The 57,671-nt window shown below is 38.5% G+C and carries 49 protein-coding genes (2 of these 49 only partly in view); 2 read left to right on the forward strand and 47 right to left on the reverse strand.

Annotation, left to right across the window (positions count from 1 at the left end):
* The 6 genes from pssA to recG all read right to left on the reverse strand — a co-directional run.
* Window positions 1–17 carry the 5' portion of a CDP-diacylglycerol--serine O-phosphatidyltransferase gene (pssA, locus tag VCHSUH04_RS05660; RefSeq protein ID WP_105085712.1) on the reverse strand. 655 nt of this gene lie to the left of the window's left edge, so only the first 17 of its 672 coding nucleotides appear in the window; the start codon lies at window positions 15–17; its stop codon lies off the left edge, out of view.
* Window positions 10–651 carry a phosphatidylserine decarboxylase family protein gene (locus VCHSUH04_RS05665; RefSeq protein WP_060924257.1) on the reverse strand — a complete coding sequence of 214 codons (642 nt, stop codon included), beginning with the start codon at window positions 649–651 and terminating at the stop codon, window positions 10–12. Before VCHSUH04_RS05665 ends, pssA begins: the two co-directional genes overlap by 8 nt.
* A 14-nt stretch (window positions 652–665) precedes the next feature.
* Entirely contained in the window at window positions 666–1,388 is a 723-nt protein-coding gene (locus VCHSUH04_RS05670; protein ID WP_105085713.1) for a WecB/TagA/CpsF family glycosyltransferase, read from the reverse strand.
* A gap of 15 nt (window positions 1,389–1,403) precedes the next feature.
* Entirely contained in the window at window positions 1,404–2,858 is a 1,455-nt protein-coding gene (gene guaB, locus VCHSUH04_RS05675) for an IMP dehydrogenase (protein ID WP_105085714.1), read from the reverse strand.
* Between the two features lie 75 nt (window positions 2,859–2,933).
* Window positions 2,934–3,119 carry a 4-oxalocrotonate tautomerase gene (locus VCHSUH04_RS05680; RefSeq protein ID WP_060924254.1) on the reverse strand — a complete coding sequence of 62 codons (186 nt, stop codon included), beginning with the start codon at window positions 3,117–3,119 and terminating at the stop codon, window positions 2,934–2,936.
* A 132-nt stretch (window positions 3,120–3,251) separates the two neighbouring features.
* The gene (gene recG, locus VCHSUH04_RS05685; RefSeq protein WP_105085715.1) at window positions 3,252–5,294 is read right to left on the reverse strand and encodes an ATP-dependent DNA helicase RecG; all 2,043 of its coding nucleotides are present in this window, start codon (window positions 5,292–5,294) and stop codon (window positions 3,252–3,254) included.
* A 223-nt stretch (window positions 5,295–5,517) separates the two neighbouring features.
* On the opposite strand from recG, the gene rpmB reads away from it, so the two are divergent.
* Window positions 5,518–5,706: a 50S ribosomal protein L28 gene (gene rpmB / locus VCHSUH04_RS05690; protein WP_005386334.1), complete on the forward strand. Its 189-nt coding sequence runs from the start codon at window positions 5,518–5,520 to the stop codon at window positions 5,704–5,706.
* A gap of 105 nt (window positions 5,707–5,811) precedes the next feature.
* Here rpmB and VCHSUH04_RS05695 read toward each other — a convergent pair whose 3' ends face one another.
* From VCHSUH04_RS05695 to tyrS, 8 genes are all read right to left on the reverse strand, one after another.
* Window positions 5,812–6,801, reverse strand: a complete 990-nt coding sequence (locus VCHSUH04_RS05695) for a deoxyguanosinetriphosphate triphosphohydrolase (protein ID WP_105085716.1) — start codon at window positions 6,799–6,801, stop codon at window positions 5,812–5,814.
* A complete protein-coding gene (locus VCHSUH04_RS05700) occupies window positions 6,798–7,619 on the reverse strand; it encodes a pyruvate, water dikinase regulatory protein (RefSeq protein WP_105085717.1) in 822 nt (273 codons plus the stop codon). Before VCHSUH04_RS05700 ends, VCHSUH04_RS05695 begins: the two co-directional genes overlap by 4 nt.
* 10 nt (window positions 7,620–7,629) lie before the next feature.
* Window positions 7,630–8,259, reverse strand: coding sequence for a helix-turn-helix transcriptional regulator (locus VCHSUH04_RS05705; protein WP_233188286.1), 630 nt, complete (start codon window positions 8,257–8,259; stop codon window positions 7,630–7,632).
* 98 nt (window positions 8,260–8,357) lie between these two features.
* Window positions 8,358–10,739, reverse strand: coding sequence for a phosphoenolpyruvate synthase (gene ppsA, locus VCHSUH04_RS05710; protein ID WP_105085719.1), 2,382 nt, complete (start codon window positions 10,737–10,739; stop codon window positions 8,358–8,360).
* A gap of 191 nt (window positions 10,740–10,930) precedes the next feature.
* On the reverse strand, window positions 10,931–11,377 hold the full coding sequence (locus tag VCHSUH04_RS10220; RefSeq protein ID WP_158251476.1) for a hypothetical protein: 447 nt from the start codon (window positions 11,375–11,377) through the stop codon (window positions 10,931–10,933).
* A 2-nt stretch (window positions 11,378–11,379) separates the two neighbouring features.
* Window positions 11,380–11,622: a Zn-dependent protease with chaperone function gene (locus tag VCHSUH04_RS05720; protein ID WP_105085720.1), complete on the reverse strand. Its 243-nt coding sequence runs from the start codon at window positions 11,620–11,622 to the stop codon at window positions 11,380–11,382.
* A complete protein-coding gene (locus VCHSUH04_RS05725; RefSeq protein ID WP_105085721.1) occupies window positions 11,619–12,236 on the reverse strand; it encodes a CoA pyrophosphatase in 618 nt (205 codons plus the stop codon). Before VCHSUH04_RS05725 ends, VCHSUH04_RS05720 begins: the two co-directional genes overlap by 4 nt.
* A gap of 242 nt (window positions 12,237–12,478) precedes the next feature.
* A complete protein-coding gene (tyrS, locus tag VCHSUH04_RS05730) occupies window positions 12,479–13,687 on the reverse strand; it encodes a tyrosine--tRNA ligase (RefSeq protein ID WP_105085722.1) in 1,209 nt (402 codons plus the stop codon).
* A gap of 162 nt (window positions 13,688–13,849) precedes the next feature.
* Between tyrS and VCHSUH04_RS05735 the strand changes: the two genes are divergently transcribed.
* Window positions 13,850–15,940 (forward strand): transglycosylase domain-containing protein, encoded by a 2,091-nt coding sequence (locus VCHSUH04_RS05735; RefSeq protein ID WP_105085723.1) that lies wholly within the window; start codon window positions 13,850–13,852, stop codon window positions 15,938–15,940.
* Window positions 15,941–16,055: 115 nt separating this feature from the next.
* Here the strand turns inward: VCHSUH04_RS05735 and VCHSUH04_RS05740 are convergent, their stop codons facing one another.
* The 33 genes from VCHSUH04_RS05740 to VCHSUH04_RS05900 form a co-directional block, all read right to left on the reverse strand.
* Entirely contained in the window at window positions 16,056–17,168 is a 1,113-nt protein-coding gene (locus tag VCHSUH04_RS05740) for an IS256-like element ISVat1 family transposase (RefSeq protein WP_105085724.1), read from the reverse strand.
* A 301-nt stretch (window positions 17,169–17,469) separates the two neighbouring features.
* Window positions 17,470–19,908, reverse strand: coding sequence for an endonuclease MutS2 (locus VCHSUH04_RS05745; protein WP_233188288.1), 2,439 nt, complete (start codon window positions 19,906–19,908; stop codon window positions 17,470–17,472).
* On the reverse strand, window positions 19,862–20,515 hold the full coding sequence (locus VCHSUH04_RS05750; RefSeq protein ID WP_233188290.1) for a peptidase U32 family protein: 654 nt from the start codon (window positions 20,513–20,515) through the stop codon (window positions 19,862–19,864). Before VCHSUH04_RS05750 ends, VCHSUH04_RS05745 begins: the two co-directional genes overlap by 47 nt.
* 271 nt (window positions 20,516–20,786) lie before the next feature.
* Window positions 20,787–23,225, reverse strand: a complete 2,439-nt coding sequence (locus VCHSUH04_RS05755; RefSeq protein WP_233188288.1) for an endonuclease MutS2 — start codon at window positions 23,223–23,225, stop codon at window positions 20,787–20,789.
* Entirely contained in the window at window positions 23,179–25,602 is a 2,424-nt protein-coding gene (locus VCHSUH04_RS05760) for a DUF3656 domain-containing protein (RefSeq protein WP_105085725.1), read from the reverse strand. Before VCHSUH04_RS05760 ends, VCHSUH04_RS05755 begins: the two co-directional genes overlap by 47 nt.
* Window positions 25,603–25,690: 88 nt before the next feature.
* Window positions 25,691–28,135 carry a phenylalanine--tRNA ligase subunit beta gene (gene pheT, locus VCHSUH04_RS05765; protein ID WP_105085726.1) on the reverse strand — a complete coding sequence of 815 codons (2,445 nt, stop codon included), beginning with the start codon at window positions 28,133–28,135 and terminating at the stop codon, window positions 25,691–25,693.
* A 9-nt stretch (window positions 28,136–28,144) separates the two neighbouring features.
* Window positions 28,145–29,167, reverse strand: coding sequence for a phenylalanine--tRNA ligase subunit alpha (gene pheS / locus VCHSUH04_RS05770; RefSeq protein WP_105085727.1), 1,023 nt, complete (start codon window positions 29,165–29,167; stop codon window positions 28,145–28,147).
* Between the two features lie 36 nt (window positions 29,168–29,203).
* A complete protein-coding gene (locus VCHSUH04_RS05775; protein WP_105085728.1) occupies window positions 29,204–29,668 on the reverse strand; it encodes a PaaI family thioesterase in 465 nt (154 codons plus the stop codon).
* A gap of 225 nt (window positions 29,669–29,893) precedes the next feature.
* Window positions 29,894–31,105 (reverse strand): ABC transporter permease, encoded by a 1,212-nt coding sequence (locus tag VCHSUH04_RS05780; protein WP_105085729.1) that lies wholly within the window; start codon window positions 31,103–31,105, stop codon window positions 29,894–29,896.
* Window positions 31,098–31,820, reverse strand: a complete 723-nt coding sequence (locus VCHSUH04_RS05785) for an ABC transporter ATP-binding protein (RefSeq protein ID WP_105085730.1) — start codon at window positions 31,818–31,820, stop codon at window positions 31,098–31,100. The genes VCHSUH04_RS05780 and VCHSUH04_RS05785 overlap by 8 nt, the downstream gene beginning before the upstream one ends.
* Window positions 31,821–31,832: 12 nt before the next feature.
* On the reverse strand, window positions 31,833–32,915 hold the full coding sequence (locus tag VCHSUH04_RS05790; RefSeq protein WP_105085731.1) for an efflux RND transporter periplasmic adaptor subunit: 1,083 nt from the start codon (window positions 32,913–32,915) through the stop codon (window positions 31,833–31,835).
* A gap of 172 nt (window positions 32,916–33,087) precedes the next feature.
* Window positions 33,088–34,002 carry an ATP-dependent 6-phosphofructokinase gene (locus VCHSUH04_RS05795; RefSeq protein ID WP_233188321.1) on the reverse strand — a complete coding sequence of 305 codons (915 nt, stop codon included), beginning with the start codon at window positions 34,000–34,002 and terminating at the stop codon, window positions 33,088–33,090.
* On the reverse strand, window positions 33,974–34,873 hold the full coding sequence (locus VCHSUH04_RS05800; RefSeq protein WP_105085733.1) for a shikimate kinase: 900 nt from the start codon (window positions 34,871–34,873) through the stop codon (window positions 33,974–33,976). Before VCHSUH04_RS05800 ends, VCHSUH04_RS05795 begins: the two co-directional genes overlap by 29 nt.
* Before the next feature lie 127 nt (window positions 34,874–35,000).
* Entirely contained in the window at window positions 35,001–35,429 is a 429-nt protein-coding gene (locus tag VCHSUH04_RS10315) for a hypothetical protein (RefSeq protein WP_233188292.1), read from the reverse strand.
* Complete coding sequence (locus VCHSUH04_RS05810; RefSeq protein ID WP_199176433.1) at window positions 35,398–35,994, reverse strand: fimbrial assembly protein; 597 nt, start codon at window positions 35,992–35,994, stop codon at window positions 35,398–35,400. Before VCHSUH04_RS05810 ends, VCHSUH04_RS10315 begins: the two co-directional genes overlap by 32 nt.
* A complete protein-coding gene (locus tag VCHSUH04_RS05815; protein ID WP_105085734.1) occupies window positions 35,978–36,832 on the reverse strand; it encodes a hypothetical protein in 855 nt (284 codons plus the stop codon). Before VCHSUH04_RS05815 ends, VCHSUH04_RS05810 begins: the two co-directional genes overlap by 17 nt.
* A gap of 9 nt (window positions 36,833–36,841) precedes the next feature.
* Window positions 36,842–37,249: a hypothetical protein gene (locus VCHSUH04_RS05820; RefSeq protein ID WP_105085735.1), complete on the reverse strand. Its 408-nt coding sequence runs from the start codon at window positions 37,247–37,249 to the stop codon at window positions 36,842–36,844.
* Window positions 37,230–37,805, reverse strand: a complete 576-nt coding sequence (locus VCHSUH04_RS05825) for a hypothetical protein (protein WP_369819987.1) — start codon at window positions 37,803–37,805, stop codon at window positions 37,230–37,232. The genes VCHSUH04_RS05820 and VCHSUH04_RS05825 overlap by 20 nt, the downstream gene beginning before the upstream one ends.
* A complete protein-coding gene (locus VCHSUH04_RS05830; protein ID WP_105085736.1) occupies window positions 37,802–38,158 on the reverse strand; it encodes a hypothetical protein in 357 nt (118 codons plus the stop codon). Before VCHSUH04_RS05830 ends, VCHSUH04_RS05825 begins: the two co-directional genes overlap by 4 nt.
* A gap of 7 nt (window positions 38,159–38,165) precedes the next feature.
* Window positions 38,166–38,468 (reverse strand): hypothetical protein, encoded by a 303-nt coding sequence (locus VCHSUH04_RS05835; protein ID WP_233188294.1) that lies wholly within the window; start codon window positions 38,466–38,468, stop codon window positions 38,166–38,168.
* A 113-nt stretch (window positions 38,469–38,581) separates the two neighbouring features.
* On the reverse strand, window positions 38,582–39,148 hold the full coding sequence (locus tag VCHSUH04_RS05840) for an A24 family peptidase (protein ID WP_105085738.1): 567 nt from the start codon (window positions 39,146–39,148) through the stop codon (window positions 38,582–38,584).
* 41 nt (window positions 39,149–39,189) lie between these two features.
* Window positions 39,190–39,360, reverse strand: coding sequence for a hypothetical protein (locus VCHSUH04_RS05845; protein ID WP_233188302.1), 171 nt, complete (start codon window positions 39,358–39,360; stop codon window positions 39,190–39,192).
* Window positions 39,361–39,609: 249 nt separating this feature from the next.
* The gene (locus VCHSUH04_RS05850) at window positions 39,610–40,047 is read right to left on the reverse strand and encodes a hypothetical protein (RefSeq protein ID WP_233188304.1); all 438 of its coding nucleotides are present in this window, start codon (window positions 40,045–40,047) and stop codon (window positions 39,610–39,612) included.
* A 145-nt stretch (window positions 40,048–40,192) separates the two neighbouring features.
* Complete coding sequence (locus VCHSUH04_RS05855) at window positions 40,193–40,852, reverse strand: hypothetical protein (RefSeq protein ID WP_105085739.1); 660 nt, start codon at window positions 40,850–40,852, stop codon at window positions 40,193–40,195.
* Between the two features lie 5 nt (window positions 40,853–40,857).
* Window positions 40,858–41,049, reverse strand: coding sequence for a hypothetical protein (locus VCHSUH04_RS05860; RefSeq protein ID WP_105085740.1), 192 nt, complete (start codon window positions 41,047–41,049; stop codon window positions 40,858–40,860).
* On the reverse strand, window positions 41,046–41,594 hold the full coding sequence (locus VCHSUH04_RS05865) for a hypothetical protein (RefSeq protein ID WP_105085741.1): 549 nt from the start codon (window positions 41,592–41,594) through the stop codon (window positions 41,046–41,048). Before VCHSUH04_RS05865 ends, VCHSUH04_RS05860 begins: the two co-directional genes overlap by 4 nt.
* A gap of 2 nt (window positions 41,595–41,596) precedes the next feature.
* On the reverse strand, window positions 41,597–42,082 hold the full coding sequence (locus tag VCHSUH04_RS05870) for a hypothetical protein (RefSeq protein WP_105085742.1): 486 nt from the start codon (window positions 42,080–42,082) through the stop codon (window positions 41,597–41,599).
* Entirely contained in the window at window positions 42,082–44,559 is a 2,478-nt protein-coding gene (locus VCHSUH04_RS05875; RefSeq protein ID WP_158251477.1) for a glycosyl hydrolase family 28-related protein, read from the reverse strand. Before VCHSUH04_RS05875 ends, VCHSUH04_RS05870 begins: the two co-directional genes overlap by 1 nt.
* A 61-nt stretch (window positions 44,560–44,620) precedes the next feature.
* Entirely contained in the window at window positions 44,621–52,525 is a 7,905-nt protein-coding gene (locus tag VCHSUH04_RS05880; RefSeq protein WP_105085744.1) for a hypothetical protein, read from the reverse strand.
* Window positions 52,525–54,735 carry a transglycosylase SLT domain-containing protein gene (locus tag VCHSUH04_RS05885; protein ID WP_105085745.1) on the reverse strand — a complete coding sequence of 737 codons (2,211 nt, stop codon included), beginning with the start codon at window positions 54,733–54,735 and terminating at the stop codon, window positions 52,525–52,527. Before VCHSUH04_RS05885 ends, VCHSUH04_RS05880 begins: the two co-directional genes overlap by 1 nt.
* The gene (locus tag VCHSUH04_RS05890; protein WP_105085746.1) at window positions 54,735–55,355 is read right to left on the reverse strand and encodes a hypothetical protein; all 621 of its coding nucleotides are present in this window, start codon (window positions 55,353–55,355) and stop codon (window positions 54,735–54,737) included. The genes VCHSUH04_RS05885 and VCHSUH04_RS05890 overlap by 1 nt, the downstream gene beginning before the upstream one ends.
* Window positions 55,348–55,830 (reverse strand): phage protein Gp13 family protein, encoded by a 483-nt coding sequence (locus VCHSUH04_RS05895; RefSeq protein ID WP_158251478.1) that lies wholly within the window; start codon window positions 55,828–55,830, stop codon window positions 55,348–55,350. Before VCHSUH04_RS05895 ends, VCHSUH04_RS05890 begins: the two co-directional genes overlap by 8 nt.
* Window positions 55,820–57,671 carry the 3' portion of a hypothetical protein gene (locus VCHSUH04_RS05900; RefSeq protein ID WP_105085748.1) on the reverse strand. The gene runs 467 nt beyond the window's last position, so 1,852 of the gene's 2,319 nt are visible here — the last part of the coding sequence; its start codon lies beyond the right edge, outside the window — the gene reads right to left on this strand; it ends in the stop codon at window positions 55,820–55,822. The genes VCHSUH04_RS05895 and VCHSUH04_RS05900 overlap by 11 nt, the downstream gene beginning before the upstream one ends.

Genomic DNA, 57,671 nt, shown 5'->3' on the forward strand with positions numbered 1-57,671 from the left:
ATAATAGATTTATTCATGACGCAACCTCCCGATAACAGTGTCTCCACCTGTAATATGTTGACCTTTTTCCACGAACAACTCTACATCCTTATCCATGTAGATTTCAGTACAAGAACCGAATTTAATCATCCCGTACAATTGGCCGCGTTCAAGCACGCTATCAAGGTCTGTCCAAGATACGATACGACGCGCTAAAAGGCCTGCAATTTGTGTTACCAATACGGAAGTACGATCATTTTCAATACAAATAGTATGACGTTCATTTTCAAAACCTACACTATCTTTAAAGGCAGGCAAGAAACTGCCCATTGTGTAGTGACGGTATGTAATTTTACCATCAATAGGCGCACGATTAGCATGTACGTCAAAAACAGATAGGAAAATAGTTACTTTTTTACACTCTTTATGTAAGTAAATATCTTCGTATACATCAGAAATATCCATAATTTTACCATCCGCTGGAGATAAAATTAAATCTGGATCTTGAGGGATTACACGTTTAGGATTTCTAAAGAAATTAACGAAAAATAATGCCAGAATAAATGAAATAATCGCAATTACATAATGTCCTAAAAATCCTAATACCACCGCGATAATGAGCATAGCCCCTATCAGTGGGAACCCTTCCTTAATTATTGGTCCTGTAGGCACGATTCAACACTCCTCTATTTATTTCTAATAACGGTCCACATAAACTTCGGAATAGCCAACATGCGGCCAATCCGTTGAGGTTCTAAATATAATCGATACAACCATTCGAGACGATTGCGTTGCATCCATTCTGGAGCCCGAGGAATATTACCTGCCAAGACATCAAAGGAACCACCTATGCCGATAGCAACAACGCCATCTAGGCGACTCAATTTTTCTGAAATCCATTGTTCTTGCTTTGGTACGCCTAAGGCAACAAAGACTAATTTTGCCTTAGACTCACTAATAGCCTTAACGATTTCTTGTTCCTCTGTGCTATCGAAGAATCCATCATGAATCCCTGCTATATTTAACGGTCCAACTTGGGCAGATAAATTATCAATTGCTCGTTGAGCAACACCAGGTGCTGCCCCTAAGCAGTATACAGGAATTTGCCGTTCAGCCGCAACTTTAAATAATCGTTTAGTTACGTCTACACCAGTTACGCGTTCAGGAACATGTTCACCTTTACGCTCTGCAGCCCACAAAATGCCAGCCCCATCAGGAACGACGAGACTAGCATTATTCAATATGGTGTGCAATGTAGGATTTTCATTTGCCAACATAACCATTTCTGCATTAGCCGTGGCTACTAAATGTAGTCCTGGCTCTTCAGTTAATTGTAAAATACGTTGGACAGCCTCATCCATTGTTACACAATCGATAGGCACAGATAAAACAGAAATACGTTTATTCAATGTAATACTCCATTATCAACCACTATAATTTGGTGCTTCAACGGTAATGCTTACATCATGCGGATGACTTTCTTTTAAACCAGCCGCTGTAATTTGAATGAATTGAGTATTCTCAATCATTTCTTGGATGTTATGACATCCGCAATACCCCATACTTGCACGCAAACCACCAACCATTTGGAAAATTGTATCAGCCAACATACCTTTATAAGGCACGCGACCTTCAATACCTTCAGGAACTAATTTCTTAGCTTCTGTTTGGAAATAACGATCTTTACTACCAAGCTTCATAGCCCCTAAGCTACCCATGCCGCGGTACACTTTATAGGAACGACCTTGGTAAATCACTTGTTCCCCTGGGCTTTCATCAGTACCAGCTAAAATATTCCCCATCATGACTACATTAGCACCAGCAGCAATAGCCTTAGCAATATCGCCAGAGTATTTAATGCCCCCATCAGCGATGATAGGAATGCCATAACGACGACCTACTTGAGCAGACTCGTAAACAGCAGTAATTTGAGGTACCCCAATACCTGCAATAACGCGAGTTGTACAAATAGAACCAGGTCCAATACCAACCTTAACAGCATCGGCACCAGCTTCAATAAGAGCCTCTGTACCAGCTGCAGTAGCAACATTGCCTGCAATAACAGGAATATGAGGATAAGCTTGTTTAATTTCTTTCAATGTACGTAGTACACCTGCAGAATGCCCATGTGCTGTATCTACAATGATTACATCAGCCTTTGCAGATACAAGTGCATCAAGACGATCATATAAATCTTTAGACACACCAACAGCAGCACCAACTAATAGGCGGCCACTACTATCTTTAGCTGAATTTGGATATTTTGTCGCTTTTTCAATATCTTTTATAGTAATTAATCCTTTTAAGTTTCCATCACCATCTACGAGAGGTAATTTTTCAATGCGATGTTCACTTAAAATTGCTTTCGCCTCTTCAAGAGAGGTACCTTCTGGTGCAGTAACAAGGGAATCCTTTGTCATGCAGTCTCCGATTTGGCGAGTTAAATCAGTTTCAAAACGCATATCGCGATTTGTAATGATCCCTACTAGTTTACCATGTTCTGTGATAGGTACACCAGAAATTTTATATTTTTCCATAATTTCTGCTGCATCAGATAGTAAATTTTGAGGGCTTAAGAAAATAGGATCGACGATAACACCATGTTCAGAGCGTTTTACCTTATCAACTTCATGGGCTTGTTCTTCAATAGACATATTTTTATGGATAACACCAAGGCCACCTTCACGAGCCATAGCAATAGCCATACGGGATTCAGTAACTGTATCCATCCCAGAACTAATCATAGGGATATTCAATGTAATGTCACGAGTTAATTGAGTTTTTAACTCTACTTGATTTGGTAGCACATCAGAAGCCGCTGGTACTAATAAAACATCGTCAAAAGTTAGTCCACGCATACCGAATTTATCGTCTCTCATATTTAATTCCTTTACGTATAATAAAACAAAACTACGACCCGCCTAGTCCATCTGGACTAGGCGGTCAGTCGTAGCTTAGCGTTCAGACCGCAAAATGCCGCCTTCCATATAATCATCTTTTTTCATATCTACGAAGATAATCTTTACTGCGTCAGCAGGTACATTAACGATATCAACCGCAGCTTTAGTGATAGCTTCACCTAATTGTTTTTTTTGTTCTTTTGTGCGCCCTTCAACGAGCTCTACATGAATAAGTGGCATATTGACCTCCATAGATGAAAAATGAAATAAATTTGTTTGTTCTATTATACGGTATGAGGAACAGATACACAAGGGAAAAACCCAGATAAAATCTAATATTATCGCTACTTATGTACTTATTATTCCTACCTCTTAATTATACAATATTCTAAGAAATTTTTCACCAAATCTTTTTTCTAATTCTTCTTTCATTACAGATTCAAGTTTTTCCATTCCATATTGACTTCCAAACTCTAGTACATCCTTACGAGCCTGTACCAATATTTCAATATCTTTAATGATATTAGCCACCCGCAAATCAGGTAATCCTGATTGAGCTAATCCAAATAATTGGCCAGAACCGCGAAGCAGTAAATCTTGCTCTGCTAGTTCAAAGCCATCCTGAGTCTGTTCCATCAATTTTAATCGTTCTTGGCTCACATCATTTTTAGAATCACTCACAAGAATGCAATAAGATTGATGATATCCACGACCTACACGGCCACGTAACTGATGCAATTGAGATAGGCCAAAACGTTCTGCCCCTTCAATACACATAATGGTCGCATTTGGCACATTAACACCAACCTCGATAACGGTAGTAGAAACGAGCAATGAAATCTCACCCTTATGAAAGGCATTCATCACTTCATCCTTTTCACTTGGTTTCATGCGCCCATGTACAAGACCAACTTCGTAAGCCTTGTAAAAGTACTCTTTTAACTCCAGATATAATTCCTCAGCAGCTTGTAAATCTAACTTTTCAGATTCTTCAACAAGTGGGCATACTACATAAACTTGACGACCTTCTGCCATCTCCTTGCCAAAGAATGTTCTTAATCGTTCCTTATACGAACTATCTACAGCATAGGTTTTGACAGGTTTACGTCCCGGTGGCATTTCTTTGATTAAGGATACTGCTAAATCACCATACACAGATAATGTCATGGTTCTAGGAATTGGGGTAGCTGTCATAATAAGAACATGTGGATATGTCCCTTTTTGTTGCAATCTAGCCCGTTGCTCTACTCCAAAGCGATGTTGTTCATCGATAATAACGAGTCCTAAATTGTGGAAGTTAACACCTTCTTGAATAAGAGCATGGGTACCAATAATCATATGAATGGATCCATCAGCTAATCCCTCATAGATACGTTCTTTTTCTTTTTTTGTAGTAGATCCCGTTAATAGCTCTATGGTAATCCCCAAATTACCACACACTTCTGTTATACCTTCGTAATGTTGTGTCGCCAAAATCTCCGTTGGAGCCATTAACGCCCCTTGGTACCCATTTTCAATGGCTTTCAACAAACTCAACGTAGCTACAACCGTTTTACCGGAACCTACATCACCTTGCAATAATCGTTGCATAGGCCGTTCATCTTCCATATCGATACGAATGTCCTCTAATGCACGCTGTTGATCACCTGTTAAGGAGAACGGTAAATTTTCTATACACTGAGCCATTAAGTCTCCATTGAGACCCATCTTAGGACCTTTATGACATTGTTCTTTATTTCGTAACAATGCCAATCCAGATTGCATGACAAATAACTCCTCATAAGCTAGTTGATGACGCGCCTCTTCATATCGCTCTGAAGACTCTGGAAAATGCATCATTTTAAATGCATCATAACGAGTCATATATTGATGTGCTTCACGAACTTCAGCAGGCAAAATCTCTGGCAACTCGTGATTAGCGGCAAACCAATTTCGTACCGATGAGCGCACCACAAACTGAGATACCCCATCTGCAAGAGCATAAATGGGAACGATACCTCGGTCAGGCTCTCCACCGTCTCCCAAATTTTCTATTTGGGGCGTATTCATTTGCATAGAGCCATATTGGAACTCTGCTTTACCATATGCATATAGACGCTGCCCTTTTTTATAAAAGTTCTTCTTATACCCTTGGTTAAATAGCACAATCTTTAAAGGATCTGTACCATCTGCAATGACTACTTCTAAAATAGATAATCGGGGACGAGGGCGTTTTTCTTGTACAGCAATAACATTCCCAACCACGCCACCAGTCATGCCAGATTTTAAATCACCAATTCTATAAATCGTACGGCGGTCTTCATAGGTTCTTGGGAAATACGTTAACAAGGATGTTATATTGGTAATTCCCAACTTATATAATTGTTTCTCTCGACCAGGACCTATCCCCTTTATGGTCGTCAACCGTTCATCCATAGAAACTCCTTTAAATATACGATAAACACATGAAATATATCCAATTTCTGTATATCCTTGTGTAAAAGCCCACTCATATCATAGAATATGATATATAGTATACCTTATATTGTAGTATATTTCATAAAAAGAGCAATATGTACGATAAAAACACTTGCTTTACGCTACTCTTTATGATAATATACTTTTGTTATGTTATAGATTAAGCTTGGAGGTGGAAACTATGGCAAACCTTTGCGAAGTATGTGGTAAATCCACATCTAGCGGTATGAACGTGAGTCACTCTCACATTCGCACAAGAAAAACTTGGAAACCGAACATTCAAAGAGTACGGGCGGTTGTAGACGGTGCTACTAAAAAAGTAAACGTATGCACTCGCTGCCTTCGTTCTAATAAAATTACACGCGCGTAAAATAAAAAGTACATGTACTCTTTGGGGTTCTAGAGCCCCAAAAAAAGCAGTTAGTTCATTTGAACTAACTGCTTTTTTTGTTATCTATGTACCTATTACTAAAAGTTACAAGGTAATATTTGGAATATAATACTGTTTAAATAGCTTAATAGCATATTGATCTGTTAAGCCTGCTACATAATCCACCACATCACGGGTAGAATAAAACTCTCTTATACTTTCACAACCCTCCATATCGTCAGGATGTTCCATAAAGTGAGTAAATAAGTTTTTCACCACATGAGATGCCTTATTTCGATCTGGAATTAAAGCCGGCGCCAAATAAACATTTTTAAACATAAATTGACGGAATAGATTCATGGTCATCTCTATATCACTAGACATAGAAATAACAGGTTTATCTAAAGACTCTCGCACCATATCTTCAACCATGGCTGTAATCATACTAGAAGGAGTCATTCCAAAGTGTTCACGCACTTCAAAAGGTAATTCCTCAGCCGTCAACATACCAGCGCGCTGTGCATCATCAAAATCGTGGCACAAATACGCAATGCGGTCTACAATACGAATAATTTGACCTTCCAAAGTGGCAGGGATATGTGCCCCTGTATGACCTACGATGCCATCACGTACAGCAGTGGTTAAATTAAGACCTTGATTGTCACCATGCTTTTCTAAGACTTCAACCATACGCAAGCTTTGCTCATTATGATTAAAGTGACCAACCATATCACGCAACGCATATTCACCTACATGACCAAATGGGGTATGTCCCACATCATGACCCATAGCGATAGCTTCTACTAAATCTTCATTTAGTCGCAACGCACGAGCCACTGTACGACCTATTTGTCCTACCTCAAGGGTATGGGTCATGCGCGTACGATAATGGTCACCTGGCGCAATATATACCTGAGTCTTATGCTTTAGCCGCCTAAAACATTTACTGTGAATAATGCGGTCTCGATCACGTTGAAAGGCAGTTCTAAGTGGATCGGGTGCTTCCTCTAAATCACGGATGGCCTCACGGCTTTTAGCTGCATAAGGAGAGAGGAGTAATGCCTCCCTCTCCTCTATTTGTTCCCGTATATTCATTTACCCTCCGATGCACGGTTTTTATCGATCAATTGCATAACTAGAGATGCTGTTTCTTCGATAGATTTATTAGAAACATCTAGCACTTGGCAATGTAAGCGACGCATAATAGCTTTTGCATATTCTAATTCAGATTGAATACGCTCAATAGAAGCATAATTTGCTTCGTCTTCAAGACCGATAGCACGCAAACGTTCACTACGAATATTATTTAATTTGAATGGGTCAATGATAAGACCCACGATTTTTTTTGCTGGAATTTTAAATAATTCCTCTGGTAATGGTACCTCAGGTACTAATGGCAAATTGGCAGCTTTAATCTTTTTGTACGCCAAGAACATAGACAATGGTGTCTTACTTGTTCTAGATACACCAATAATAACTACGTCTGCCTTTTCAAAGCCAGATGGATTTTTACCATCGTCATATTTTACGGCAAATTCAATGGCTTCTACCTTTTTGAAGTATTCTTGGTCAAGCTTATGAACCATACCTGCTGTCATACGAGGCTTTGTGGATGCAACAGTACCTACAGCAGCGAGAACTGGGCCCATAATATCTACAGCAGGAATATTGTATTCCGCCACTTTTTCATGAAGATATTTACGTAAAGTCTCAGATACGATGGTATGACAAATAACATGATTACCACGTTTTGCATCTTCTATAATTTCATCAATTTGGCTTTCACTATCAATATAAGGAATGCGCACAATTTCAATTTGTTCCTTATCATATTGACTCGCCGTAGCTCTTGCTACAGCCTCTGCGGTCTCCCCAAGGGAGTCCGATATTGCATAAATAATTTTTTCTGCCATTCTATCAACCTCAATGTATGCTACATTCTAAAAATACTTTTGCTACCGTCGTTTTAGATACACGGCCCACAACCTTTAAACGTTTCTTGTTTTCCACATCCTCGCGAACGACAACAGGTAAACAATCCACCTCATATTCTATCATCTTCTGTGCAGCCTCTACTAATGTATCGGTAGGCTCCACAGTTATAACCTTGCTCACAGGGGTCATAATCATAGATATAGGCATGGTGTGCGAATCTGTTTGCCCCATAGAGGCACGCAACAAGTCCTTACGAGACACTACACCTACTAAATAGGAATCATCACACACTAGAATAGTCCCTACATCCTCAGTGAATATAGTAACAATCGTGTCATACAAACTTGTATCCCCATTGACTACGACGGCTTGAGATAATACATCACTTACCAGAAATGATTTTAATCGCTCCGCCGTTTGTGTTTCTTTTGAAAGTCCCACATAGTAGTAACCTACATTCGGACGCGCATCTAAAACACCTAGCATAGTTAACACCGATAAATCTGAACGCAATGCAGATCTAGTAACCTCTAAATGTTCAGCAATAGCGCTGCCCGTTACAGGCCCTTCTTCACGAACGATTTGAGCAATTTGTTCTTGTCGTTTCGACAGTTTCACACGGTAACCCCCTTTCATCTCTGTTTGTATTATATCCTAAGTTACCATTCAGAAAAAGAGGAGACCTACTGGCCTCCTCTTTCAATACCACTATATGATTACCAAGTTAAGTCATCAGTTTCTTGACGACCACGACCAGTCATAGCATCGAGCATAATTCTTTGTTCGATTTGAGCCACCATTTTCTTAGTGCTCACAACAGCATCTGGGTTAACAGAAATGGAGTCGATACCGCTCTTCACGAGGAATTCGCAAAGTTCAGGGTATACACTTGGTGCTTGGCCACAGATGGATACAGTTTTACCATCTTTATGAGCCACTTCAATGAGATGGCGAATCGCTCTGCGAACTGCTAGATTGCGTTCATCATAGATATGTTGAACTGTTTCATTATCACGGTCACAACCGAGAACAAGCATAGTCAAATCATTAGAACCGATAGAGTAACCATCTACATATTTATTGAATTGATCAGCTAAGATAATATTTGCTGGAATTTCAGCCATGAGCCAGATTTTGAAATCTTTACCGCGCACAAGGCCTTCTTGAGCCATCAAATTAGTTACTAATTCAGCTTCCTCTACAGTACGGCAGAAAGGAATCATAACTTGCAAGTTTTTGAAACCAAATTCATTGCGTACTTTTTTGATTGCTTCTAATTCTAATTTGAAAGCAGGTGTATATTTTGGATCATAGTAACGGGCTGCACCACGCCAGCCAAGTAATGCACTGGATTCATGTGGTTCATATTTATCGCCACCATTAAGGTCGCGGTATTCACTAGATTTAAAGTCGCTCAAACGAACTACTACTTGACGAGGAGCTAAAGCTTGACACACTTTACGCATACCTTCAGCCAATGTATTTACTGCAAAGTCACTGCGACCAGTTTCGATAAGGTGTAATGGATGTTCGTGAATGAAAGTAGTCCAAATAAACTCTTCACGCATGAGACCAATGCCATCACATGGCAACACACCATGTTTTTCAGCCAAATCAGGATTGCCTAAATTCATATAAATTTTAGTACCTGTTACAGGAACATATTCAGTAGCAACACCTGCAGTAGTTTGTGCTTCTGGCTTTTTAACGATATCTTCCAATACGCCATCGTATACGATACCATTTGTAGCATCCACAGTAATCATTTGACCATCTTTAATAGATGTTGTCGCTTCATGACTACGGCTCTTAGTACCTACGATACAAGGAATACCAAGCTCGCGGCTAACGATAGACGCATGACAAGTCATACCACCAGCATCTGTAACGATTGCTTTTGCCTTTTTCATCGCTGGTACCCAGTCAGGAGCAGTCATAGCAGTGACAAGGATTTCGCCTTCTTTGAATTCATCAATATCCTCAGGGTTGATGATAACATGAGCTTTACCTGCTGCATTACCAGGGGATGCTGGCAAACCTTTAACGATAATATCACGATTACCTGCATCTAATGTGCTAGGTTTTTCAGTTGTTTTTGGCTTTTCCTTACGGGACCAAACTGTTTCTGGACGAGCTTGTAAAATCCAAATCTTATCATTGCGTTCGTCTACGCCCCATTCCATATCCATGTAGCAACCATAATGTTTTTCGATTGCTTTAGCATATTCAGCAAGTTCCAATACTTGAGCATCTGTAATAACTTGTTGTTTAGCTTCATCTGCTGGAACAACTTCTTCAACACAGTCGCCATCAGCTTTACGAACTAAACGGATATGTTTGTCATTAATCATGCGATCAGTAATTTCCATTTTCGCTTTATCTACATGGAAATTATCTGGTGTAACTGTACCTTGTACAACGTACTCACCAAGGCCCCAAGAACCTTCGATAAGGATGTTGTTATCGTTGCCTGTTACGAGGTCAACAGTGAACATTACACCAGCTGCTTTAGAGAATACCATCATTTGAACAGCAGCACTCAATGCTACTGTCATATGATCAAAACCTTGTTTTACACGGTAGTATGTTGCACGGTCTGTGAAAGTAGATGCGTAGCATTCTTTTACTTTTTCGATGATAACGTCAGCACCACGTACATTTAAATATGTATCTTGTTGGCCTGCGAAGCTTGCATCTGGCAAATCTTCTGCTGTTGCACTAGAACGAACTGCTACGAATGGATTTTCTTCGTTTACTTTTTTACCAAGTTCTTCATAAGCATGACGGATAGCATCTGCCAACTCTTTAGGCATTTCTTCTTCGCAAATCATGCGGCGAATTTTAGCACATACTTCACGCAATAATGCAGAATTTTCTACATCATCTAACGCATCAAGTTCAGCGCGGATTTTATCTTCCAAACCTGTAGCTTTCATAAACTCACGATAACCATGAGCAGTTGTAGCAAAGCCATAAGGTACAGGTACATTAGTAGAGGATGTCAATTCCCCTAAAGAAGAAGACTTACCACCTACTAAATTAACATCTTCACGTTTTAATTCATCAAACCAAAGTACGTATGCTGTTTCGCGATTCATGTGAGAACCTCCTAGTTAATTAGTGCAACACATTAAACCTTTTACACATAAATAGTATACCTTAATTTGTAATCTGTCAATTTTTATAAGCATTAAAATACTATTTAAACTGAATAGAAACTAAAAAAGATGATTACCTAATAATAGACAATCATCTTTTAAAATATAATTTTTTAATGTGTAGGTATTACTTAATACTTGTTGCTACCTGGCTGTAATAAAAATATGTACATACCTAAAAAAAGAAACTCAGAAATTTCTTCGTTTATGAATCTACTTAATAAAGCTAATGTTATAAAAACAGGATATACCCAAAATGGAATCCCGATATCAGAAGCTCGTCTCATACCTGTCATAAAAAAGAAAGTAAAACCATAAATACAAAATGAATACCCAAGAATATTATATATTAATCCCTCACTAATGGTATTAGTATATAACGCAATATGACCATACTTTAAAGATATAACACCTATTACAAAAGCAAAGCCACTCCCGAAAAAAAATAGTAAGCGCCCTAATGGAACTCTAGGATTTAGAAACTTAACTTCTTTTATTGTTCCAAATATAATCAATAGTATTGATATTATTACGCCTATAGGAAGCATAGCAAATCCAAGCCAATTTAATATTTCCAATTTTACACTCCAAAAACTACTTTCATTAAAATCATGAACAAAACAAAAAATAAGTTAACTAAAAATATTCCAGTTTCACTAAGATTGTAGTATATCATGAGTAGATGTCCACCACAGACCGCTATTAAGCTTAATATGGCAAGTATAATTTCATAGTTTTCTAAACGACTCTTTTCTTTATATCTTTTATATAAAACATAAACCACGTAAATAATCCATAACCATGGAACAAATTCTGGTTTCATTTAGCTTCCTTACATATATCTAAAAAGTTTTTCAGCACTCGACCCGTTAGTCCCCATATGGTGTATTGTTCATAGGGATAGAAATAGACGGAGTAGTTTTGTCTAATTTTCCAATCGATGTTATAGCCTTCTAATAGATGGAATGGAAAGTCCTTTAATGGTCTTGTGGCTATATCTAGATGACCTACGGTAGGTTCCATATTTAACAGATATTGTAAAGGCACGGTAAACACTTCTCCCACTTCATCAGGATTAGGTTTTAAATCACTTGTATGTAATCGCACTGCAACGGCATATAGTTTTACCCCGATAGCAGATACCAAACAGTCTAAATTGCCAAGTAGTTCTATTTGGTCTAAATCTATACCTAATTCTTCAGAGCATTCACGCATAGCAGCGTGAGCACCGCTTTTATCATCCGGCTCACAATGACCGCCAGGAAAGCTAATTTCTCCGGGCTGACGGCGTAATTTATTACTACGCACTGTAAAGACTACGTGATCTTCCCTATCTACTTCTAATAATGGAACCGCTACTGCCGCAGTAATAACATCGATATCAGTGAGAACAGTATGTTTTCTTTGTTTTAAAAATGTGGTTAATGTCTTATCCATAAATATGTCCTCTTACATGTTATCATTAAATGTATACGATATATATTAATATTAGATGTTCTAAATATATAGTTTATATACTTTCATTATACATTAACTTGTACATCAATTTTGGGGTTAGTATTAGTAAATACAATAGAGATACAATAGACCTACAATAGAGATACAATAAAGAAAAATCTTAACAACAAAATAGGCAGAAAAAAACTGTGATGAGATTTCTATCTCATCACAGTTTTATATTAGTTAAATTTAATTTTTACGAATTTACGTTTACCTACTTGAACGATCATACCATCTTCAAGAGTAAGGTTTTCATCGCTATATTTTTCACCATTTACTTTAAAAGCACCTGCTTTAATAGAGCGACGTGCTTCACCATTAGAGGCAGTCAAACCAGCATCTGTACAGAATTGTGGTACAAAGATTGATTCTGTTGGCGCATCCATAGCGTATTCAGGAATATCTGTAGGCAACGCCCGTTGTTGGAATACGCGTTTGAATTCTTCTTCTGCTTCGAGAGCAGCTTCTTCACCATGGTACAAACGAACAATGGTACGAGCTAATTGCATTTTAGCATCACGTGGATGTAACTCACCACTTTCAAGACGTTTTTCCATGTCTTCTTGTTCTTCAATTGGCATATCTGTAACGAGCATGAAGTAGCGCATCATCAATTCATCAGGAATAGACATTGCTTTACCATACATTTCTTTAGGTTCTTCATCGATACCGATGTAGTTACCTAAAGATTTACTCATTTTTTGAACACCATCAAGGCCTTCAAGCAATGGCATTGTGATAACAACTTGTGGTTCTTGACCTTCTAATTCTTGTAAATGACGACCCATTAACAAGTTGAAAGTCTGGTCTGTACCACCAAATTCAACGTCAGCATGCAAAGCAACGGAATCATGACCTTGCATCAATGGATACATAAATTCATGAACACCAATTGCACGACCCTCTTTGAAACGTTTATTGAAATCATCACGTTCCATCATACGCGCTACAGTGTAAGAACTTGCCAAGCGAAGTACATCAGCAAAGTTCATGGATTCAAGCCATTCACTGTTGTCGCGAACGATAGTTTTTTCAGGATCCAACACTTTGAAAATTTGTGTTTTATATGTTTCAGCATTTTTCAATACTTCTTCTTTTGTAAGTGGTGGACGAGTAACGCTTTTACCAGTAGGATCACCAATACGTGCAGTGAAACCACCAATAACGATAACTACTTGATGACCAAATTCTTGGAACAAACGTAATTTACGAAGTGGTACAGTATGGCCCAAATGAATATCTGGCGCTGTTGGGTCCAAACCTAGTTTTACAACTAAAGGTTTATTTTCCTTAATGGATTTTTCTATTTTCTTTACAAGATCTTGTTCGTTAATTAAATCTGCTACGCCATGTTTAATTTGGCGCACTTGTTCTTGAGCACTAACCATGATAATCCTCCTCGAAATACTATTGTTTTAGTATACCATTATCTAAAAACTTTCACAATTATATATATAGTATTGGTTTTAAGCCATTTATGATATAATATTTATAACTGCGTAATAGAATTTACGTTATATTTACTAACAAAAGAAAAAAGAGGTGACTCTATGGGTAATAACTCAAATGCGAGAAGCAGCCGCCGTTCTAACGGTAGCAGCTCTACACCGAAGAAAACAAGTCCAAAGCGTCTATTTTGGATTTGTGCCCTTCTCCTTATACTCATCGTAGCCGGAGGTGGCTGTGGTTTTATCAGTGCCACACTGTCTAACCTACCAGATGTATCCAATGTACGTCCTTCCGCATCGTCTCAAATTTACGATGTGCATGGTAATCTCATCACAACGGTTCATTCCACAGAAAACAGATTGCCAGTACCTTTAAAAGACGTACCAAAAGATTTACAAAATGCCTTTGTTGCTACTGAGGACTCTCGCTTCTATTCCCACCACGGTATCGATCCAGTTGGTATCTTGCGTGCTGTATGGGTTAACCTTGTTCATAGTGGCGTTTCTGAAGGTGGTTCTACTATCACTCAACAGTTAGCGCGTAATGCATTCTTATCTCAAGACAGAACATTTAAACGTAAAATTTCTGAAGCATTACTAGCACTAAAAATTGAACAACATTACACGAAGGATGAAATCCTAGAAATGTACATGAACCAAATTTACTTTGGTCAAGGTGCATACGGTGTACAATCTGCAGCTCATGTGTACTTTGGTAAGGATGCTAGCCAATTAACGCTTGCCCAAGCAGCGCTCATAGCTGGCTTACCACAAAGTCCTAACTACTACTCTCCATTCAATGATTTGGAAGCTAGTAAAAAACGTCAAGCCGTAGTTTTAGGCCAAATGGTTAAATACGGTTACATTACACAAGAGCAAGCCGATCAAGCGCGTCAAGCAGATTTAGGCTTAGTAGCAAAACAAGAACAAACGCATGAAAAATCTAATGCGTCTTACTTCATTAACTATGTTATTGCACAAGTTTCTGAAAAATATGGTGACGATGCAATCTATAAAGACGGTTTAAAAATTTATACTACTCTTGATATGGATGCACAAAATGCAGCTGTAGCAGCAATGCAAAACTTGCCTAACTACTACACTGATAGCAATGGTTTACATCAACCACAAGGTGCTATCGTAGCTATGAACCCTCATAATGGTTACATTATGGCTATGGTTGGTGGTCGCGGTGATGATGCATTTAACCGTGCTACACAAGCAGAACGTCAACCAGGTTCCGCTATGAAGCCATTTGTATATTTAGCAGCTATTCAATCTGGTAAAACTCCTGGTTCTATCGTAGATGATAGCCCTGTTACATTTGGTAACTGGAGCCCTAAAAACTATGAAAATGACTTCGTAGGTAATATTACATATCGCTATGCATTACAACATTCTCGTAACGTAGCTGCCGTAAAAATTGCAGATGAAGTAGGCATGTCTAAGATTATTAAACTTGCTAAAGAAATGGGTATCTCTACTCTAACTGATCAAGATTACAACTTGTCTACAGCACTTGGTGGTTTAACACATGGTGTTACCCCTCTTGAAATGGTACAAGCTTACGGCGTTCTCGCTAATGGCGGTATCAAAGTTCAACCTACAGCAATCGTTAAAATTGTAGACCGCAATGGTCAAGTTGTGGAAGAAAACTCCATTCAAGAAAAACGCGTTGTAGACGAAAAAGATGCAGCAATCATTACAAATATGCTAGAATCCGTTATAAATGGCGGTACTGGTGGTAATGCCGCAATCGGTCGTCCTGCAGCAGGTAAAACTGGTACAACAGATGATTCCAAGGATGCTTGGTTCGTTGGTTACACGCCTGATTTAGTAGCTGCCGTTTGGATTGGTGATGACTATGGCTCGGAAACATTACGAGGCATCACCGGTGGTGACACACCTGCTATTATGTGGGGCCAATTCATGGCAAATGCTCTTGCCAATACCCCTGCATCTGACTTCTCCGTCCCTGCTAGTGCTCAATCAGCTGTTTCTGAAGGTTATTATAATCCTGTAAAAGCACAGCCTAAAAAAGAAGCTGCTAAGGACGAAAAAGCAGATAAAAAAGATGATAAAGACAAGTCAAAAGATGAAGCTGTAAAAGATGACAGTGGCTCAAAAGATGATGCAACTGAATCAAAATCTAATTCATCGAAAAGTAAAAAGTCTAGTAAAAAAGATCGTTAATCTCATACGCTAAAGGAGTGGAACATGTGTTCCGCTCCTTTCTTTTACGAAAAAAAGGTAGTAAGTTCTATGAACTTACTACCTTTTCGGGTTATAGGACAAAAAGTGTGTGTGACTAATCCCAATAAGTTGGAAAATCTGTAGACATATGTAGCTCATTCCAAACAGGAGCATCACCCCATTGAGGGATTGAACGATCTATTTGGCAATAATCAGATAACCGTTTGTAGATAGCAGCAATCGATTCATCTGTAGGCATACAATTTAATATATCTGAAATAGAAAGCGGTCTTGGTGAGTGCATATAGCACCACCAATAGACCGCTTTTAGTCTTCTTTCAAGTGAAAGACCCCTATGAGCCCGTAACATGCTTCTTAGTTGAGCATTTACTCCACCTTCAATACGATTATTTGTTGTAGGTACTGTAATATCAATGCATTCCAAAAATGTAAATAAAGTTTGTTGCCTAATCAGGCGCCATAATGATGATTCAGCTTTAAGCAAACGCTCATGTGTAGAGCGTTTGTTTCCAAATTCATCAATCGTCATTTCTCGTAAAAAATCAGAATATGTCATGCGCCACGCTGAAAGCTCATTAATCCATATAAAGGCTTGATCCATTGTTTTCACATTAAATAAAGCTTTGGCAAGACTATAAAGGTCCTTCCCAGCTAACGTTTTAGGTCTACTTGTCGTATATCGTCTAACCTGACAAAAAATATGAAATAGGCATCTTTGGTGGCTACTATGAGGCCAAACTTTTCGTAATGCTTTAGGTAAACCATTAGCACCATCAGACACAACGACTTTAGGTTCAACAATCCGTTCCATTAAGCACTGCCAAGCTCTAGCATGCTCATAACGGCAGACATACCATCCTAGAACATGAGTATCATTGCAACAAATCAACACACATAAATTCCTAGATAAGTAAATTCCATCAAGATATACCACATCATGTACTTCTTCCACTTTTGGTGGCAATGGCCATATGGACCAAAATTTAACGGTTTTACGCCTAAATGTACGACCTTTACCAGGCATATCAGCTTGAATATCGGTACTAAATAACCAATTCAAGAATAGGTTTAACTCTTTACTTAAATTATTAATTTTAACGGTAAATGCCACCTTACAATGTTTGCAAAACCAACGCTGAGAACCAGATTTTAAAACACCATGTTTAATACATTTTTCATTACAATCAGGACATTTTATTTGTCGCATAAACTCTTCCTCCATATTTGTTTATATATAGGAAGATATAACATCATTTTAGTCAGTAATTACAAGGGTTAATTGATGTTTTCACCCACACTTTTTGTCCACCCTCAAACTTCTCCAGAAAAAGATTAAACCCTTATAACACTAGTAAATATCTAGTGTTATAAGGGTTTTTACACACACTTTTTGTCCTATAAGCCACCTTTTCTATTTATATATATGTATATGGCTATACCCCATAAACAATTTGATATACGATAATAATTTACTAGATTATATATAAATATATCACTATTGAGTAGCTTTATTTCAGAACTACATTGGTAGCCCCGGCACCACCTTCGTCATAGCCTGCCGTTTCAAAATGAGCTACATGCGGTAAGGTACGCAAGTATTGATGTACACCTTCTCGTAATGCACCAGTCCCCTTACCGTGAATAATGCGCACTTGATTAACACCACCAAGTAAAGCTTGGTCAATAAATCTACCAACAGAAACTGTCGCTTCATCTACCGTTTGTCCAAGAATATTGATTTCAGTACGAACCTCTTTTTGGCGTTGTACGGCAGAGCCACCCATACGTTTTCTAGTCTTAGGCATAGCTGCCTTTTGTTCCCGTGCAAGCTTATTTCCTTCTTCACGTGTAGTAGATTGTAATTCGCTAACCTTTACAGTAGCTGTTAGTCCATTAATATCTACATTCACACGATTACCATTGATAGCTAATACGGTACCTAATGAGCGTAAAGATGTAACATATACTGCTTGGCCTACCTTAATAGCATCTGCAGTCAAAGATTTACGATCATCATCTACTGGAGATTCTGGTATATGTACATTAGAGATACCCTTACGTGCTGCATTAATAGCAGATTGACGCTTATCCTTATTTGTTTCAGAGAATTGCGATTTTAATTGCTTGATTATCGCTTCCCCTTCGACGCGTAAGCTACGTTTCATAGATTCTGCATCAGCTTGAGCTTTGGCTAAGATTTGTTTACGCTTTTCGTTAAACTGTTTCTTCTCCTTCTCTAATTGGCCACGCATACGACGTGTTTCATCAAGCTCTTTCTTTAATGCTCTTTCACGCTCAGATGCCTTACGAAGTTGTTCATTTAAATCTGAAAGAACCTCTTCCATCTCATGGCTACCAAATTGAGATTTATATTCTGCCGCACGAGTTACAATATCTTTTGGCAAGCCTAGACGGGCAGCAATGCTCAATGCATGGCTACTACCGGCTACACCGATATGAAGTCGATATGTTGGTTTTAAGGTGCGCTCATCAAACTCAACATGGCCATTTTCAATACCTTCCGTATGGTACGCATAATTTTTAAGCTCATTATAATGAGTACTTACCATCATAAGAGCGCCCTTTTTACGGAAGAATTCAAGGATAGATACTGCTAAAGCACTACCTTCCTCTGGATCAGTACCAGAACCAAGCTCATCTAGTAATACCAAGTCATTGGGGCCACAATGTTTAATGATGGAAATCACTTGTGTCATATGAGCAGAGAACGTACTAAGGCTAGCCTCAATACTTTGTTCATCCCCAATGTCGGCAAAGATATTCTGGAATACTGGCAACATTGAACCGTGATCAGTAGGGATAAACAGACCACATTGGTTCATTAAACTCAATAACCCTAATGTTTTAAGGGATACTGTTTTACCACCTGTGTTAGAACCAGTAATTAATAGGATGCGATATGATGTGCCTAATACAATATTCGTAGGCACTACCACATTCGGTGGAATTAATGGGTGACGAGCTCTCATGAGATTAACTGTTCTATCAGTACTCAAGATAGCTGGTACACCCTTATAGGAAATAGCAAGGCTCGCCTTACCATATACAAATTCGATATGGGATACCTTTTCACAAGCATCCATCAAATCATTACTATGCTGTTTAACAAGGGCAGATAATTCACGGTAAATGCGCAATACCTCTTGCTCTTCACCAATCAAAGCCTCTTGTAATTCATTATTTAGATTCACCAAGCGCATCGGTTCAATATAGAGTGTTTGACCCGTTGCAGAACGGTCGTGAATAAGACCATCAAAATATTGGCGATATTCCTGTTTTACAGGGATTACATAGCGATTATTACGCTGCGTAATGATCGTTTCTTGGAAATACTTCTGATTATCTTTGTCGTGTAAGATAGCTTGAATATCATTTTTAATCTTTTCACGAGTTTTGATAATCGTATTTCTAAGGCTCGCCAACTTAGGAGATGCAGTATCTAGCAATTCCCCTTTTTCATCAAAGACCCGCTTAAAACGGTTTTCAATGCGATCTGTATTCGGCATATCCTGTACCCATAAGGATAGCAACGGATATTCCATATATTTCGTTCTAAAGAACTTAGTCATTCGCTTATAAGCACCAATGGTTAAGTAAATATCCCACAATGCTTCACGAGTAAGGACAAAGTCTTTACGACTCTTCTTACAGGACTCACGAATATCACGAGTTCCCCCTAACGGTTGTTCTACCTCAGTTTGCAAAGAACGCATGGCTTCTGCCGTTTCATCAAGGTTCTCTTGAATGGCTTTTGCATCTGTCATAGGTTCGATGTGCATGGCTAATTCTTTAGCAATGGTAGAACTACAATGTTGTTGTAATTGTTCTTTTATATGGTGAAAGTCTAATACATCTTCGTTAAACAATGTACTACCTCTTTTATAAAATACCTCTAAAATAGTGGCCCCTTGTAATAGGCGTATCATCTTTGCCTACACTCTTAGGCGGAGCCTCTTGCGTTCCATTTTGAATGGATACATAATCTGCTACGATAGTACGCAATCTCTTTGGATCCATATGACGTCCATCAATACGCAAAATATGTAGCCCTTTTCGATGTAACTCTGGCACGTAGGCACGCATGTCCATTTCATGACTATTCATGATGTGCATACGGCAATAAGGATCGGTACGCAATGGGAACACTTCCCCTTTACGGTCCTTTAATGCGTAATCTTCCTTTACACACGGCATAGGGCAATTTTCTTTTTTACCAGTCCCTACAAAGCTAGCGATGGCACAGTATTCAGAAATCATCATTTCCGTATAACCATGAACCATAACCTCTAATGGCAAATGAGTAGATTTTTGTAAGCTTACGAGTTGCGTTAATGTTAACTCTAAGGATGGTGCTATGCTACTCATATGTAAGTCCTCCCATACTTGTAAGGAAGAGCCATTAAATATGTTAAGACCTGTATCGGCTTCAATAGCACCTGTATACCCTAAGTCACGAAGCCACAATAACGCTTGTGGAACGTGAATAGAAATGCTATCTGGTTTTGCCTCAACTATGGCCTTAAGGGTATTCATATACGCCTCAACTTCATCATCTTTCACAACCCGAGGCGTAGCGAATACACAAAGCACATTATGGACTTTACAAAGCTTGGCTACCTGCTCAAAGATTAAACCCTTATAACACTAGTAAATATCTAGTGTTATAAGGGTTTTTACACACACTTTTTGTCCTATAAGCCACCTTTTCTATTTATATATATGTATATGGCTATACCCCATAAACAATTTGATATACGATAATAATTTACTAGATTATATATAAATATATCACTATTGAGTAGCTTTATTTCAGAACTACATTGGTAGCCCCGGCACCACCTTCGTCATAGCCTGCCGTTTCAAAATGAGCTACATGCGGTAAGGTACGCAAGTATTGATGTACACCTTCTCGTAATGCACCAGTCCCCTTACCGTGAATAATGCGCACTTGATTAACACCACCAAGTAAAGCTTGGTCAATAAATCTACCAACAGAAACTGTCGCTTCATCTACCGTTTGTCCAAGAATATTGATTTCAGTACGAACCTCTTTTTGGCGTTGTACGGCAGAGCCACCCATACGTTTTCTAGTCTTAGGCATAGCTGCCTTTTGTTCCCGTGCAAGCTTATTTCCTTCTTCACGTGTAGTAGATTGTAATTCGCTAACCTTTACAGTAGCTGTTAGTCCATTAATATCTACATTCACACGATTACCATTGATAGCTAATACGGTACCTAATGAGCGTAAAGATGTAACATATACTGCTTGGCCTACCTTAATAGCATCTGCAGTCAAAGATTTACGATCATCATCTACTGGAGATTCTGGTATATGTACATTAGAGATACCCTTACGTGCTGCATTAATAGCAGATTGACGCTTATCCTTATTTGTTTCAGAGAATTGCGATTTTAATTGCTTGATTATCGCTTCCCCTTCGACGCGTAAGCTACGTTTCATAGATTCTGCATCAGCTTGAGCTTTGGCTAAGATTTGTTTACGCTTTTCGTTAAACTGTTTCTTCTCCTTCTCTAATTGGCCACGCATACGACGTGTTTCATCAAGCTCTTTCTTTAATGCTCTTTCACGCTCAGATGCCTTACGAAGTTGTTCATTTAAATCTGAAAGAACCTCTTCCATCTCATGGCTACCAAATTGAGATTTATATTCTGCCGCACGAGTTACAATATCTTTTGGCAAGCCTAGACGGGCAGCAATGCTCAATGCATGGCTACTACCGGCTACACCGATATGAAGTCGATATGTTGGTTTTAAGGTGCGCTCATCAAACTCAACATGGCCATTTTCAATACCTTCCGTATGGTACGCATAATTTTTAAGCTCATTATAATGAGTACTTACCATCATAAGAGCGCCCTTTTTACGGAAGAATTCAAGGATAGATACTGCTAAAGCACTACCTTCCTCTGGATCAGTACCAGAACCAAGCTCATCTAGTAATACCAAGTCATTGGGGCCACAATGTTTAATGATGGAAATCACTTGTGTCATATGAGCAGAGAACGTACTAAGGCTAGCCTCAATACTTTGTTCATCCCCAATGTCGGCAAAGATATTCTGGAATACTGGCAACATTGAACCGTGATCAGTAGGGATAAACAGACCACATTGGTTCATTAAACTCAATAACCCTAATGTTTTAAGGGATACTGTTTTACCACCTGTGTTAGAACCAGTAATTAATAGGATGCGATATGATGTGCCTAATACAATATTCGTAGGCACTACCACATTCGGTGGAATTAATGGGTGACGAGCTCTCATGAGATTAACTGTTCTATCAGTACTCAAGATAGCTGGTACACCCTTATAGGAAATAGCAAGGCTCGCCTTACCATATACAAATTCGATATGGGATACCTTTTCACAAGCATCCATCAAATCATTACTATGCTGTTTAACAAGGGCAGATAATTCACGGTAAATGCGCAATACCTCTTGCTCTTCACCAATCAAAGCCTCTTGTAATTCATTATTTAGATTCACCAAGCGCATCGGTTCAATATAGAGTGTTTGACCCGTTGCAGAACGGTCGTGAATAAGACCATCAAAATATTGGCGATATTCCTGTTTTACAGGGATTACATAGCGATTATTACGCTGCGTAATGATCGTTTCTTGGAAATACTTCTGATTATCTTTGTCGTGTAAGATAGCTTGAATATCATTTTTAATCTTTTCACGAGTTTTGATAATCGTATTTCTAAGGCTCGCCAACTTAGGAGATGCAGTATCTAGCAATTCCCCTTTTTCATCAAAGACCCGCTTAAAACGGTTTTCAATGCGATCTGTATTCGGCATATCCTGTACCCATAAGGATAGCAACGGATATTCCATATATTTCGTTCTAAAGAACTTAGTCATTCGCTTATAAGCACCAATGGTTAAGTAAATATCCCACAATGCTTCACGAGTAAGGACAAAGTCTTTACGACTCTTCTTACAGGACTCACGAATATCACGAGTTCCCCCTAACGGTTGTTCTACCTCAGTTTGCAAAGAACGCATGGCTTCTGCCGTTTCATCAAGGTTCTCTTGAATGGCTTTTGCATCTGTCATAGGTTCGATGTGCATGGCTAATTCTTTAGCAATGGTAGAACTACAATGTTGTTGTAATTGTTCTTTTATATGGTGAAAGTCTAATACATCTTCGTTAAACAATGTACTACCTCTTTTATAAAATACCTCTAAAATAGTGGCCCCTTGTAATAGGCGTATCATCTTTGCCTACACTCTTAGGCGGAGCCTCTTGCGTTCCATTTTGAATGGATACATAATCTGCTACGATAGTACGCAATCTCTTTGGATCCATATGACGTCCATCAATACGCAAAATATGTAGCCCTTTTCGATGTAACTCTGGCACGTAGGCACGCATGTCCATTTCATGACTATTCATGATGTGCATACGGCAATAAGGATCGGTACGCAATGGGAACACTTCCCCTTTACGGTCCTTTAATGCGTAATCTTCCTTTACACACGGCATAGGGCAATTTTCTTTTTTACCAGTCCCTACAAAGCTAGCGATGGCACAGTATTCAGAAATCATCATTTCCGTATAACCATGAACCATAACCTCTAATGGCAAATGAGTAGATTTTTGTAAGCTTACGAGTTGCGTTAATGTTAACTCTAAGGATGGTGCTATGCTACTCATATGTAAGTCCTCCCATACTTGTAAGGAAGAGCCATTAAATATGTTAAGACCTGTATCGGCTTCAATAGCACCTGTATACCCTAAGTCACGAAGCCACAATAACGCTTGTGGAACGTGAATAGAAATGCTATCTGGTTTTGCCTCAACTATGGCCTTAAGGGTATTCATATACGCCTCAACTTCATCATCTTTCACAACCCGAGGCGTAGCGAATACACAAAGCACATTATGGACTTTACAAAGCTTGGCTACCTGCTCGTAGATGCTAAGTTCATAAGGCTTACGTTGTAAACGGTCACCACCGAAGATAATCTTCTTAGCGCCCCCTTCAATAGCTGCTTTCACAGCCTCTAGTTCATCAACGCGAGCACTCACCATAGGCTCAGAATATTGAACCTTACCCTTGGCAACTATAGATGACATATCTTGAGGCTCTACAGCCAGCTCAGCCCAAGCCGTTTCATGGTCTGTAATCAATACGTTTTCTAGCGCTTCTACAGCATCTCGGCGCAATGCATTTAACACACTAGCTGGCCACATATAAGGCCCGTCAGGAATAGACATAGAGCCAAGCGTAAACAATGTATTGCCTAATCTACCTACTTGGTCTGTAACCTTCTCTAATGTAGTCGGTTTATTGTTAGCAAAAACCGGTTCAAAATCATTAGATACAGTCACAGTACGCCCATCATTCAATACAAAGGTAAGGTCTGTGCAAGGTTGTTCTCGGTCTGTATTAATAGAAAGATAACCATGTACCTCTAATTTAGCACTGAAATCTTGTAAGCCTCGTTGTTTTTGAGATTTTGGCGTAGATGCTAAAAATACTTGTCCCGCTGCAAACCCTTCATCAGGTTTGCCTACAAAATGCTTTTCATCCATTAAGGACCAATTTTGATCAATTTGATAATACGCAATACTACCAGAAGCTTGCATTACCTTTAAAAGTGATCCTTTTTCAATCGGTTCTGTTAGGAATAAATGAACTTGTCCCTTTTTGACCTCTGCTTTACCAATTAATTTGCCTTGATTATTTGGAGCTACAACAGTCATCATAGATTTTCCTACATGGTCTGTTAAGTAATCTGTAGAGAAGCCACGATTAAACCCTGATGCCAATGCATCGGCATCAGCAGAATCCATGTGAGCCGTATCTAAAATATGACGATAGGTCCCAATGACTTGACGCACATAGGAAACCTTTTTCATACGTCCTTCTACCTTAAAGGATGTAACACCGGCCGCCACAAGCTCATTCATATGTTCACTATAGTTAAGATCCTTCGGACTTAATAGATAGGCTTCGTGTTTTGGCAACAAGCTAGTGCCAGATGAATCCAATAGCTCATAAGGCAAGCGGCAAGGTTGTGCGCAAGCACCACGGTTGCCACTGCGACCACCGATAAAGGAACTCATCAAGCATTGACCAGAATAACACACACATAAGGCACCATGTACAAAGACTTCGATTTCAGCTGTACAATTTTTACAAATATGTTCGATTTCTGCAAGACTCAATTCACGAGCTAACACAACGCGAGTGAAGCCAAGGCTTTCATAAAAACGAACAGCATCTAATGTAGCAGCCGTCATCTGCGTACTACCATGTAAATGCAATTTCGGAGCCACTCGTTGTGCCAATTTAGCAACCGCTAAATCTTGAACGATAATAGCATCCACACCGATGCGCTCTAAATCTTTTAAATACGCCTCGAGAGCCGTTAGTTCAGAGTCACCTATAAGGATGTTTACTGTTACATATACAGACACATCTAGAATGTGGGCCAATCGAATAGCCTCAGCCAATTCTTCAATGCCAAAGTTTGCTGCATGAGCACGAGCATTAAAGCCTTTACCGCCAAGATAAATAGCATCAGCCCCAGATTCTAAAGCGGCTATAAAGTTTTCCATCGTACCGGCAGGAGCCAATAATTCCATGGATAATCCTTTCTACCTAACTAAAGGTATAACTATAGTACTAAAAGGGTTTACCATATGGTAAACCCTTTCAATATACTGCTTAAGATTAACGTAATCTACAGTTAATTTCTGCTAATGCATCGATAATAGCTTGAATGTTACCATCAATATCTTCATCATTCAACGTGCCTTCCATAGAACGGAATTGCAAGTTGTATGCAAGACTGCGGTAACCAGCTTCGATATGTTCACCTTCGTAAACGTCAAAAATAGATGCACTTTCTAAATATTCACCACCATGCTCTTTAATGATGGATAAAATTTCACCACTAGATACGGACACAGGTGCTACGATAGCAAGGTCACGGCTAGTACCTGGGAATTTACTAAAAGATGTATAGCGGAATGCTGGAATCGTTAAGGATAATACTGCTTCCAAATCGATTTCAAACATATATACTTTGCCAGGCAAGTCAAAGTTTTTGCTCACTTGTGGATGTAGTTCACCGTATTGAGCAATCATTTTGCCATCTACAACGTATTGAGCACTTACGCCTGGATGGAAGTATGGTTCAGCACCACGGTTGATTTCATAGCCTGTAACGCCAAGTTCAGCCAACAACGCATCTACGATACCTTTTACATCATAGAAATCTGTAGTGCGTTCTGCTTGATTCCAGCCAGCTTGGTTTGCTTTGCCCATCAAGATACCACAAGCCATAGGGCGTTCATGAGGTACCTCTGTTAAAGGCAATGCTTTTGGTTCATATACATTCGCTGTTTCAAACAACCAAAGATCCTTATTTTGTTGCGCAATATTGCGTTTGGCAGCTTCGATAACAGCTGGCACCAATGTAGTACGCATATAAGGGAATTCTTCGGAAATAGGATTCAAAATTGGAATGGCTGTATAACGGCTATCCCCTTCAGGAAGCATCATATTGGAAAGGCCATCTTTATGCATAAAGCTAAATGTAATAATTTGAGTCATACCCAATTTAGCTAACCCGTGTGTTACCTCTTTCGTAAGAGCTTTCTTAGGCGTCATACCACCAGAGGACAATACGGCTACAGGAATTGTAGGAGCAATATTATCGTAGTTATAAATACGAGCTACCTCTTCAGCGATATCAGGCATTACTGTTACGTCACCGCGCCATGTTGGAACGAGGGCAGATAATTGGTCTCCATCTTCAGTTACAACAAATTCAAGAGCAGTCAATATGCGAACCATTTCGTCTTTTTCGATATTTGTACCCAAGTAATCGTTGATTTGTTTTGCTGTGAAAGTAACTGTATGTTGCTCTACAGGGTTCTTGTACACATCGATAATGCCTACGTCAACTTTACAGGATGGGCAAATTTGTTGCAACAACTGTGCTGCTCTGTCGATAGCATAGGCAGTGTATTTATGGTTTACGCCACGTTCAAAACGTCCAGATGCTTCAGAACGCATACCAAGCGCTTTTGCAGTGCGGCGAATGGATGGCCCATTAAACACAGCAGCTTCAAGCATAACTGTAGTAGTTTCATTTGTTACTTCGCTATCAAAACCGCCCATAATACCAGCTACGCCTACAGGACGTTCTGCATCGGCAATGATAAGCATGGAATCATTCAATTCCCGTTCAGAACCATCAAGTGTAACAAGAACTTCACCATTTTTAGCACGTCTTGCCACTAATTGATGACCTTTTACATGGTCATAGTCATAGGCATGCATAGGTTGACCAAGTTCTAACATAACATAGTTTGTTACGTCTACAACATTATTAATAGGACGAATGCCACTGTTACGCAAACGATTTTGCATCCACAATGGAGATGGTTCAACCTTTACATCTGTAACGATACGAGACATGAATCGTGTGCAAAGATCATCCGCTTCGATAGATACAGATGCTTTGCCTTCAATGGACTCACCATTTTCGTTAACCATGATAACAGGGAATAAAGCTTTTTGATTTGTCATTATACCGAATTCACGGGATAACCCAACCATGGAGAAGCAGTCTGCACGGTTTGCAGTCAATTCAAATTCATATACTGTGTCATTTAATCCTAATACATCTTTTACATCAAGGCCGATTGGTGTGCCTTCAGGAAAGATATAAATACCTTGTGCTTCTTCTGGCAATACTAAATCGCTAGAGATACCGAATTCTGCAACAGAACAGAACATACCTTCAGATACCTCGCCGCGCAATTTACCTTTTTTAATTTCTGTTCCATCAGCTAAGCGAGATTTATGGTAAGCTACAGGTACGATTTGACCTACCGCTACATTTGTGGCTGCTGTTACGATTTGTTTTGTAACAGGCTCACCTTCTTCAGTAAGGCATTCAACTTGACATACTTGTAATTTATCTGCATCTGGATGTTTCGTAATTTCTACGATTTTACCAGTATAAATTTTCTTAATGCCATTATCCATAGCAATGACATCTTCTACAGGAATCCCTGCTTGTGTTAATTCATCGGCCAATTCTTGAGCAGGACGATTCATATCCACAGGCACGTATTCGTTCATCCACTGTAAACTTGCTTTCATGAGTTCCTCCTAAAATTGTTCCAAGAATCGTACATCATCTTCAAAGAATAGACGTAAATCATTAATGCCATATAAAAGCATAGCAATACGTTCTACGCCCATGCCAAAGGCAAAGCCTTTAACCTTTTCAGGATCATACCCATTAATACGCAATACATCAGGATGAACCATACCGCATCCTAAGATTTCAAGCCAACCTGTATGAGAACATACACGGCAACCTTCACCACCACACATTACACAGGAAATATCTACTTCTGCAGATGGCTCTGTGAATGGAAAGAAGCTTGTACGGAAACGTACTTTTGTTTCATCCCCATACATGTGACGCAAGAAGGACTCTAATGTGCCTTTCAAATCAGCAAATGTAATATGCTCATCAATGATGAGACCTTCCACTTGATGGAATACTGGGGAATGTGTTGCATCATAATCCCAACGATAAACCTTACCCGGCGCAATCATACGGATTGGGCTGTTAGGCTCATGACGTTGCATTGTACGAGCTTGTACTGGAGATGTATGCGTACGTAATAAGAAGTTTTCTGTAATATAGAAGGAATCTTGCATATCACGTGCAGGATGATCTTTAGGCAAGTTTAAGCATTCGAAGTTAAAGTAATCCTGTTCAATTTCTGGACCCTCTTCAACGGTATACCCCATTTTCATGAAGAAGTCCTCAATCATTTCATTAACCTTAGTTAATGGATGGATATGACCAGATTTTTGTGCACGACCTGGCAATGTAATATCGATGCGTTCTTGCTCTAAACGATCATTTAACTCTGCCGTTTCCATGCGAGTTTTTACAGCCTCAATTTCAGCCTCTAATGCTTCACGAACAGCATTAACGAGAGCACCAGCCTTAGGACGTTCTTCTGGAGATAATTTGCCAAGACCTTTTAATAAAGCCGTTACCTCACCTTTTTTACCTAGATATTTAACACGTATATCTTGCAACGCTTGTTTGATAGCAGCGCCTTTGATAGCCTCAAGGGCTTCTGCCTTAAGACGTTGTAATTCTTGTTCCATTAAAGCATCCTCCTATATTTAAAAGTCTAAACTATATTATACCAAATCAGGGTTGTCTTCTTCAATAAAACGCCATGGTAATTCAGGTAATGGCTTCTCTTCTAGTACAAAAAATGTACCACGTGCCAAGTGAACAAGTTCACCTAACTCATTATAGATACGTGCTGTAGCAACAATAGTTGTTTTACCATTATGTTCTACATTGGCTACACCGCGCAATACAGTACCACCCTTAACAGCTTTCACATAGTTACCATTAAGATCAATAGTGCTAACAGATTTGCCCAATGTGAAACAAGCGGTCCCCATTACACTATCTGCTAAACCAATACAAACGGCACCATGTAAATCCCCTCGGAAATTACAATACTCTGTATCATTTGTTTGTAAGGTCATTTCTGCATGACCTGGTTCAACTGCTGTAATTTCAGAATCTTTTACCCAAGAAAATGGATTCTGATTTCGTAATTCGTTGAAATATTCTAACAATGTTGTAGCCATAAGGTTCTCCATTCAATATACTTACCTGTAGATTAGGTAATCTACATACCCCGTTTATTACAAATTGCTTGCATGAAATTTTCATAAGTATATAGCATAAATTACATACAAGCATATAAAAATGGTGCGTTACATCATACATATTGTATCATGCAACGCACCATATGCGAATAACTCTATCTATTTATTAGTATGTTCTTAAAAATACACACTTACAATTCAAGACTATTCATAATGTAATGCATCAATTGGATTAAGTTTTGCCGCCTTGCGAGCTGGATAAATACCAAAGATCAAACCAATTGCCATAGAGAAGGCAAAAGACATTACAATAGTTGGTATAGATATAACTGTACTCATGCCTGAAGCCATACCAATTAACTTAGAGGCCCCTATACCGAGTGCAATACCTATGATGCCCCCCATCAGACTGATAACAACAGCCTCGATAAGGAACTGTGTAACAATGACATTATAGGTCGCCCCTAAAGCCTTACGAACACCGATTTCCCGAGTCCGTTCTGTTACCGACACGAGCATGATATTCATAATGCCAATACCACCAACAACGAGCGAGATAGCAGCTACAGCGCCAAGGAATAATGTTAATGTTCCTGTAGTTTCCTCCATAGTTTCCATGATGGAGTTCATGTTCTGAATATTGAAATCATCGAGGTTTGTATCCTTAATACCATGACGTACGCGCAATAGGTTTTCAATATCAGATTGCAAACGATCAATACCGTTTTCATCCTTACCTACTACGTAAATCATACGGAGATAATCAACACCTTCTACCCGTTCCATGGCTGTAGTATACGGAATAATTACCATATCATCTTGGTCATTACCCATTGCACCACTGCCCTTACTATTAAGAACACCAATGATACGGAACGGAATATTTTTAACACGAATTTCTGCACCTACTGGATCTTCATCACCAAATAGATTTTTAACGACTGTTTTACCTACTACTGCCACACGTTCGCGATTCTGTACATTCTTTTCAGATAAGAAGCGCCCAGATTTCATAGACCAGTTATTAACATCTAAATAATTAGCATTAACACCAGATACTGAGGTAGTCCAGTTTTTATTTTGATAAATAACCACATAAGAGCCATTTGTCATTGGACTGGCAGCTTTCACACCATCTAATTTTGAAATAGCTTCGTAATCAGAAACCTTTAAGGACTTCATAGAGCCTGCAGAAGGTCGAACCCCTGGTGTGCGTGGTGCCCCAGGCATAACCATTAATAAATTAGATCCTAAGCTAGAGATGGAGTTTTGAATATCTTGCTTTACACCATTACCAATAGATACTAAGGCAATTACGGCAGCTACACCGATGATGATGCCTAACATGGTTAAAATGGAACGCATTTTATTAGCAATGAGGGATGCCCATGCCATTAAGAAACTCTCTTTATACAAGTGGCACCTCCTGTACAGGCGTCATATTGAGATTTTGGGAATCCTCAACAATCAAACCATCACGTAATACTACATTACGACTTGCATAGGTTGCAATTTCAGGTTCATGAGTAACGAGGATGATTGTACGCCCTTCATCGTAAAGACCTCTAAATATATTCATAACATCAATAGTCGACTTGGAGTCAAGGTTACCTGTCGGTTCATCGGCCATGATGATAGCCGGATTATTCGCTAACGCGCGAGCTATGGCTACACGTTGACGCTGACCACCAGATAACTCAGATGGCAAGTGATCCATACGATCCCCAAGGCCAACAGAGGATAACAATGCAGCAGCACGTTCATTACGTGACTTTTTATCCATCCCTGCATAAATCATAGGGAGCGCCACATTCTCTAAGGCTGTCAATTTTGTTAATAAGTTAAAACTTTGGAATACAAAGCCTATTTGTTTGTTTCGTACAAATGCCAATTCATCGTCTGATAAGGTAGCAACCTCATCACCATTAAGACGATACGAACCTGTTGTTGGTCTATCTAAACAACCAAGTATGTTCATAAAGGTAGACTTACCAGAACCAGATGGACCCATAATAGACACAAATTCGCCTTTATTGACCTGTAAATCGATACCATGCAGAACAGGCACCGATAATTTACCATTTACATAGGTCTTCGTAATCCCTTGTATATCGATTACTGCTTGATTCATATTCACCTACTATTAGAATGGTCCACGGCTATTATTCTTAGGTGCTGTTACATCACCACTTACGATGATTTCATCACCTTCAGATAAACCTTTTAGAATTTGTACATTAGTATCACCAGTTACACCTGTAGAAACAGCTGTACGTACTGGTTGACCATCTTTAATAACATATACATATTCCCCTTGCTTATCTGTACGTACTGCAGTAAGAGGTACTACCAATGTATTTTTAATATCTTCACCAAAGATAGTTGCACGAGCCGTCATAGATGGTAAGAAATTGTTTGAAATATTTTCAGGAATTTGAACTTTTACGGTATAGTACACAACGCTATTGCTTGTAGCGCCCATATTGCCTTTTGTACCTTTTGCAATTTCAGACACGTAACCTGTGAAAGTTTCACCTGGCTTAGAGTCTACTGTAAATTCTACTTTAGCTCCTTGTTTGATACTACCAATATCTGTTTCATCTACAGTTAGGTAAATTTCTAAATCACTTAAATCTGCAATCGTAGCGATAATCATTTGTGTAGAAATACCAGTACTGATAGTTTGACCAGCTTTCAATGGTGTACCAATAACAGTACCAGACATTGGCGCCGTAATAGTAGCATCATTTAAATCTGCTGCTGCGCGGTCATACGTAGATTTTGCGCGTTCATAAGCTGTTACAGAATCATCATAGGTTTGTTGAGCAATGGCATTTTGATCGGCTAATGCTTTATAACGGTTCATATCAAGTTCTGCCTTAGCTAATGCAGCGCGAGCATCATCTGCAGAGGCTTGTAATTGACGTGTATCAATATAGGCAATCACTTGACCAGCTGTAACTTGATCATTCTCTTTAACTAAAACTTTTTCAAGTTTACCAGCCACATTCGTAGAAACGTCTACATAATTAACAGGGTTAATAGTACCCGTAGCACTAATGCTCGTTTTTACATCACCCTTTTCTACCTTGCCAGTAGTATATAAGTTTTGTGTTTGCTTAGAACCTTCACTATGCATGTAGTAGTATGTACCACCACCAAGAACACAAAGAACAACAGCACCAGCAATAATGCGTTTACGATGCTTTTGTAAGAATTCTTTCATTATAATCTCCTTATAAAAAGATGAAGATATTGCCAATAAAGTATCCATTTATGATGATACTATTAGTATTTTTAAATTATACAGTACCAATTACTTTTATGCAATATAATTTCATTAATGAATAAATCATGATAAAAAGAAAATGACCCTTTCGGGTCACTTTTAAATCGTCTTAACTACTCAATATAGATAGTAGTGTATAGTCCTTTTCATTAATTGGGAATTCTAGACGTTCAGCCTCTTGATAGGATATAGGACGAATATGTCCATCTATATAGCCTACTAATCGATTATCCACACTACTCATCAAAAGATTGATACAAGCTTCACTCATACGAGCCGCTAAAATAGCATCAAACGCAGATGGACCGCCACCGCGTTGTAAATACCCCAATACGGTTAAGCTCGGATCAAATTCCGTATGATCCTTAATATAGGATTTAACTTCCCCACTATTATAAGCACCTTCTGCAACGAGTATCACACTATATTCTTTACCACGAATCTGTGTCTCCTTTAAATGGCGACATACCTCATGTAAAGGCATAGGATTTTCAGGAACTAATACGATTTCTGCACCACAGGCTAGGCCAGCTTTAAGTGCAATATGACCAGCTTTACGCCCCATTACCTCTACAATGGCTACACGCTCATGAGAGTTAGACGTATCACGAATACGACCAACCGCATCAACTACAGTATTGAGCGCCGTATCAAAGCCTATTGTATATTGAGTACCACCCATATCATTATCAATGGTACAAGGAATAGTCATGGTGGACATACCAAGTTTTGCCAAACTTGTAGCGCCACGCATGGAACCATCACCACCGATAACGATGAGATGATCTATACCATGAGCCTTTAAAATATTATAGGCCTTTTTCTGAACCTCTTCATTTTGGAATTCTGGAAATCGAGCTGTTTTTAGCATCGTTCCACCTTGAGTAATAATGCCTCCTACAGAGCGGTTTGATAATGGAATAAATTGCTCTTCCATTATGCCTAAATAGCCACGCTCAACGCCGAACACTTCAAAACCTTCATGGATTGCTTTTCTAGTTAGCGCTCTGATGGCGGCGTTCATGCCAGGTGCGTCTCCGCCGCTTGTTAGTATTGCGACTCTTCTCATATCCATTCCCCCTTTGTGGTGTATGTTGTTTGGATATAGCTTCTGACTTACGTCCTTTACCTGTCTGATTAGATGTCTTCTTGTTACGATGTTTATCACAGCAAGATGTAGTAGATACTACCTTATTAGATACTACCTTATTAGAACCTAATGTATGAGAAGTTCGTTTATGAGCTTCTATTTTCTTAGGTATTCTTCCATCATTTGTATTTCTAGTAACAGAATTATTTAGTTTTAGTTCTTGAGATGATTCTTTATCATCTCCATTGTCCATATCATTGGGTTGACGTCTTGCTTTAAATTGCACCCCTGAAGCAACTAATTCATCTTCAATACGTTGCATAAAATCATAGGTCCGACCATTTGTTGTATCTAGTACAAAATCACACTGCTTATATACTGGTTTCCAGGATTGTATCATAGCGTGTACAAAAGCATGTACATTATTGTAATCCATAGTTGGCCGCTTCCCAATTCGGCGATTTACACGGCTCACAATACGAAATTGTGCAGCGCGAATACCAATAATATATGAGTATTTTTTTAATACTTTTAACGTGCGATGTTCAATAGGAAAATTACCACCTACAGATATAACCGCTTCATGGTATAAGCATACCTTTTTAAGTACATCCATTTCAGCACGACGGAATGCTTTTTCTCCAATTTTCTTGAATATTTCAGCAATAGGCAACCCAAAACGACCTTCTAATACGCGATCAGTATCTACAAATTGCCATCCCTTGCGTTCTGCAAGATTACGACCGAAATGACTTTTGCCACTTCCCATAGAACCGATGAGCATAATATTGCGTTTTATTATCATCTATTCATGTGCCCCTTATTATTTCATATCCTTCATTGTACTATAAAATGCTACAAAAACAAAGACAGACTATAGACTAACTCTCTATAATCTGTCTCTATTAGTATTACTAAAAATAATTTATATGTTAAGACCTCATAATTGGTTTCACTGCACAATGTACATATACTACATTTCCTTTCCGTTCTATGTCCTCTATTTCTATACGGCGTGAAGGTTCTTTCTCATCAACAGTATTTATCCAGTTTATAAGGCGTTCTGTACTCCCTAATAAAGTTAACTCTAATACACCTTCATGCTCATCAGTACTAACAATCATTAATGGTTCTCCTTGCAAAGAATCAAAAACACTTGTATTAGAACTCGTGTTAGATACCTTATTTTGCGTAAATGACTCTAACAATTTGGCTTCCTTAGATACGATATAATCTGATTCAGCATGCAGTTTAATAACATAGTTTTCTTGTCGCTCTTTCAATTGAGTAACTTTCTGATTTAAACTAATAAATCCATATAGTGAACTACTAATGATGATGCTCCACACTATTACGATCATTAGTATCTTCTCTACTGGATGTGTTGTGCTCTCCTTTAGATCCTTCCACATGGAATGTATATATACCTTTATCTGCTTTAACTGTTCCATGACACTCCATTCCTATTAGTCTGTGTTGAAGACTAGCTATAAACTTACGACACGCGTCATCAGTAACACCTGCACCATCCACACTAATCTGTCCATCTTTTATATGGAGGTGCTGCAAACTAATACCTTGCTCCATAGCTATATCAATGACATATAGGACTATAGTATTTTGAATCACAGATGATGTATTATTTTTTGAACTATTCTTAAGAATTTGATCTTTAATAGCTATTATATCTGCATACTGTTTCTCTATAGACTGATACTGTGGATTTTCTAATAGACTCAATAGTTCTGATTTTTCAGCTTTATAATGTTCGTAACTAGTCCAGCAATAACCTAAAGATAATAATCCTACTATTCCGTATACAATACTCATTCCATATAGATAATATCGATATCTGTGCCATATACTATGCCAATGTAACGAACGAGGCATTAGATTAATGTGTCTATCCTTACCAGCCCAAGCCAATCCATTTAAGCCCCCTTGCTGCCATACCAATGGCCACATCCCAATCTAGTTGGCCTTGTTTACACCGATTACGACCACGACCTAAAAATAGTAGAGGAATATACTCCGTCTCTCCATATATAGAAATAATAGCTTCCATATCCTTTCGTTCCTCTTCAGTTAACTGTTCTAAACCATACAGCTTAATGCCTTGTATTTCATCTACGCCAAACTCCTGCAATCTAGCCTCAAGCTGTTCTATCCCTTCTGATACATCGGTACTAGTAATTGGAATTCTACATTCTTGAATACATATATCGTTCCACCATAGCCATAAGTGTAAATCACCCTTTTCAACAACGCCAGTTACAGTCCCACTACGCCGCATCAAACTGTAACAAATAGGGATAGGCCAAAAATCGATTACATCTACTGGAGCATAAGTGTCTCGTATTCCTTGTTTTAACAGTTCTAATGAATGACGCTCTACAGCTACCATAAACATATGATAATTATGTCTTGGATATTCTCGACGACACGCATCCATTTGGAAGCTATCTCCATCAAAGCTAAAGTAATCCTCTACATTCCACTTGATGAACTCTTTCATATCAAAGTCGTGAGGATCATAAGGTGCCACATGCATTTGTGTATCAATATTTGCAACAATGCTGTAGGCACCATCATCTAAATCATACATTTCAATAAATTTTCGAATATCCTCATCAATAGGTGCACTGCGTTTCATTTCTAGTGCATCGGTAATGACCATAGTTTTATTTTCTACATGAGCTGTAACACATACAATACGTTCATCTGTAATACATACTCCAGTATGTATTTTCTTTTTTCGTTTCATAGATTCACCTCAATATGGTTTCACCTTTATAACATGCATATTATTATCCTTATCTACCGTCACATACATATGTATTCGACTGACAATTTTGTGACGCTTCAATTTCCCATAACTCATAACATGACGAGGGCTTTCTGATACTGGGTCAGCTTCAATCGTTATTTCCACGTCCGCATCATCAGCTACTATTAGCTTTTGCTGAAAGTCCCATGTATTTCCCGCTCTACAATAGCCTACAAACCAATGTGCTCCACTTTGAGCTGCATAGTGTGCCTCTTCCAAATGCAATTCATCTATGGCATTACCTTCACAAATTTGACCAATACGCAGCCCCATAAAGGCTAACAATAATAAAAAAGACATTGTAAGTATCGCTACATATGTAATAAATCCAGCATTATGGGCTCCCATGTTCATGACTCGGTTCCTCATGATATTTATACCAATCATATATACTACTTTGACCTATAGCAACTTCATATATAGCTAATCCTCCATATCCAGCAGTATATTGCTTATCACCAGTAAATCGATTAGTAATATACCAACGCATGTGGATAGTTTCACTTTCATCTATACTAAATGGATGCTCTTGTGTATACCCAACATTTCGCTTGTCTTTTGTACCTATAATGCGGCTACCACTAACCGGCTGCAAGCTACCATCCGTAAGTTTTCTATACAGTGCATGGCGTTGTACAGTTAGTGTAGTCCGTTTAGTATCGTGAACACATAAAGTCTTATTTCTATCCTCTACAGTTACCTGTACAGGATTCCATATAATTTGAGCTACAACCATACGCCTTGTATACCTGCCATCCTCCATCATCGCAACACTATCTATTAATTTTGCATTCCACATAACTCCGTAAAAAACTATCCCTAATAATAAGGTTAGAACGATAGTAGAAATAGTTATACTCATAAGTGTGGAATACAAAATAAAACCACTTTGTTTATCATGAGTACTCAACGTATTTCCTCCAAAAAAAGAGATAAGCTATACACAATAGTTTCATTATCTATGGCCTGTACAGTTAATCGTTGTAGGGCAATGCCATTCTCTACGGTTGGTTCTATGTGTGTTTTATAAGAAATAGATTCCCTAGGGCTCATAATAAATTGAGAATTATAACTCCCTTCTTGAATGTGACCTGTTTTGTAATACTGGGACTTACTTTCCTCTAAATATGTTACAGTGTCTTGTACTATATAATCCCAATAATAAGCCTTATAGATTGTCAAGGTAGCCATCCAAAATACAGATAATATAACAGGCAATATAAACATAATAATGGCTGTTGATACTAAGGCATCTCCATACATAAATCCCTTAGTGTACTTCTTCCCAACGAATACGTCCCGTCTGCACAGATATCCATATACGATTTCTCTCACCACTTTCTCGATCCCGTAAAATAAGTTCCGTTCCATCATAAGGCAATCCTAGAGAAGAAAAAGAGATAACCGTTAAAGGTTGTACGTTTTCAATCCCTGTAGGTAACGATATATCGACTGTATGATGATGCGCATCCTCCTCTAAGCTATAGCTATCTTTATTTAATATGAATAACATGCGCCCTTTCCCATTCGACTTATGACCAAGCATGGACCAAAGTTGAACCTTTTTTAACATATATACCACTTCTTGAGTACTTCCATTTAAGGTATAACGACTGGGCGTCGTAACAATAGGCAAAGACAGAGAAATCAAAAGTAAAAATAAACTAATAGCAATAATCCACTCGGCTAACAAAGAGCCAAACTGATGATGTATAGGTTGTGCCTTAACCATTGATATAACACCTCCATGTAGGATCCGCCATGTAAGGCACACCAAGCACCAAAGCATAGAAAGGGACCAAATGGAATATATCGATTACGATAGCTCGTTAGTAAGAGATAGAGAGAACCAACACAAAAGGCTACGTAAAAAAAGCATATAATCTCCCAAGGCGTAAGCCACACGGAAATAGCAGAAAACCATTTCACATCGCCTAGTCCAAAACCTTTATGACTAATAAGACGAAGTCCATATGTAATAGTACCTACAGTCATAACACTTATGATTGTTATAAGCATAGACTTATCATTTAGAAAGCTATACAAAATGCCACCTATAACAAGCACTAAGGCCCCTTCATCAGGTAATATATAGTAATGCATATCGATGGTAGCACCTGCTATGATGATGAGTGAAAACACAGCATACAAAGCAACGTGAATAAATGATATTACCTGGGATGAAACTATAATAGGTAGTACTATGGATGCTATATACACGATCAGTGCTATAACATAATGAGTCCCTTTCATACCTTGTCCTTCCATACAATCAACTATAGATATAAGTTACGTTAAGGTGCATCAGGTGCTTTAACTACAACTGCTTTTGCAGTACCGCCATTAACCACTTCATAAGTAATGGTATATTCCTTATCCTTTGCAGTCTTAACATGTTCTGTAAGATAACCTTCTTTATATAGATTTTCTACAGTTGGTGGTGTATCTACATTCTTGTCGATCATAAAAGGTTATATCTTATTAATTTATTTCAAATTTCAAAATACGTTGTAATAATCAAAGTTTTATATCGTGGTTTAGTTAAACCAATAACAGAAAACACCATATTTCAAAATCAGTTTTTGACGAATTTTTGACGGCAATAAAAAAGAGGGTAGCAATTACGCTACCCTCAATTTGTTTATATAGTTCTATTTTCAACTGTCAACTAACAGTTGATTGTTGCAAGCCGTGCAACTCGGAGATAGATTAGATCACCATTCCTTTACTGTGTAAAGTACACTACCGCCCTCTAAATGTTGACCGTTGAAATGTGTTAGCACTTCAACTTTACCTGCTTGATAGCCTATGGTTTCATAGGCTTTTTTATCTATCAAAGTAACACCAGCTTTTATCTTGTGTCCTTTGTTTAGATTTATCTTATATACATCGACTTTCTGTTCTTCTGTGTTAGCAACTACGGCTGTCCTGTCAGATTTTTCTATTGCTGCTTTAGGTAAGTTAGGGTTGCTATGTGCAATATCCTGTTTAACCTTTTCTGCAGCTTTTTCAACTGTAGGTGCTTGCGTGTAATAAGTCGCTACAGGTTGAGTTCTTTCCTTAACGGAAATAACTTCTTGTGCTTGTTGTTCCGTTACATGAATTGCCTTTGATAGTTCCTTTGGAGATTTGGCTTGTTGTTGAGTTATCACAACAGGCTTTTCAATCTGTTTCTGTTTATACAGATGATAGCATCCTATACACACTAACATAAATACCAACATAGGAATTAGCACCTGTGCGGTGCGTTTATGTGTTTTTATATAAGTTAGTACCTTAGATAAATAAAACATTCATCTATGCCCCCTCTACCTCTTCCATTAGCATTTTTAAAGCCTTAAACTTTTCATCAGCAAATCGATTATTTAGACTTTCACGTAACACACTACTATTCCATTCAAGGCTCATGCACGTATCATAGATGCCAGCGATTAGGTCATAATCAAACCGCTTATCATCAATGTAGGATAGGTTTGGTAATTCAATGTCTAATGCCTTTTCCATTAGTTTTAATGCATCGTTGAACATATTAACGATTTCACCAGTACCATATTGTACCGCTCTGCTCCACACTACATCTTTTAATGCATTAGAATGTTTATCTACATTAAACATATTTTGTCTTAGGTATTCACACGCTACATCATAGTAAGCACTTTTAATATAGTCATGTTGCATCTGTTCAAAACCTACCGCATCAAGTGTACCTAATTCTTGCCACTTTGTAATAAAACCATCAGAATTGATTTCACCGCTATCAATCAAGGCTCTTGCGTAGTCCTTATAAAAGCCATCTTGCTTTAAACCCCAACCAAGAAACGCATCAACGCTACCACAATTACTTGCTAGTTGATACGTACCATAAGAGATACCGCCAGCATCATTGATGCCACTAGATACACACGCTGGATCTCCATTACTTTCGTATTCAGCACTCAACTGTCCTAATTCAGCCATTCTAATCACTCCTTTTCATTGTCATTGCTGCCCCCATTTGTATGTTGGGAGCGTTTAGAACCACTAGCAGCACCGATATAACCACCAAGCACACCAACTATTACACTCGCCAAGTCTTTTTGTTCAAGATAAATAGTCATGATTAGTGCAGTCGCTAGTGCCACTAAGGTTATAGCGTCCTCATAATGAATTTTCATTTAATCGCATCCTTTATTGATTTAACTAACGCTATCAATTCTTTAACCAAATTCATCGCACGTTTGAACCATATGCTTTCCACAAATTCTAGTTCAATCATGTTTTCTACAATACTTGCTAACTCAACCATGATAGGTACTAGATATAACAAGGTGGATAGAAATACATCAATTCTACCTAACATCGGAATGTCAACATCTGGCAACGTTAAGAGAATGAACGATAACAGGAATAACCACGGATATGATTTAACCAACTTCTTAGTCATATCTGCCCTTAGCTTTCCACTTACTAGAAATCTATGTATCTTGCCATTTATCTCAACTGGCGCCCAACCTCTCCAAATGATTGCTAGAATAGTATTCTTGATTGTTATTTCTCTATTCGTTGCCAAATTAAAATTGCGTGCCTCAACCAAGACACGCAAGAATGTATCAACAAAAACCAACACAACACTTGTGAATATAGCCAATGATATCCTAACGGCTTCATTCAAATTAAAAACCTCGACCACAAAAGGTGGTGGAAGAAAAACTTCAATCATACTTACTCTCCAATTCGTTCTATCTTAATTTTAAACAAATGCCTAGTGGTATTCACCCAGTCTCTCCAACCATTTATATTAAACACCGCTTTCGGTGCCACCTCTGTATTTACCCCTAAACTAACATTCACTTCAATATCTGTTGATGTAGCAATCGTAAATTCATTACTTTTATTGGTTTGCCCCTCGACTGTCGCTCTATATCTACCTTTGGGTAAATAGACAAACATTTTTTCAGTACCTCTAATATCTGTAGGGTACTTCTCCCATTGCCAAGTATTAAAGGATACAGGATTGCTTTGAACATAACTCTTGTTTCCGTTTGATGTACGTTGCACCACAAGGGCGGTTTTATCCGCCCCCAATCGTGCATAGTATGTTTTACCGCTAATTACTATTGGCAATCGCTTTTCGCCTACATCACGCAAGTTATCAGTCAGTCCAAATGTTAATGTATCATTCCCTTTCTTAACTTTTAGATTAGGCATTATTCAACATACACCTCGTTTCCACCATTAGCACTCCACAATTTCAATCGGCTATTTAAGGATGTTTGAACCCTACCCCAAGATTTCCATGTGTTAGCCATAAACATACGATGGTATGTTTCGCCATTGAACGCATGGAATGTTTGGTCTATCATCGCACCTTTGCCAAAGTTCATTACGATTAGCATCCCTTGTTTGTGGCTGCGTGGAGGGTTATTAGCACCGCCATCAAAGTTAATTTCGATTGCACCTTGTTCTATGAATGTATTCCAGTCCTTAGCCGCCTCAACTTTCGTATATGGAAAACCTAACTGGTCTACTTCTGTTTTCTTAACAAAGTTATCATCCACATCTTTTTTCTTATAAATTGCCGTTCCGTAATGTTTGGTGGTAAGTACTGTGAAACTATCTGTACCATCATAGTGTTTAAATTCCTTACCTTTAATAAACGTATTAACGGAGTTATCACCAAGTTCTACGTTACCAGCGGTAGATACTTTAGCCATACCAACACCGTGTCCGTCAGGTTTATAACCCTCGATTAAGGTATTGTTAGCCATTTTAAGTGCGCCACTTAATGTACCGCCTGTTAATTTGAGATAATCAAGTGTTGCTAATCGTGCGGTATTGATAGAATTTTGATAGTCTTTGTTTGGATCACCAACATAAATATCAACTTGGTGTCGCTTATCAGGTTTTTCTGTTAAAACTGCAAAATAGAATTTTCCGTTGTAGTAGGCAATATCTTCGATTTCAGTAGTTCTATTGATTTCAATAATCTGTTTAACTGTGCCAAATGGTGTACATTCTACTAAGCTACCCAAAGTTGCACTCATGATGCACCCATTTAACATGAAAGCACCATTGTTATTGAAATCATCGTATTGGTAATCAACTTGATATGTTTTCATTTTCACAAAATCATCATTGTACAAGTTGATTTCACGCAAACGTTGTTGACCGCTAATAGGTACGATACTTACATAAGTCCGTGTGATTGGGTCATAGCCAATATTGAATACACGTTCATTCAATGTGATAGTACGTTCATATTGCATTGTGTCTGCGTTAAGTACTGTTAAGTTGTTACCATTTTTTAAACCATTGGCCAAATAAATCTTATTTGTGTTTTTGTTGTAGCACATAGTGTTACAATGCCCCATCTTGTCAGGGTCATTGAATTTGTATGTGCCTACAATCTCAAATGTGGATGAGTTGAGTTCATATAATATTTGGTTGTTACCATCACCGCTAATACAAGCTAATACGAATACATTCTTTTTATCGTTATAAGTAAAGCCTTGACATTGGTTGACCTCATCGCCGTATTGAATGTTTTTTACAAATGCAATATTATTTGCACCTTTAAGCATCGGTGTTTCAGTCGGATAGAACGGCTTAATATTACTATACGTACCCATATCCATTACGCTATCAACTGTATTAAACGATAGATGCTCATTGATTTTGTAGATGCCATTAGGTATCAATAAGATTTTATTCTTCAAGTTATCGTTAGCACGTTTAAATGCTGCGGTATCATCTGCTACACCATCGCCTACCGCTCCAAAGTCTTTTACGGAAACAATGCCATACAAACTATCTTTAGTTTGATACTTTGCATCAGCTTCGGTTTTAGTTACCAAGCCACCGCCATTAGGCAACGCAATTTGTTCTGCTTTACTTGCTGCGACTTCTGCACGTTTAGCAGCATCTGTTGCCTTGATAGCATTACTTGCGATTGATGTTTGTTTATTATCAATGTCAGTTTTTAAATTTCGTGCTTGACTGACTAAATCATTAATATCTCGTTTATCAACTGTAGTTTGTCCTGCATACGCTTTCGCATCTCTGACTAATCGTTCTGCAGTAGCAACATTAGTTGAGGATGTATCAAGTGCGGTATTAGCCGTTGCCAATTTATCATCAACAGTTGATGCAATCGTTTTGATTTCTTCGCCCAATCGGTTGATAGTATCTGCGTTAGCGTTAATCTTATCGGACTTTTCAGAAATTACACTCATAGCATTAATTGCATCATTAGCAGCTTTTACGGAACGCTCTACAATATCCCTCGCAACTTCATTTGCGTTCTTATCGCTATCCACTCGAATTTTTAATGAGCGGTCTAGTTCCGCTTTCATCTCTTGTAAGATGAGTATGATCTTGTCTGTTGCGTGTTCGATATTCTCGAATGGGTACTCATCAGGCAAGTCCATATCTTGTGAGATTGGTGTTTTACGCTCCAAGATAACCTTTTGCCCTACGGCTAGTGCATCCCCATTCGCTGGATAGATTACCGATTTTGTGCTTTCGTCATAATCGATATTTCCTACTTGTACCGCCTCTGTACCATCCGCATCAACGATAGTTAGTTTAATATCCTCGATTTGCACAAAATCATAAGGGAAAATAAACTTCTTATTTCTCCCATCACATTGATACACTACAGATGGTTTTAGTACTTCTGGTGTCAATTTAACATCCCCTTTCAGTTGTATATAAATAGGACTACCCATTATGGATAGTCCTTATTTATCAATGTTTCTTTTTGTCTTTTTTAGTTTTAAGTCTGCGGTCAAACACAATAGCCATGATTACATCTTCTAGTTTTGCATCCGTATCTGTGAACGCATATTTAGCTAATGTCCATAGTCCGTCGGTAACAGTATCACTAAAACCAGTTGCCCTGTTCGCTAACTGACTAAGACTTCTACCTAAATCAACACCATCTTTTTTATCGTTGATAATAGCATTGCCTACATCGTAAAACTTCTCTACAATGCTTAAAGCCATAACACTATTACCTTTATTAAATGGTCTATCACCTAGAATGTATTTCATAGCCATATTTGACATATCACGGATGATTGGTACACCCATAGTACCTTGTGAGACTAACTCTTCAATAAATGACTTAGCTAAATCTTCTGGTTTGTCATCATCGCCATTCGTTAAGGCTTTATACGCCACCATACCTACTGCTTGTGAAATCAATGTCCACCATAGCATTTTAACGAACCTTGCATAATCTCCATTATCCTTACGTGCATAGTTGCCCTCTGTGATGATGTTGTACAAGGTATTAGCGTAGGAATAGAACGGAACGAATAATTGAGTGAATGTAGAACGTGAACGTTGAATAGCAGCAGCATCTTTAGTATCACCACTACCAAATATATCACGGACTGCTCTGTCGCCAGCCTCGATAGATTGTTGCTCTATCCATTCTGCACTTACACCTTCTTTAGTCATGAATTCTGCTTGCTTTTGATCATATGCAAATTTCCATACAGGAATAGATAATGCAAAGTCTGTTTCTGTAAGTAATCTGAACCCCATTTGATTTATATCATCACGAACATTAGCTAATTGTTCTACCTTGTAACCGCCTACATTTGTATCACCTAAACGCAAGCCTTTACCTGCAATAGATAAACCTTGTTTCAAATCTTTATCCAAAGTTTGAATACGTTCCCTCATGAAGATTGATTGTGCTAATACAAAATCTCTAGTGTTGTTGTAAGTGGTTGTGCCGTGTCCATAGAACCCTATGCCAGCATGATTGATAGCTCTAATGGTATTACCTACACCGATACGATAGAACGCAACTGGTAAGTTCAACGCATTTTGTAAAGCTACCGATACACGCCCAGCCATAACGGCGGTTGATGTATTCTTTTTCAACGTAAGAATAAGTCTATCAATATCATTCGTTTTAGCTGCCTCATCTTGCCAATTATCACGAACCCAAGTACGCAAGAATTGGTAGGTATCAGCGCCAAACTTATCTACAATGTAGTTTTGTAGTTCACGATTAGAGATTAATTTATTTACATCGGTAACCGCTTTACGCATGGTTACATGGTTAATAGCCTCTGTAATAGCATTAGGAATTACATCAAAATCAAGTAACAATGATTTATCTTTGACAACATCTAAACGTGATTTAGTAGCACTCATGCCACTTCCCCATACTGCATTACTACTAACCATAGTTTTTGCAATATCTTCAACTTGGTTATCACTAACAGATGCATTAACTTTAGGGTTATAAACGATAGGGAAATATTGCCCTTCAATGTTTCTACCGCCGATAGAGAATGTTAAACCCTCTACTTTCTTTAATGGGTTACCATAGAGTTCTTCTTGCACTCGACTACGCTCATCAAAGAATGAATTGATATGATCCCATGTACGAATAACAAACTCCCAGTCCTTATCAGTCATGTGTTCTTGGAACGCACGTTCAATTTCAACCTCATTTGCTTTTGTGGTTTCCATCACACGTTGTCGGTTACTTTCCGTACCCCAGTTAAGGGCAATCATGATAAGTTGCTCTTTGGTTAAGCCGTATAACTCACCAACTGTGTACAAGTGGTCATTACGCATATCAAATAATTCACGCTTGGAATATATTCCTACATCCTTTGCCAATCTACGCATAGAGTTTTCCTTACGTTCATTGAACGCTTGTGTTGCTCGACTGATTGGGTCATAGATATATTTAACTGCGAACCCATTTTTACCGCCACCAAGCCTACGTAAGAATGTTTCGACTTTAAGTAAGGCTAGATGAAAACCATACAACTTACCGCTTACTGCATCCATCTTAGTTTGATTGTTGAGTTTGTTGAATACATCGCCACTTTCTTTACCAAAAGTTTCTGTAGCTTCACCGATGATTTCTTGTACTGCATTTTCAAATGATACGCTATCGCCTTTATCATTTAAGATTGTTGTACCCTCATACTCATTTCTGCCATTCTTGTACATCCCTGTCATGAGTTCTTCTAGCGTTTCTAGTTCGTTCATGGTAATAGAACGGAATGGCTTAGGCGATTTAGAGTAAAACATTTCAACTATCCAAGGTTCTAATTGAACAGTAGATTGTTGATTTAGAATACCAACATCAGGATCTAGTGCAGCTAATACACTATTCATATCGAACCCATCAGTAGGTTGTAAGCCGTCATACTTAGTCAAACCCATTTGGTAAGCCATATGAGAATAGAAATAACGCATATTAGGTTCAATAGTGATAGGGTTCTTAGGTCTAGTCATGCGTTGTAACTGATTTTTCAATTTCAATCGCAATTTCTTGGACTTTTCAAAGTTTTCAAACGCTACTCTTGCCCTTGCTTGTTGTAACATTTGTTCACGCTTAAAGCCAAGTGCCTTATCAACATCACCTACCGCCAATGCTCTATCTGCTTTCTTACCAGCAGTTACGGCTTTATTTTGATACGTTTTAAACTGTACTGCATTAGATATAGGCAATTCGCCTAACTCTTTTCTTGCTCGGTTCATGTAGTCAGAAATTGTACCAAGTCCAGCACCACGAATAGCACGTACATTATTGATGCGGTCTTGCAATGCATCTTCCAATCGCTTAATGCGATTTTCTGCTTTTTTAAGTTCTTTAGTAGTATCAGTCAAAGCAGTATCTACTTTTTTCTTGTCAGATTTCAACTCATCGTACTTAGTAGGCTTAACCTCTTTTTCAATTTCGCTTAATTCTGTATCGATAGTTTCTGCGTTAGGGTCTAACTTACGAATACGTTCTAATAATTCCCAGTTCTTCGCTAGTTCACGATTAGTAGACTTTTGAATAATCTTACTTTCCTCTTCGGTAAGTTTCATTTGACCTTGTGTACTAAGCAAGATTTCTTCTGCGATTTGCTCATTAGTTTTGCCTACATTGTTATCTTTCATAAACTCTGCTTTCGCATTGTCCATTTCTTGATTGATAGCATCGTTAAATGTAGCACCAGTTTGTTCGACTTCTGCTTTCTCTAACTCTTCAATAGAGTTGTACTGTGTATCTTTCAACGCACCCTCACCAAACACGTTGTATCGTTGATGCTCTTTGTATATAGGATATTGCTCAATCAATCGTTTTTCGATTTCAATTTGGATAGCATCCTTTTCTTCTTCCCATTCTTTAATTGGTCGATTATCCAATTCTTTCATGAGTTTTCGCATCACACGTTCTTTTGCTTTCTCTTTTACATCTGCAATGTAGGACTGCATACGTGCTTGGTCTTGCTCTGATAACTGTTTATAGAGTTCTGTTTTCTCAAACTGTTCTAGTTGTTGTTGCTCTGCGTATGCCTCTATATCCTCTTGGGTTGCAAGCATACGATCCATTACTTCCCTAATCTCTTTAGGTGGTAAACCGCCTAAGCGTGATACTGCACGATAGATAGCACTTAGCCACTTACTAAATCGTCTGAATGTACGTTCAAGGAATTTGGTAGGTGCTTCACCCTCTCTTAGGTAAGCCTCAAACCCTCTAGCGAATTTCTCGTGTGCATCAGTATTGTTTGTTTCATTATCATTCCACCCAGTCCATTCTTTCAACTTGTTCCAATCTAGAACAAGTTGCTCAGGTGCATTCTCCATTTCAGCTAATGTCTTAATATCGTCAAAGAATACATGACCCATCTCATGCATGAATGTTGATTTATCAGCGGTTTTGAAAAGTTGTACTACACGTTCTGTTTGAGATTTGATAGTTGTCATGCCGTTGATGTTTTGAAAATAAACCTCTACCGCTTCATCAGCACGTTTAGTCGCATCTAATCTACTTTGTTTTACCTCTTTTTCGTATTCCTCAATATGAATACCCTGAGATTTTAATTCTTTAATCAAGCCTTTATCAGTTCCTTTAGGAACGATAGCTGCTTTAACTTCTTTAAACTCAACGGCTCTTTGTGGTTTAGCCTCAAAGTATCTAACTGGTAGATTAGAAATTTGTTCAACTAATTTTTCCGCTTTCTCTCTCATCTCATCTGTAGGTGTGAAATCTGCGGAACGTGCAGCTGCATCAAATGATTTGTTCTTTTGTTGCATTGTAATTAATACTTGCAACGCATCATTGAACGCATCAAAAGTGCTATTGTATGCATAATGTTCAACCATATCATTCATGAATGCATCAATATTTTGTTTTACTTCTTCATAAGCTGCATTGGTATTGTTTGCTTCATCTTCTAAATCAATATCACCACTAATCTTAGTTTCTGCTTCTGATTTTAAAGATTTCATGCTTTTAATGCGTTTAGCACTAGCAGCAATTACAGAACCTTTTGTGTTGCCAAACATACCTTTTTGTTTGTTTTGTTGTTGACCTACCATAGCATCAACAACATTTTCAAGCGTTAAAGGTACTTTTTTACCTTTAACTTCTATCTTTGGTTCACCTAATAGCTTTTCTCTTACCTCGTTTTTCCATGTTTCGTATGCTTTAGCGGTAGATTTAACATTGATTTTCTTTTCTACATCTTCATGTAATTTCTGTGTATCAATATAGGTAGAACCATCTTTGCGTTTTGCGTGTTTAATTTTAGGTTCTTTGCCAAGTGTAGTTAAGAAATAATACTTTGTTTCATCTTTGTTGAACACTCTTTCCACAAAGTCAGATGATGTGCTATCGTCTATACCCATAACACGTGCATCTTTCAACGCTTTAAGTTGTCCATCTGTCGCTTCAAGTTGTTCTAACGCTGGCAACATATCATCATACAATGCACTTGCGTTTTCCTCTCTCCACGCTTTGTAGATGTAAGGGAATGTTTGTGTCCACGCATCTCTACTGAAAATAGGTGTAGTTTTAGGATCTATAACTTCTTTAGGAATAACCAAAGAAATATCACCAAAGTTATTATATTCAACATCTTTATTTGTGATTGCTACAGATGGTACTGGTAAGCCACCTAGCTTTAACGCTTTAGATAAACTATCAGCACTCATATTATGATAGGCTACAAGGTTTCTATCATCTTTCTTTTGTGCATATCCAGTATTATCGCCAAGTTTACCATTCACATTAATCTGTACTGTGTTTAGGTAGTCCATAGCAGTATAACGTGCGTTACCAGCCTCACGCATGATTTGTGCGAACACATCCGCATGAGTAGCCACCAATAACGCATCCTCGTGTGCTTGTTGCTTGATATGCCCTTTAGTGCTAGTTTCTAGTAGTTCACGAACCTTTGTATATACTTCATGACCTGCTTTTGTTAGGTTCATACGTAATGCTACGTTATTATCAGCAATTTCAAAGACTTTATCTTTCATAGCCTCTAAACTTTCGATTTGCATCAACATATGTTCCATATCTGCATAATGTGCATCAGATTGTGCTAGTGCATCAGCATTACCATCAAGGCTTGCAGTTGTAGTCGCTCGGCTATACTCATAGGCTGCTCGTCTACGTTCCGCATTAGTACGTGGTGCTTTACCGCCATTGTTAGCTTTATAATCAGTTAGCCATTGTGGTTCAATACCAGTACTTACCGCATCATTGATAGATTTATCTGCATTGTCAAAGTCGCTTGCATAGGTTTCTCTATATTGTTCTTTTAACGTATGTAGTAAGTTATTGAAATTGCGTTTAATGTTCGTAGGGTCTGCCAATACTTGGTTAAGTACTTCACGATCTATATCAGATGCACCCTCAAATTCATTACGGATAATATCATCTTTGATACGTTCCGCACGTTTAGATGTATCATCTTTCAATACTGATTTAGCTACATCTACTTCTTGTTTCGCACGTTCTAATGTAGCCAATGACATACCGCCACGTGTAAAGTAAGAGGTTTGTTTCAATGCATATACAGTTTCATCGGATAGGTTCATAGATACTTGTGCATAACTACCAATAGGAATTTCAACAGGTGCATCCGCCTCGATAGCTGCTTTGACTTCCTCTTGTGTAACTAAACCATTATCAACCATATCACGGATAGCAAGTTGTCCGTTTTCAGATTGTACTAATTCTGCCACATCTACATATTGAGTAGATACACCTACCTTATCGCCCTGTGCTTGTACGATTTTTCCGTATAGTTCAGGGTTTTCTTTTGCGATTTTATTGGTAGCACTATCTTTACGAACATTATCCATAATGGTTGCACCATTGCGATTTTGCTCGGCAATGATAGCTGCTTGTTGTTGCTCTGGTGTTAGCTTTTGAAAATCACGAAATGCTTTAGCAGTACGTACACCGCCTACTGCACCACCGATAGCACCAAACCCTATTACCGCTGGCAAGGCTTGTTTCATTGCATCTAGTGAACCTATAGCAATATCACCTACGCTATAATAACCCTCTAAGTCATTATCCTTGCGTGTTAGGTTGTGTTGTACCTTTTCGTTTACATCTTGCAAACCCTCTTCAAAGAGTTCAGGTACACCAGCTTTAATAGAGTTTTTAGCCATTTGTGCAACTGTTGTACCAATACCTCTATCAAATGTAGCTGCAACATCAGTAGTACCATTAGTGATTACTTTTGCTAGTGCTGATTTAGGTGCAACATTATTTATACCTTTACCGATAGCCTTAGTTGCTACAAATTCAATACCAGCATCTATAGCAGCATATGACATAGCATACTTTCTAGCCTCTTCATTTGTATATACTTGATTGCCGTTTGCATCTCGTTTTTGAATGAGTTCAAGATACTTGTTACCAAATGACATCTGATACATTTGTTCAGCCATACCAACTTGCGCACCAGTACTCAAACCAACTAAGGCAGCTGGAATAGCACCCTCACCACCAAGTGGTGCAGTAGCAGCAGCACCAGCCGCCGCACCTAATGCCATACCCTCTGCAGCACGATTAGAACCCATGATAGCGTGTGCAGCCATCATATATACTTGACTAGCCGTAGCACCAACTACATTTTCTAATACATTGTTATCATCTGACTTGCGATATTTAGATAAGTTAGATTGTAAGCGTTCTACCTCGTCATTAAGTTCTTGAATGCGTTGTGGATCAGTAGCCGTTGATAACTCCATACCAACTTTGCCTAATTTGATTTGGTCATTAATCGCCCATGTGTTTTGTTGGATGCTATCCCATACACCATGCGTATCTTTTACCGATTGTAAATTCTGTAATGTAGTGATAGCCTCTGCGGAGTTTTTATAATTAATACCCATTAATTCAGGGTACAACTCATACACTTCATTAATAGTCTTACCACGATTAATTTGTGCTGCCGCTGCCTCTGCTCGTCTAATACCATCTTGACCGCTTGCCATGATAAGGTCAGGACTAATACCTAGTGCCTCACCACTATCATATGCTGATTGCGCCCAGTCCGCTTTATTCCACAAATAGATTTGTTCTGCACGATGCATTGCAGGTTGTAAGATTTCACCAGCTTTATTCACAAAGTTTTCGCTTTGTTGCGGTGTAACATCAGTTTGTGTTAATGCGTTCATAGCATTCATATCAACTGTAGCGGTTGATGGGTCTTTTGTTAGCCAATCACTAACACCACTAGCTGCATTGCTAATAGCTTTACCATATGAATTGTCTGTTACTTGTTGTTGAACACCGCCCTCAAATCTTACGTTTGCGTGTGATTTAACACTAAACGTACCATTTGTCGCTTGTTCAGGTGTAATCTTATAATCACTCATTATTGTCCTAACCTTTCAGCTAATTCTGCTGGTGTTATGGTGTATTCCTCACCTCTAGCATCTTTATAAACGTAGTATGGCTGACCATCTGCACCAGTTGTGTTATATAGACCATACATACCTTGTGATGCTAATTGTGCGTCCGTGTAAGATACTGCAGCGCCTTTGCCACCAAAGGTATTTGCTAACTTACCTACACCCCAATATTTACCAGTTTCCGTAGATGCGATTGTTTGTTCTGCTACCGCATCAGCACCCCATTGTGCCATTTGTGCTGGTGATGGGTCATATCCGTTTTTCTCTCTAAATTCTTGTACTTTAGGATAAACTGCAGTTGATACCCCTTGCCATTCAACACCATCTATTTTCCTACCAGCTAAGTTTTCTATGCTACTTTTCATACCAGCCATATCAGGGGAATACTTCCCAGTACCATTTGAATATTCATCAAATTCATGGTTAATATCTGCTAATTGTGGAGCGGTAAAATACACACCCATTTGACCCATAAAGTTATTTAAATCACTCATAGATTTAAACTGTCCATTTGCTATTGCAGCTTTAACACCTAAAACATTAGCTGCTTTAGCTTGCAATGCTTTTGCAGTTGCTTTGTTTACAGATATTTGTGCTTGGTTTAACTGACCTTGCATTGCTCGTTGATATTCAGGATGAGTTTCCGCATAATCTTGTCGCATCTTTAATACTTCAACATCAGTCGCACCATTCCTTACCGCTGCTGCTACACGTTGCTCAATCTCTACTTTTTGATTTTCAAGTATCTGTGCTTTACGTTTAGCCATCACTTGTAAGCGTGTTGCCACGTTACGTTGGATCATTTCTTTTCGTTTTTGTGCCTCAGCTGGTGTTTCTTCTCTCGCTTGCCCCTCACCAAGTTCTGCTAACGTATTTACAACATATTGACGAATACTAGGATATTCATTCCCATTGCTATATTGAGGTTTATCCCAACCATCGCCACCACTACCTTTTACATGTGCTTTTGCGCCATCTCTTACCCACGCTTCTGCAGTACCCTCGCCAGCATACCAAGCAACTGCAGCACCCTCTACACCATACTTATCTATGTATTGTCCTAATTTAAAGGCAGCAACTTTTCTTTGTGCTTCCGGGTCGGAGATATTAGCGCCGGGGATGCCTGCTTCTGCACTCCATTCAGGCCAATTTTCAGGCATTATTTGGTAGCGACCATATGCACCAGTATCACCATTTACTACATGATCATTATCACTACTTTCGTTTGCAGAAACAGCTTTAATGAAAGCCTCTTTAGTAATAGTTCCAGTACCGCCAGCAACTTTACCAAATCCATCGTCATATAGTTTGTTGGTTACTTTCGTTAGTAAGTCAGGGTCATTAGGGTCAAATTCACCAATGACACCATCAATCTTGCTATCATCAGATGTAGCTAACACCATTGATGCATTACGTACTTTTTGACGATAACCCATGATTTTTTCTTCATCAATTAAGCCTGACATAGCAACTTGATTGATAATCTTGTTTGCACCATCTAAATCATCATCAGCCATTTTCTTTTCAATCATGGTAGTGGCAATGTTTTGTTGTGCTTTCTTTACTTGTAATCTGATAGTATTATCATCATATCCAAGATTAGATAATTGTGCTGCTACACTACCGCTTACTTGTTTCATAGCATCATCGAATGCATCAGGACTAGCATTTACTACCGCATTGTTAGATATGTTTTGTACATTCATATCTAACGCTTTCATAGCACTATCTTCAAATTGACCACGCACAAACTTATTGATTGTGTTTGTTGTATTGGTCATATCATTATCTACAACTTTATTGAAAGCATTGACCGCATCATTGAATTTAAAACCATACTTCTCGGTTATGAGTTGCCTTGCTCGTTTCTCTTGGTTTTGATAATCAAGCGGAATAGTCAAAGCATTTTCGCCCTTTCGGTTCATAGCACCATTATCAGGGTTATATAACCAATCATTCATCATGGCGTTGTATTCATTCGTTGCATTTACAACATCGGTCATTTCCTTTTGCTTTTGTATTGTCAGCATTGTGTTGCCTAAATCACCAATGGCTTTTGTGAGGTTATCCATGCCTTGTGTGTTGCCACCATAAGCCATTTCATTTACGTTAGCTTGTACACTACCATTAATAGTGTTTAAGCGTTGGTTACTATCATAGCCTATTAACTTCATTAAATACCCCACCTATTATTTCTAATAGCACCTTTGGTTACAAATTTCATCTTAGGCATACCAGCAGCCTCTAATGCATCGCTAGATGGTGAGTAATAGTTATTACCACTACCTACATTCTTACTTGCATATTGACCTTTAAGTCCGTAGATACTAGATGCACCACTCAATATCGTTCCTAGCATAGCCATTCTAGCTTGTGATTTAGCATTGCTTGCTGCTGCTCGTGCGGTGCTTGCCTCGTTGCGGTAGTTCATGCCATTAAGATATTCATTGTAGATACTGTTATTCTTGTTAGTTTCCCAATTCTGAATGTCTTTGTTGTATTCGTCATAGCTAGATGCCATCAACTGTAATGGTGTACCGCTCATGGTTAAACCGCCAGCACCAGTTTCTGCTACGTTCTGCCCTTGAATGAGTCGCATCTTATCGGACATTTTATCTCGCTCTTGTAAGGCTTGGTCTGCAATCTGTTCTTGCTTGCGATCACTTATGCGTGCGTTAGCCTCTGCCACCCTTGCCTGTTGATTGTACATTGCAGCTTGCGCCTTTCCCTGTTGATGTTGTGTAAACAACGTACCAACCATACTTGCTGCAGTTAATGCTATAGGGTTACACATTCGCATCCCCCTTTCTCAATGTGAATAAAACCATATCCCCATCGTTAATATCGTAATGAATAACCGCACCTAAAGACTTTAACCATCTAATGGTGCGGTGATTTTCTTTGTGTATGTAATTAAATAAACATTCCCTAGTTTGTAGCCATTCCCCAATGATATTTTTACTAACTCTTACAAATTGTTTTTGTAGTGTTAAACTACGTTCAAAATCTTTACTCCCCAAAAAGTAAATGCAATGCATCCCATTTAACGATGTGTTAGACACACCATAAACACACAACGGCTTATCATTATCAATAACAATGCGACTTTGATAATCTTCCCCTAGAATATCGTTCACAAAGTCATTTTCGCTGTAGTTTGAATTTTTTCGATTGATATATTTAACCTCTAAGGCATCTATCGAACGCAAGTTGATATATAACTCACGAATTAACGAAACGTGCTTAGAACGGCTAATTTTACATTCCATGAACATTTGGGAAACCACCGCCAATTTCTACCTCTCTTGTAACCGCTAATAGGTTAAATGGGAAAGGTTTTGAGTGTTTTATACAGATTTCTGTATTTGTATTAACGCTAGTTGCTATCTTAGGTAACACTATCACAGTATCACCAGTAAATAGCATTTTAGGCTTTAAGATTAAATCATCTACATCATCAAATGTTCTACCTACGCTACCGCCGTATGAACGATATAACCGCAATGCTACACGTGATATAGTTACCAATCTGCATTGTAGTGTGCCATCGTTTATTTGTTGTTCTACGCTAGGTATTTTGATTTTAGTAGTATAAGGTAACCCTACAGTAATTACATTCGCTTTACCATCTAATTTAATTACACCAGTTGGTGGTACTTCCCTAGATGGCATCTGTTGACCATCAACTACAATATCTACCATTTGCCCTACTAGATGAGGTGCGTTGATGTAATCAGTCTTAATCGAATTAGCCACTTTAACATAGCAATCTAGGAACACATCGGAGTTATCCTCTGTGTACAACGGAATACTACGCTCAATACATTTAACATTCTTATTATTGATAACACGATCTACAACAAAATATATTGTGTCTTGTTCGCCCTCTGCTACACTTTCAACATATCTGTACTTGCCATTAGTAATAAAGTGCGACCAACCATACACCTTTTGTTCAGGTATGTAGGTTAAACAGTTAAGTTGTCCATCATCTCGAACGTAGTAAATAATACTGTCTGGGTCTTGTGCATATGCACTTGTAACCGCTACATGACCTTTAACCAATGTTTTAACAAACAATGTAAGGTCTTGCCCTGTGTAGTTGTCGCTCTCATAAGAGTAACCCATATCACGAACAGTACCGCCACGCTCTTGAACGAACACGCATCTATTACCGATAAACTGTGGTTCGCATTTTAACGCACCACGTTGTGTTTGTGTTTTCAAGTAACAGTTAGTAGGTGTAATAGTCTTGCTACCATCTACTATCCATTCATTACCGCTAGTTAAAACGATTAAGTCATTAGCTGGTACAAGGTGTCTAATTTCGTACATTTTGCGGTTGATTACTGGTAGTGTGATTGCACTATCATCTGTAATCGTACCGCCTACTTTTTCAACCCCAAAGTTAGGATAATCACCAGTTCGGCTAAACCATATGAAGTTAGGCTTACTATCTGTGGCAGCAACTACAAAGCGGTCTTGATAGAATGTGCATAGTTTAGGATAACCTCTGCCTCTATTCCAACTACCTAACTTCCATTGGTAACTAGGCTCACCCTCTTTAATGCCATTCAGAACATTAACCTTTGCATTCTTAGCATCAGTTACGCTTTTAATCTCAACGATACCATATTGAGTGAACGGCATAATAGATAAGTCGCAATTCACAGAACCACTTTTAATATCCGATACGTATTTAAGCCTTGCGCCAGCTTCTATCTTGCCTGTGTCAGTTACATTGTAGTCCTTATTAGATGTATACGTTCTGTAATCTTTCCACGTTTGACCATCGTTGTTAGAAATCTGTAATTTGACTGTACCTTCCCATGTGCCATGTGTTGTGAATTTCCATGATAACTCTGTATCAGTACTGAATGCTCCAACATTATAATTGATATTGTTGTATGTCTTTTCGATAGTTGGTGCGCTAACAATACCATGTCTTACTTTTTTTTCTACAACTTCGCCAGCTGACTGAGTATGCACAGCCTCTATATAGTAAGCAATTTGAATTACACTACCTACCATATCCTGTGTAAATAGGTCTTTAGTCGATGTAATCGTATCACCACTAACAGTCAATGTATGTCCATTATCTGTGTTGATT

This window comes from Veillonella sp. T14073-2 (assembly GCF_002959875.1).
GTDB lineage: Bacteria > Bacillota > Negativicutes > Veillonellales > Veillonellaceae > Veillonella > Veillonella infantium.

Bases quoted from the DNA above. Each gene is read 5' to 3' on its own strand.
- VCHSUH04_RS05815 (WP_105085734.1), bottom strand. From the start codon at position 36,832: ATGAAACGAAAAAAGAAAATACATACTGGAGTATGTATTACAGATGAA.
- VCHSUH04_RS05855 (WP_105085739.1), bottom strand. From the start codon at position 40,852: ATGGCTGAATTAGGACAGTTGAGTGCTGAATACGAAAGTAATGGAGAT.
- recG (WP_105085715.1), bottom strand. From the start codon at position 5,294: ATGGATGAACGGTTGACGACCATAAAGGGGATAGGTCCTGGTCGAGAG.
- VCHSUH04_RS05840 (WP_105085738.1), bottom strand. From the start codon at position 39,148: ATGAAAGGGACTCATTATGTTATAGCACTGATCGTGTATATAGCATCC.
- VCHSUH04_RS05760 (WP_105085725.1), bottom strand. From the start codon at position 25,602: ATGGAATTATTGGCTCCTGCCGGTACGATGGAAAACTTTATAGCCGCT.
- rpmB (WP_005386334.1), top strand. From the start codon at position 5,518: ATGGCAAACCTTTGCGAAGTATGTGGTAAATCCACATCTAGCGGTATG.
- VCHSUH04_RS05820 (WP_105085735.1), bottom strand. From the start codon at position 37,249: ATGAACATGGGAGCCCATAATGCTGGATTTATTACATATGTAGCGATA.
- VCHSUH04_RS05835 (WP_233188294.1), bottom strand. From the start codon at position 38,468: ATGTTAAAAAAGGTTCAACTTTGGTCCATGCTTGGTCATAAGTCGAAT.
- pheT (WP_105085726.1), bottom strand. From the start codon at position 28,135: ATGAAAGCAAGTTTACAGTGGATGAACGAATACGTGCCTGTGGATATG.
- VCHSUH04_RS10315 (WP_233188292.1), bottom strand. From the start codon at position 35,429: ATGATCGTAATAGTGTGGAGCATCATCATTAGTAGTTCACTATATGGA.
- VCHSUH04_RS05720 (WP_105085720.1), bottom strand. From the start codon at position 11,622: ATGAAACCAGAATTTGTTCCATGGTTATGGATTATTTACGTGGTTTAT.
- VCHSUH04_RS05800 (WP_105085733.1), bottom strand. From the start codon at position 34,873: ATGATAATAAAACGCAATATTATGCTCATCGGTTCTATGGGAAGTGGC.
- guaB (WP_105085714.1), bottom strand. From the start codon at position 2,858: ATGAGAGACGATAAATTCGGTATGCGTGGACTAACTTTTGACGATGTT.
- VCHSUH04_RS05750 (WP_233188290.1), bottom strand. From the start codon at position 20,515: ATGAATACCCTTAAGGCCATAGTTGAGGCAAAACCAGATAGCATTTCT.
- VCHSUH04_RS05830 (WP_105085736.1), bottom strand. From the start codon at position 38,158: ATGTATGGAGATGCCTTAGTATCAACAGCCATTATTATGTTTATATTG.
- VCHSUH04_RS05745 (WP_233188288.1), bottom strand. From the start codon at position 19,908: ATGATACGCCTATTACAAGGGGCCACTATTTTAGAGGTATTTTATAAA.
- VCHSUH04_RS05735 (WP_105085723.1), top strand. From the start codon at position 13,850: ATGGGTAATAACTCAAATGCGAGAAGCAGCCGCCGTTCTAACGGTAGC.
- VCHSUH04_RS05880 (WP_105085744.1), bottom strand. From the start codon at position 52,525: ATGAGTGATTATAAGATTACACCTGAACAAGCGACAAATGGTACGTTT.
- VCHSUH04_RS05700 (WP_105085717.1), bottom strand. From the start codon at position 7,619: ATGGCAGAAAAAATTATTTATGCAATATCGGACTCCCTTGGGGAGACC.
- VCHSUH04_RS05680 (WP_060924254.1), bottom strand. From the start codon at position 3,119: ATGCCACTTATTCATGTAGAGCTCGTTGAAGGGCGCACAAAAGAACAA.
- VCHSUH04_RS05790 (WP_105085731.1), bottom strand. From the start codon at position 32,915: ATGAAAGAATTCTTACAAAAGCATCGTAAACGCATTATTGCTGGTGCT.
- VCHSUH04_RS05755 (WP_233188288.1), bottom strand. From the start codon at position 23,225: ATGATACGCCTATTACAAGGGGCCACTATTTTAGAGGTATTTTATAAA.
- VCHSUH04_RS05725 (WP_105085721.1), bottom strand. From the start codon at position 12,236: ATGGATAAGACATTAACCACATTTTTAAAACAAAGAAAACATACTGTT.
- ppsA (WP_105085719.1), bottom strand. From the start codon at position 10,739: ATGAATCGCGAAACAGCATACGTACTTTGGTTTGATGAATTAAAACGT.
- VCHSUH04_RS05695 (WP_105085716.1), bottom strand. From the start codon at position 6,801: ATGAATATACGGGAACAAATAGAGGAGAGGGAGGCATTACTCCTCTCT.
- VCHSUH04_RS05795 (WP_233188321.1), bottom strand. From the start codon at position 34,002: ATGAACGCCGCCATCAGAGCGCTAACTAGAAAAGCAATCCATGAAGGT.
- VCHSUH04_RS05785 (WP_105085730.1), bottom strand. From the start codon at position 31,820: ATGAATCAAGCAGTAATCGATATACAAGGGATTACGAAGACCTATGTA.
- VCHSUH04_RS05775 (WP_105085728.1), bottom strand. From the start codon at position 29,668: ATGGCTACAACATTGTTAGAATATTTCAACGAATTACGAAATCAGAAT.
- VCHSUH04_RS05860 (WP_105085740.1), bottom strand. From the start codon at position 41,049: ATGAAAATTCATTATGAGGACGCTATAACCTTAGTGGCACTAGCGACT.
- VCHSUH04_RS05895 (WP_158251478.1), bottom strand. From the start codon at position 55,830: ATGGAATGTAAAATTAGCCGTTCTAAGCACGTTTCGTTAATTCGTGAG.
- VCHSUH04_RS05870 (WP_105085742.1), bottom strand. From the start codon at position 42,082: ATGCCTAATCTAAAAGTTAAGAAAGGGAATGATACATTAACATTTGGA.
- VCHSUH04_RS05740 (WP_105085724.1), bottom strand. From the start codon at position 17,168: ATGCGACAAATAAAATGTCCTGATTGTAATGAAAAATGTATTAAACAT.
- VCHSUH04_RS05865 (WP_105085741.1), bottom strand. From the start codon at position 41,594: ATGATTGAAGTTTTTCTTCCACCACCTTTTGTGGTCGAGGTTTTTAAT.
- VCHSUH04_RS05845 (WP_233188302.1), bottom strand. From the start codon at position 39,360: ATGATCGACAAGAATGTAGATACACCACCAACTGTAGAAAATCTATAT.
- VCHSUH04_RS05890 (WP_105085746.1), bottom strand. From the start codon at position 55,355: ATGTGTAACCCTATAGCATTAACTGCAGCAAGTATGGTTGGTACGTTG.
- tyrS (WP_105085722.1), bottom strand. From the start codon at position 13,687: ATGGTTAGTGCTCAAGAACAAGTGCGCCAAATTAAACATGGCGTAGCA.
- pheS (WP_105085727.1), bottom strand. From the start codon at position 29,167: ATGGAACAAGAATTACAACGTCTTAAGGCAGAAGCCCTTGAGGCTATC.
- VCHSUH04_RS05885 (WP_105085745.1), bottom strand. From the start codon at position 54,735: ATGAAGTTAATAGGCTATGATAGTAACCAACGCTTAAACACTATTAAT.